Here is a 57,671-nt window from a genome sequence, read left to right as displayed (position 1 = left end):
GAACTGAATGCTGAGCTCCTGCTGCAAACGGCGCACCAGCATTGCAGTATCACCGACATCGTCCAAGTTCTTATGTGAGTTCCTGACAAGTGGCATGTGCAGAATCCCGTTCAGACCGGTGCTTTCTATGAAATCGCTGATTTCGGTGAGCATTGCCAGTTGTATGCGCGCTATGAAATTGGACGATTCACGGGTCCGTCGCGAGGTGATAAGTTCCATATACGCTGGTGAATCGTTGCTCATTACTGGAGTGATCTGGCCTATGGTGCGTGGCCAATCGATTTCACCTTCGCCATTGAATTCCCGTATTTTCCGTGAATTCGTGTATGGCCCATTCTGTGCATAGTCTTCTAGCAGGAACCGATACAGTCCAAGCTGGTTCTGCACAATCGGTTGTTGGATGTCTGCCGGGCTGAAGGTAATTTCATCCTGCTTGGTCGGGTGAGAACTGAGATATTTGTGTATGGCGGTAAGTACCTCGATGAGAGAGGCCGCTGCAGGCTTAGCTGGAATATGCTCCTTGGGCTCATACGTATAGTACTTCGGTAGGATCGGAAATAGAAACCCGTCTATAGCGAGGACTCCCACATAATTAAACCGGTAGCCGCCTTTGACACTTTTCAGCAACGACTTTTGGCCTATTCTCATACTGGAAAGCATATTGATAACGGAAGTGGTGGCATCGTTTAACTGCTCATCTGACGCATCGTAAGTGGGCGTTTCTGTGCTAGGTAAGCCACTCCTGATTCGTGCTTCGCAAATCTGCTGAGAAGTGTAACAGACTCCTTCAATGAAGAATCGACTGACCATTATGGTTTATTCCTCATCGCCTTGTGCAATCTGATTGTCCGATGTCGTTTCAGGATTTGGTGTGGAAGTGTCCTGCTGCTCAGCTCCTGAATTAGAAGCATCTATTTTTTCGTTCTTTTGTGCTTTATCGACCGTTGTCAGTCCTTGGAAAATGCCGTAGTTAATTTTATCCCAAGCGTCGAAAAGCTTCTGCAGTGAAAGCTTCTTTCCGGTTTCACTGAGAGTGCCATTAATCACTTCGGTATTGAATATCTTTGTCGGATGATACTTCGCGGCATCTTCGAAAAGGTACATGATGACCTTATTCTTCATAGCCTCGTCGAATTCAGGAGTGCCGAACTCGAGATTAATATTTCCTAGGAAAAACGGACCCATTTGCTTGTCTTCGGGTATATCGGCATTAAGCAAATTTTCATTAATTGCTATGCGGTATTTTGTTACCCAATCCTGGTCTTTTATGATGTCTTTTCCCTCGTCAATGCTGACGTATTTGAAATTCCAGCGACGCTTGAATGCGGTATCGAGAGGAAATACGCCTTGATCGGCGGAGTTCATCGTGGCCAAGATATACATATTCGACGGTATGGCGATTTGAGAACAATCATCTTGGCCGGTCAGCCTTTGAAGATTGTCCCGTCCTTCTGTTGTCAGGCTGGTAGGTTCGCTTGCTGCTTCCTTATGACTGAGATACTCGCGAAGGTCTTCACTGACCGTGATAGCGTATTCGCTTTGGCCTTCGTCGTTGCGGTCGAGCAACTGGAACGCGTCGCCGAATACGGAAGCAGCTTCGGCTCGGTTCAATTCCTCGATGACCAAAGCATATGGCTGATTGGGGTCATTGAGCGCACGAATCAATACGCGGGTAAAAGGCCCGGGGCGGAACTGATACTCAATCGTACTAATGTCTTTTCCGCTCCTATTTGTGACTGTTATCGGCTTGTATGACCCAACAAATTGCGAATGCAAGTAGTCCGCGTAAAAAGTAATTCGCTCATATCTATTGGTGAAATAGTTCTTTACCAACTCATTGAGTTGGTAGCTTTTACCGGTACCTGGAGCTCCAAAATAAATTAAATTGTGAGATATTGGGATATTGTTTGATTTAACCTGTGAATATATATTTTGTTGAACATCTGATAGAAATTCATTGTATGCCAATAAGGCTGATGATAGATTTTTGTGGTCATCCTTCCAGTCTGAATTAGAATTATTCTTACTTTCGTATCCGAACTCAAGTAATTTATTATACATAGAATTAATAATATCTTTATTGTTTATTTTAAATAAAGATGTTTTAAATAGATTATTGCTATCTAGTGTTTTTTGATTATTTGACAATCGATATTTATTGGGGTTGTAATTATCTAGCACAGAGGCATAATTACTTGCAGTGCTTGCTGCTATCTTTTTGTGTTCAATTGACCATTGTATGAATTGTTCTTTAATCTCTTCGTTGAAGTTTTCTTGTGTCATTTTTATCCTTGACTTGTGTGTTTTAAGCATTTATTTTTGTGGGGTGCGTTTTTCTTATAAATGACATACATCCCACGACTAATGTGAACTATAGTGACTTCACTTTTCGAGGAGGTCTTTGTATGAGATGGGCTGCTCATAGCGGACGTTGCCGGCGCGTTAGAAGTCGTTGAAAAGCCTCTTGGCGCAGGCGATTTTGCCGTTTTCGACGGTGTCTGTGACAAAGACAAATGTTTGATGCCACCGTCCAGTGGGTCATCGTTTTTGCTCCTTTTTGATCTGTTCAGTTATCGAAGTTCTTGTTCACGCGTAGTGTCAGCTGAGGCTTTCCTTGTACGGAAGTATTGCTAGACAGTCCGCTGCCATTGGAAACGACGAGGATATTGCCGAACGACAAATCATGCAGCTCTTGTACGGTCAATCCAATCTCCTCACTGATGGTATTGGACGAGAGACCCTTGTTGCGATTGGTTTGTGCAACAAATGAAAACACCTTGGACCGTTCTGATGCAATGCCGTTCGGTTCGGAAGATCTGTAACCTTGTGCAGTCAATGCCGAACAAGTTTGTCGGTATTCCCAATCAGTGAGCCTTCGCAATTCATGAGCGCGACGGGTCATCGCCATCGCTGAGACCTTGAAATATCGTTTGCCTTTAATGATGTCGGCAATGCTCGCATGTGTGGGGATAACTGCTTTTACGCGGCGTTCTGGCATCAGTAGATTCGCTGCAAACTCGTGTGCTTCCGACTCCACATCGCGGCTGGCGATATTTTCGGACATCGAGCTGGCGTGCAGTAGTAGATGTCCGAGCTCGTGCGCGATATCAAACCGCACACGCTCAGCAGTTTTTGAGGCATCAACTGCTACATACGGTACCGTGTCAAACATGAAGCTGAACGCATCCACCTCCTTGCCTACGGAAGGCAGAGTAAATAGGCGAACGCCATGAGCTTCGGCAAGACCTGTCATATCGGGGAGGGGATTTTCCCCATATCCCCAATCGCCACGCAATGCTGTGGCTGCTTCGCACGGGGTCCAAGCTGCGCCATCCTCCACTGGTAGTGTGCAATCAGGAAGACGGAAATGGCGCTCAATCCATCGGAAGAACAATAACGCATTCCGGCCATGACCGACTGCTGACTTGCGTTGTTTCACCGTCGACTTGCGCAGTGAACGGAACCACACCTGTTCCTCGGATAAATCCTCAATCGCAGGTGCGTCTGGCAGTGCTGTAAAGAAAGACGGCATGACACCCAGCGCTTCTGCCAGGACTAAAGCTTGAGAAGCGGGCGCGCCATCTTCCTCATAGTTCGCAATCGTGCGTGACGTGACATGCAGAAGATTGGCTAGCTGGACCTTGCTGAGTTCCGCTGTCTCTCGGGCACAGCGAATACGTTCCGGATTAAGTGATAATCGAGCGTTGCTTTCAGCGTGCGGAAATGGCGACGGCAGCATCGTCATCCTCGTTACGCTCATCGTCCCGGACCTCCATGATTTGATTGTTCATGCCGATCTCGCCAAGCACAATACGCTTGTCCCATCCTAAAATTTTACCGTCATCGCTCACTCCGGTTGGAAGCGACACTTCTAACCTGACAGCTTCATTATCCGCGTCGCGATGGAACAGTAGCAGCCACAGTGTCTGAGGACGCTCCTCCACGGCTTCGGACAACTCTCCAAATTCTAGTTGCTGTGGAACATGATTCGTGTTCTGCTGCAACTCCAGCAGAGTGAACGTACCAAGGGGTTTCTTCAAACGAGGGGAGCCGGAGATGCGTCCTGTTGCTGTGGTTCCTTGTGCGAACGCCAAGGCCAGTCCATCTGAGCGGTGTGCCCTTGGTGAGGTGTGGTTATCGTCCTCTCGGTTGGCACTCCAATCGTCAAAAGTATCCAGCTCGGCGCGAATCTGTTCCACGAAATGATGATAGAACCTTGAACCTGCCGCACTTAATTGTGAATGCATGTCATCGGTTTCGCGAGCTCCACGCAATGCCAGCAATGCTGCATCCCTTAGCGTTTGTGCAGGAAAACCGAAAATACGAGCAAACTCTGTATCTGAGGATTCTCCGGTAAATACACGGCTGTTGTTGGCGAAATCGATTTGAATTGACATGCCCAAGCTCTCACTTTCTTGTTTGAAACCGGAAAATATAATGATATCGTAGCAGGAGATGGGGATTATTCCGATGAATCGACTGCAGAAAGGAGGGGATTATGACGGGGAAGAATAAGACGCGTAAACAGTCGGGGCACGGCAATTCCGGCAAAGGGCGTTACAAGTCCGCAATCACGGGCCGCTTTGTAACCAGTCATTATGGTAAGGGTCATCCGAGAACTACATATAAACTTGGCGATTGACAGATGGGGTGGGCCATCGAACAAACGATGGCCCACCCCATCTGCTATGGAATCAGCCTACTGCTGTGACTAGCAATTCCTTGCGAGGTCGGGTCATGGCAACATACAGCAGGTTCCGCTCCTGCCTGTACAGCTGGTTCAGTGCCATCTCATTATTGGCGAACTTGTGTACCAGTCCCGCTGGCGGACACTGATTCACATCGGCAACGACGACATAGTCAAATTCCAATCCTTTGGCGCGATACATAGTGGCCACACGAATGCCTGGCGTTTGAGCCATATCTTGAGTTTTATTATCCAACTTCAGCGCCTTATATGAAGTTCTTGATAGCAACGCTTCCACCCAATCATCCGCATGTTGATTGTCGCGCACGATTATGCAAATGCCTTCCGGCTTGGCAGCAGGGTCTTGCTCCAGTCGTTTATCGATCCATTCGTGCACGCGATGGAATTGAGCATCCCAACTCTTGCAGCGTATTGCTTCGGGCCATTCTCCATGAGTCAGTGAGATCCCGTCTCCAAAGATTTCTTGCTGGGCTGAGTCCTCGAATACGCCGGTAAGCGAGTACTCCAGCTGATCGGCGTTCTTGTCCTTGGAAACATTGTCAGAGTCGTTCAGCGCTTGAAGATGTTGAGCCGACTTCATTGCCTGCACTACGTCACTTATTGTATTGGCGCCGCTAGTTCGCCCAACGCTTTCCGCAGCTGTTTTGATTTCATTCGTCGTTCGATAGTTGACCTTGAGCCTGAAACTGCGTCCGGCAATCGGAATGCCACATTGTTTCAAAGAGACGCGATTGCCGTATAGCTGCTGGTGATTGTCGCTGGTGATGAACATATCATTGGCATGATGACCGACCATACTGCGGAGTAGACGATACGCCGATGCACTGAAATCCTGGCCTTCGTCGATTACCACGAATGCGAATTTATGGTCTGAGTATGGTCCATCAAGGAGCTTGGCGGCGATGTGCATGGCATATGTCTGATCGTATTCCTTGCGCTCATCCATCAGCTGACGATACTGTTCCACGATGGTCCATATGGATTCACGCTGCGACTCGGTCAGGCGTTCACTTCGCCCTCGCCGGGATACTGCAAGATATTCGTTCATATCAGTGATGCCGTTTGCGAGAATTACCTGCTCCCATTCCTGAACGAAGAAATCGATTGGCAGTCCCAACACGGATTTATCTGTAATGGCTGATTTGGCTTTTAGCCACAGGCTGGCGGTCTTGTACTGGACGCGGTACTTCGTGTTCTTACTCAGGAACGAGTACAGCCACTTGTCAAGATTGATGATCTCAATATGTGCAAGCTCGTTTTCGCTGCAGAGCAGTTTCATATTATCGAGAATGTCATCAGCCAGATTGGCGGTGTACGTAGTCAGCAGGACCTTGCGATTGCTGTTTTGTTTGATGAGATTCTGTGCCAGTCTACGCGCGCGATGCATGGCAACTACGGTTTTGCCGGTGCCTGCCCCACCGGTAACCCGCGCTGGACCGGAATAATCACCGTAGGCGATGGCGCGTTGCGTTGGATGCAGGAACACGCGCCACTGTGCCAGCGGAGCATTGAGAATTCGTTCGAGATCGTCATCATCGGTAAGCACGACAAACTGTTGTTGCGTGCCGTTCGAAGTGAGCATTGAACGCATGTTTCGCTCATCTTGATTGTCTCCGGCAGCTTCGATGAATTCCTGTGACGAATCCTGTTGTGCAAAACCATACGATATGTTTTGCTTGCGTTCGTCGGCGAGTAGTTCATTAATGTCATCCTTGCTATAACCTTCAAGGGCAAGATCAACGCATGCGCGAGCCTGTTCTGGTAGTAGGGAAGCCATAATCTTGGCAATTTCGATAGAAGGTGCGTATCGCAGTACGGAAACGCCGCTTTCAGGGATGCCGAATGCTGCGATGTCCTCATCGCTGAATTTGGTAAAGAGATCTCTGTATGAGCCATTTGTGAATCCATCGGACAGCAGTTGTGCCATTTGATTTGGATCGATGGATTTTTCCAACCGGATGGTATTGGTGACCATATCCGTGGTGAGACGATGCTTCGCCACCCAGTCGTAGGCGTCATCATGGCCTTCATCGATATGCAAAATCGTATAGGTGTTGGTCCGGGTTTCTTTGGCTACGATGGCGCGGCAGCCTTGATTGTTGATGCGAATGGATCGGATTTCACGGTCCTTCGTGTTTTTCAGAGGCTCGACGTGCAGACTTGGCAGCGTTGGATCGTCACGAAGTTGCTGGATAAAGGTGCGGAACGCTTTCTGCGTGCTTTTTTGAAAGGCATTCAGCTCGGCGAACGCGTTAAGGTACATGACGATGGTCACTGTATTCGAGTTAGCTTGCGACATGAGATTGTGATTTTCCTTCTTGTCATTCGTGTGGAATGGTTCATACTTGCTCGTAGACGTATGATTCAAGCCGGCGCATTTCACCTTCCACCATCTCTGCCAGGTTCTGGTCCTCGACTTTCAGCCCAAGCTCGATATTGAGGTTCTCCGCACTATAGGAGAAGTTTGCACTGGTTACGAGCAGCGACTGATGATCAATGGAGAGGAATTTGGCGTGGTTGCGGTAATACTTGCCGGTTGCGTATTTCTTGGTACGGAACACGTGAGCTCGAGGAAGTTTTTGGGCGATCTCCTTTGGCGAGAGACTGCGGCTTCCCGCTTTGGACGTCCCATCGTTCGCGGAGGCGTCAACGTAAATCCTTATGGATACCTCAGGATGCTGTGCGGCCATTTCCACTAAGGCCTTCCACAAGTCGGACGAGGATTGGAAATTATACGTTGAACAAACCACGGATGTGCGGGCGTCCATTACTAATCTGCTACGTGATAGGTTGAGCTCGCCGGCATTGGCCAGCAGATGCGGTGCGGTCCACATAGGAGAGATTTCGGTAGTGCCTGAGTGCGCTCCTTGAATGGTGCGTAAGCCGGCAACGGTCATTTGCCGCTGGACATCTCCAGAAATGCCATATCCCGCGGTTCTCAACAGATGCCGAATGTCCTTCCTGCGGGAAGGTTGTACGGCACCCAGCGCTTGGGTAATGGTTTCGCCGGCGGCAAGCCGGTCAGCCATGGTGCCTGCCTCCGTACCGGTGAGGTACGCTCCGAGAACAACGAGTGCATTCTGCTGATTTTCGTCCATCGTCAGTCTCCGAAGAATGCTAGGTCCGAATACTCTCCCGGCAACGGGACAAGGAATCGGCGATCGAGGAAGCGATTCGCCCGCTCGCAGGTCGTCTCTGCGAGCATGCAGCAGCAGTGGCAAGCGGCTCCATGCAGGAAGTCCTCCGGATCCTTGGGTATGCGCTGCGCGCACACGGGATCCGAAGAGCAACGTCGAATCTCCTGAAGGGTTTCAGTGAAGATGCGTTCAAAATCTTGCTGTGCTCCCAGACTGACCAGTCCGCCAAGTGTGCCATCTGAATCAGATGCCGTAGTGGCGATCAGTACTCCAGTCGCGGCCGGATGATCATCATCCTTTGCCGGCCATGCGTATATGCGTTCGTTCAGACTGGGGATGCCATATCCGGATGACATGGCCATCATCTTGATAAGTGCATGAGACAGCGTATGCACCAGCCAATAGCGCGGTTGCGGCAGTCGGTCATCCGGGTTGATGTCCTTTGATGTTTCAGAGAAACGATTATAGAAATTACGCCGATGGGCTTGTCGATGCGCCTCCCACAGGCTGCTGGCAAGCACATGTTGTTCCCACTGCGCAACCTTATCTTCATCCAATTGGATGAAAACACCCTCACCGAGATCTTCGGTGGCGGGTACCCATGTCGGTTTGTCGTGAGTGAGCCCGACCAGTCGATGACCGATATCATTCGCGCGTTCGAAATCGTCGATACGTGTGAAACCGAGGAGCGTGTTGACCTTACGAAGCTTATCGACTCCCAATATGCGGGAGATGCCGGCATGAGTCACCGACGGCGCGACTGATTCCTTATGAACGGTGATACCGCTGTGCGGTTCGGTATATCCGTCTCGGAAGAGATCTCGCTGAAGGAATTTCCATTCAGGCACCCGAAGATCAGATGGATCCCAGTTCTTCCGGCGTTCCTGTTGCTCCTTTTCCTTGTTCTCCTCTTCTTTGCGGGCATGATGAATCAAGAATTGCAGCTCAGCTTGGGAAGTCAGTGAATCTTTGAGCTGGCGGCTTGCTCTAGGATGATGCGAGACGGTTTTGATAATGCTCTCGTAGTTGTTGTCTTCCAGCATCCATTGATTGCCGCTCTCATACAGTAATTTGGTCAATTCCTCATAGAGGTCTTGGCGTTCTTTTGCTTCATCGAGGCGTGGCATATCGATGATGCTTTGTGTCACGGGGAACCACAAGTTGGAGGCACCGATGAGCATCAGGCGAACCGGTTCGTTGCAGTTGTCTTCATACTCATTGAGATGTGGGAACCGGCCTCGGCATTTTGGTAGTTTCTTTTGTCCGTCAGTTCCCTGTGCCTCACTCATGGTACGTTTTTTGCCACAGCTCTTGCACTCAATGGTGGGAATACCCTTGGCACCCTCAAACATGCGCAGTTGTGGTTTGTCAGGGGCGGCGGTGCAGCGTTCACCGTAATGCACCCACCAGTCATAGGGGAACTCGTCCACATGGCCATTAGGACACACCAGTAGGTATCGAGCTGGAATACAGAGACGGTCGGTTTTCTTGCCTTGTCCGCCTCCCGGGCAATGACGATGTGTGAATTGCGCCTGATCGGGACGGTAACGGTTGACATTGCGGTAGCCGTTGACAAAATCCGCAACAGGGGCCAGCTTATTGCAACCTGTACAGCGCAACCATTGCGGGAAGACTCGTGCGGGCACTCCGAGTCTGCCGCCTTCCTGAGACGGAATTCCGGAAAACGATGTTTCGCGGGGGAATGGACGCAATTCCTGCACTTGGCGTCCAAGCATGATTTGCACGCTTTCCAGCAAGCGTGGCGCGTGGATGCTCGGGATGCCGGAATTGGCATGATCCCAGACATGGTCCCAAGCTTCCAATCCCATAGGCATAACCGTGAAATGCGGCAGATCCATAATGGATCCCGGCCCGTAGGTATACAGTAATGTGGATCCGCGGGAAGAACCTACCTTGGAATAGTTTTTACTCCCTTGCTGTTCGGCAAGCTTATCTTCGTCTCCCAATGGGTCAACGAGTGCGTCTTCATCGTAATTCAGATTGCTGGTATCGCTCATGGTCAGGCCTTCTGTTCGTTGTCGTTATCGGTGTCTTGGGGTTGCCAGGGCAGCATGCCGCCTTTTTCGACGTTGCCGAGCTTGTCTGGGATAGGTGAGACGAGAATATTGATCTCCGGCTGCACCTCACGCATGGAATTGGCGACCACGAATTTTCCTTCCGTGTCCGCTTTCGCTTTGTCGCCGAGATCTTCCGCAGAACACATCAGCGGCATAAGCTGTTCGTTTCCTTCGGGGACTCGCTCGTAGACCAGCGTGCGGCCTTCGCCATGAGCGGTATCGGAGAGCTTGATCCATTTCTCGAGTCGATTACGCAGCTGTTTGGCTGCATATATTGTTCTGCTATCGTTACGGGCGGCGTGCCGAATGCGTTCTTGGAGTTCCTTGATAAGTTGTTCGAGGAATGGTCGCTGTCCGTCGATTTGACCGGCGTTATGCTCGGGGGACAAACCGTCATGCACGCCGGCTTGCAGGACTCGTGCGGCGCTGACGAGTAGCCCTTCGATGCCTCGCTCCATTGAGGTGATTGAGAACGGTGTGACGGACAATGGTTCCACTCGTGCATAGAACGACTCATGGTAGGCACGGAACTGTTCGAAATGTGCCAGATCGCGCGGACGAGCCCAATTGCCAAGCGTCACCACCAAGCCGGGGCGATCCGAGTCACGTCCGACTCGGGAGGATGCCTGGATGTATTCGGCCGTGTTCTTCGGCTGCCCGACGATCATCATCAATCCGAGCCTGGGCACATCGACGCCGACCTGCAGCATCGATGTGGCAAGCACGGCATCGAAGGGACGTTCGCCGGAACGGTAGATCGGCTTTTTGCCTTGTTTCTTCAATTGGCTGTTATGAGCCAAGGCCTCTGCTGAATCGTATCGGCGGTCGAACTGTATGTTCATGGCATTCAGCGTCTGCACGATATCGGAGGAGGCGATGCGTGACGTCAATTCGCCGACATTCAACATATTGCCCTTGGTGCCGAGACGCTGGGGAAGTAGACTGCCGAGTCGCCAAATGCGCACGCGGGTGGCGATATCGTCCTGCATGAATCGTGCCATGCCTGCCAATTCTCGGGTAGTGGAAAAATAGCTGACCAGGGTCATGTATGGGTCGGCGGCGTTGCCTCCGTTGGGATCGTCCATCAAACGCTGCGCGCCCTTCAATAGGGTAGTGGCGGTATGGATTTCCGCATTGCTCAGACGCACGCCGGTAGTGGAAATGCCAATGTACCGTCGACCGGGATGATCGGCGGATACCGGTACTTCCTTGGAGAAGAATGTATCCGCGGCGTCGAGTACCTGTGGCGGGAACATCGTGGTGCCGCGAGCATACAGATTCTCGATTTGTTCGGAGGCCTTGCGCACCGTAGCCGAGGAAGCCACGATCAGGGGCCGAATGACATGCCCCTGAGCGTTCTTCCAAGTGGACATCACATCAATGCCGGCTTCGAACAGGCCGATAGTGGTGCCGAGGGAGCCGGTGATGAGGTGGAGCTCGTCCTGGATAATCAGGTCTGGCGGACGAAGTCGGATTGCTGGGTGGATTGCGGCTTTTGGATGTCCGTTCTTCGCTGGATGAGCGGAATCATCTTTCAGATTGCATGAGGCGTAGTCGGCGGAACCGTCAACGCCCCGTTGCGGCACATAGCCATGCCTATCGCATTTGCGGCCAACATAGCCGAACAATGCGGAGGCGGCACTTTCGCGGGCAAGGCGGGCGAACTTGTCAACAGTGGCAATCACGAATGCTGGTACCAGACGATAAATCTCCTCGTCGGTGGTGAGTACCGGAATGCCTTCCTCCACTGTGCCACCGTCTGCAAACGGGCATTCTCCGAATCGGTCGGAGCAGCGCACATACACCCGTCCGAGTGTCTTATCGACTTTGAGTGAGTCGGATGACAAAGTGCGGCCGCACCACGGGCAGTTGGCGATTTGCAGCACATCCGGATTGCGGGAGGAATTCTGACGGTTGAGCTGCTGAATCTCCTGGGCTGCTTCATCCACTCGCTTCGGTGTCACACTGGTGCCCACCCACAGGCCGATGCGGAATGGCTCGGAACCCCAGATTTCAGGAGCCTTGCGACGTTCCAATTCGGCAGCGCAAACGAGAGCTGAAGCACGTTGGAACTGCTGTGAGGTGAGCAGGCGCAACGTGTAACGCATGAGTACGGTTACGCCCTCATTGCCGTTGAGCGTGCCGTCCGGACTATTGATAACACCTTGCCGGCGTCTTGCCGCAAACGCATACGCGGCAAGACCGAGATACGCTTCGGTTTTACCGCCACCGGTTGGGAAGAACAACAGCTGTGCTTTGGCCATTGACCATTCAGGATCAGAGCGGACCTTCAACGATGGGTCGCTGAGTGCATGCACCTGCATGAGAATGAACGCGATCTGGAACACGCGCCAATGATGCGGATTCTCAGAAGCCTCGACCTGTTGTTCGGCTTTTGCCATCGTCAGTGTACTGTTATTGGCACGTTTGGCGGCAATTTGTGTGTGTACGCGCTGGTCTGCCATCACCCGGTTCATGAAGTGGAAGCAGCGTAACGCCTCCTCATCATGAGTGAGGAAGTCGATGCCGTCGGCGAGTTGACGCTGCACCTGCCAGGCTTCCGCGATAACCTCATCGGCGGTGTCACGCAGGTGTTCGGGCAGCTGATCGGCGATGTGCTGTTGCTCGTCCAGCCATGCCGCATACCCGTCCGCAATGGGCTGCAAACCGGAACGTACGGTGTCCGCGTCTGCGCTCGCGAGTGTGACCATGTCGAGCTCAGTGTCTTGCACTGTTTCCGCTTTGGTCTGTGGAATCTCCGATACCGGCAGCCATGTGGTACGTACGCTGGTGGCGCGGCGAGGATGTTCTGGAGCAACCGTCCAGTCGGCCGAGCAGGTGCGTCCGATGGCGAATTCCAGTTTGTTGCGGTATTGCAGGTGAAGACGCTGCTCCTCCACATCGGTTTCATCTTCGAAGGATGTGTCTTCCATCCAGTCATGTACGGGCAGAAATACTGCGGCACCGCCGGCATCCACTTCCAGCTTGGTCTGGAACAACCAATCGGGAATGCGAATAGTGCTCCCGACTGCCTTATCGTTGCAGAGCGCCACTTCGATAAGACGACGATGCTGGTCCGGTTCGTTGTACACGTCGACGCGCAACTTGATACTGTCCGCATCCGATGAAGTCACCTTGAATTCTTCGGTTGTGCCTTCTCGCAGTTCCGCCAGACGAATAGTCACCGGATGGTGCATTGGCGCGCGGCGGAATTTGCGGACCTCCTTGCCGCTCTCGGTAACTTCGCCTGTCTTTTCCGGGTTGTATACGCCCCACGAGCAGTGCACGGTGACCGTGTCCAGATCATCGGGCACTTGAAAACGCAGGCCCATTGACGATGGGATGATCAGCCCGCGACGCTGCGGTTCATCCTGATTCTCGGAACCGCCGTTTTCCACGTCTTCGGAATCGTCATCCTCTTCGTTGTCATCGTTGTCAAGGGCATCGAGCAGCGGCAATCCGCTTTTATCGTCGGAATCATCATCCGGACGAATACGCGTGGGGGCGATGCGGCCGAGAATGTACTTCGTCTTCGGGGAGATATCCATGAGTTCTTCCTCGCCTTCGGATGGGCCGAGGAGTTCACGCTCAAGAATGTTCTGCAGATTCTCTCGCACCGAGTAAGACTTGCCGTCAAGCGGATAATGCAATTCATAGGGTTTTACTGGTCGCGACTGTTGAGGTTGCGATTGTTTTGCCATCACAGTTCCTCCTGCTATTTGGCCTGCTGGTTGGTCTGGGTTTCAAGTGCGTAGCGGCGGTGGTTTTCTTCGAGGAGACGGTCGAGAATCTCGACGCGGGCTTCGGGGCACACCGTCCAACGGGTCATCTTGCGGTACGTATGGAAACCGTGGTTGAGCGGAACGTCGCTCCATCCGTAGGCGTCCATAACCGTCTCGTCGAGCGTCTTGTGGATCTCGCGCATACGGGCCACGTCCGCATCCGACGAATCGGAGAGATCAGGATCATTGACGAGGTTATACAGGTCGGTCAGGCCGAGATTGCGACGCAGCATGATCTCGCGGCGCTCGGTATACAAGGTTTCGCCGATTGTCTCGAGGCTGTCGTTACCGGTTCTCGGACGGGGGAACGTGGCGAATACCGCCGAGGGAACATATCTTGGGTCGAGTCTCATGGTTGTGCCGTATTTGATGACCCAGTCACGATGCATCGTGGACGATAACACGGCCAGATCCGCGTACCGATTGGTGGCGAAGACAATTAGCATTGCGTCAAACACCTGGTCATTGGTGACCATTTGCGGCATGAGAGTGCGACTCACCTGTGCAATGACAATCACCTTGTCAAGCGAGGATATCGCCTTGCGCATCGCGGGACGCTTTTCCGCGTATTGCCACCAATAATCTCGGTAAACTTTTCGGTTGTTCTTCAGTCTTTCATCTTTAACGTGGGCGGCAAGTTGCTGGTATGGTAGTACATATTCTCGCGCTTTATCTTCAGACATATCGTTGAAGTCAATGACCCAGCGAGACGCGGAGCAATCCGCATTCTTGTTCAGATTGTCGCCGTTGAGATAGGGGAAGAGCACATCCTTGTTCTCCTGGTCTGCGGCAATCCACTGTTGTGCGGTATCCGGCGAGATAATGAAACCGGTACCAAGTACATAGCATCCGTTAAAAGCAATGCTCTGATTTTCAATCAGCGATTGGGGGGGGGGGGTGGTGATTCTACCGGTAGGTTCCAACAATGTGGAGATACGCTTAGTTCTTACACCGTCGCAATCCTTCAGGATTGCATCGTCTACACGACCGTTTACGCCCCACACCACTGCGTATTCCACGCTGGCGCTAGCTACTGTCCATGTTTGCGATTGAATGGCTCGAGTAATGGTGAAACCTCGTTCGGCCATCTGATCGAGACCAACCTCGCGAGTACCGCCCTGTGCAATAGTATTTGTGGCCAGTAAACCGAAGGTTCCTCCTTTACGTAGCAAATCGAATGCGCGTAAATAGAAATAGGCACACAAGTCCGCAATCCCCGTTGCTCCGCTTGCGATGACATGAATGAACCAATCTCGCATATTATTTCCCATAGCCCCGCGTAGTTTTTGGCTGCCGAGGAACGGCGGATTACCGATGATGGCGTCGAAGCCACCATTCTCCATAACTTCGGGAATTTCAAGCGGCCAGTGCAGGCACTGCCATTGCTCGTAGTCGGTCGGCACGGTCGGAGTCAGGCCGCGTTTGATGATGCTGCGCAGCATGGTATCGTCGGCTTCGCCGTGCGTCGGGAACGCGCGGCCGGCGGCCACGGCGAGGTTGTCGTAGGCTTCGTCCAGTTGCTTGCCGGGTTTGCCGCCGACCTGCAGTCCGGCGGCGATCACACCGTCCGCGATTAGGCGCACCTGAGCGAGCGCATCTTCAATCGCGTGCATCTGCCGGCGTTTCGCGTTGGCAGAACGTTGCGGGTCGTTGTTGTTGATTTCGTCGGACAACTGGTCGCGCAGACGGCGCACCTTCCGCAGCACCCCATCGACGTCCACGGCCTCAGCTGTCTGGTCGAGTTCATTCACCACGAACAACTGGCCTTGGTCATGCTGTTGGGCATCAATGCGCATGGTCTTCATCTGCTGCAGGCTGGTGATGCCGAGTAGCGAGTTGCCGTGGAAGATCTTGTTGTCCACGAAGCTGAACGGCAGGTGTGGGTCGAGCGAGACGAGCCACAGCGACAGTTTGCACATCTCCACAGCCATCTCGTTGATGTCCGCGCCATACAGGCATTTGGCCACCACTTGACGCATGGCCTTATTGTGTACCTGTTCCGAAGAGCCGGCCGGAGTGGTGCCTTCCCGATGCCATGCTTCGACAAGCCGATTGGCCAGATAACGGCCAGCGGCCACAAGGAACGCGCCGGAGCCGCACGCGATGTCGGCCACGTGCAGTTCAAGCAGGTCGTCGGACGAGATGGGCTGCCACTTGTCGCGGTCGTTGGTCTGGTATGGTCCGGGCTTGTAGATGAGCGGTTCGAGCGCGTAACGTACCACGTCCTCGGCCAGGGTTTTGGGTGTGTAATGTGCTCCGGCGTTCTTGCGTGACGGGGTTTCGGTCACGTACAAGTCACCTTCGAGGAATATGACAGGCTTGCCGCGCAGGTCACGGCGGATGAGCGCTATCCACGGGCGCAGACGATCCTGCAATGCGCTGTCGTGCGTGACGGCAAGCAGTGCGCGTTCACCATCCTCGGGCATCTGTCCGGCAATCATCTTCGCCATCGCATTCTTCGAGGGCGCGTCAGAAGCCGATGCATTGTTCTTTACCCAAGTTGCGATGGCAGTGGCACGCTTACTGCCGCTAGCATCGGACGCAGCAAGATTCGCAGTGATCTGTTCGAGAGCGTCAAGCGGCATTTCCGGTTCCGCGCCGGTCTTGCCGTTCAATCCGAGCACAATATCAGTACTGCGACGGCACGTATAGCCAAGCAGGCCTTCGTAAATATAGCCGATCTGTTCCACATCGATGTCTCGGAAGGAAATACGGCGGGCCTCGCCATTCACGTTCGCGATCTGCACGGCTCGCAGCACATGATACATAACACGGTCAGGCACACTCAATGCCAGTTCACCGCGATCGTTGAGCGCGGTCAGGAAGGGGTGCCGGTCCGGGTCGAATACGGAGCCGCCGTAGGCAGGCAGACGCATGTCTTCGAATGACGCGCCATAATACAAAGCTTGCGAAGTGGCGATCAGACGATGCCAGACCATGCTGGTGCCGTCCATTGACTCCTCGCCATCCGCACGGGCTTGCGCATCCAACTGGTCGAGCACACCAGCCAAACCGTAGCCATTCTCAAACAGCAGACTTTGCGGCAGGAGCCCGCGTTCCTGCGCGAATAGCAGGAACACGACGCGCATCATCATGGTCACGGTTGCCTCATAGATTTCCTCGCCATCCTGTGGCAGTGGATCGGGCAGACCATCCTCGCGTGAGTGTGCGGAAGCTTCACTGAATGCGGCGACCACCAATTCCACGGCCTGACGAACCTGACGGCCCAGAGAATCGGTTACTTCCTCGGCGGCGGTCACTGACTCCGCAAATAAAGCGGGCAGACGGTTCTCCTCCGTGCCGGTCACCAAACGTCGGATATCCAGCAGTTCGGCGAACGCGTCACGTATTGCGGGAGTATCTATCCACATCTGCGAATCGAACTGTCCCCATGCTGCCGGACCATGCTTTGGCGCACTCACAATCGCCCACCAACGGCCATCGGTCACCACGCCGATTGAACACGTCGAATCCTCAACGCGCAACATGTTTTCCATACGATCGAGCGCATTGGCTGACCATCCGTCATCCAAATCGTCAGTCAGCGTGCCCTGCACCGGATCGATCACCAACACCAGGGCTCCGAGATGATCGTTCACGCTCATCATGGCGGTCGGTTCCACGCGAATGGCCTCGTTCGGTGACGTGAATCGATAGGTGGAAGCATTTGCGGAACCGGACGTCAAAGGCATATATGTATGTTCCCAGCCAAGCATGTCTCGCAGTACGAACTCCACCCACTTGTTTCGTTGTACGCGGTACTGGTTCAGCCAATTCATGCGGACCTGCGGGTCATCCTTCGAAAGCGACCGGTACCAATCATCCCACGACTGCTCAAATATCGCCTTGCGATCGCGCAGTTCCGCCATGATGTTCCCACCGTTTGGACGCTGCTTGATGGAGGCCATGCCCTGAGGCCATGCACGCTTCAGCGCCGGGACGGCAAGGAACGGGCCATCGGTTGTGACCAGCTGCAACCAGTCACGATGCATTTGGGTGACACTCATCTGGCTTGTTGCGCTGCGACCTCGCTGAGCGCTTCTACGGGTTGCTGCCATTAGCGTTCCTCCTCCCACATGCGCGCATCCTGCTCGCTGACGGCAAACACCAACGCGGCAATCGACGTATACGGTTTGACATCCTGATAGCGGGTGCGAATCATATCAAGTTCTCGGCGTTCCTCTTCGTCCAATGAATCAAGACGGTCTTCCATCTTGCGAATATCACGCTGACGCTGACGTTTCTCCTCGTCGCTGAACAGGTCAAACATCATCTGACTTTGCTCCTCGTCCTGATCATGCAACTGCTTGAGCGAGTCGCGCAGATTCACACGGAACTGTTCAAAAATGCTCTTGGCGCGAGTCAGGTCGGCGTCACGGCGTTCATTGAGTTTCTCGGCGCTCTTCTGCTGTAACGTTTCGGCCTGACGGTTGACGGCATCCTCGAGACGTGTGCGCAGACGGCTGTTATTGGCCATCCATGCCTCACTCAGATGATGAAGCACGGCAGGACTGGCAATCTTAAGCTGACGCGATGCATCAAGTGCGGTGCTAAGCAAATCCTGAGCTTTGTCTCCTGCCATGTTCTGCGCGCCAAAGCGCAGCCCGGTGACGAACACCTCCTCATGTACGCGCAGACCGCCACGGCCGACCAACACCATGCGCGATACGGCTGCCGCACACGTATATTCCAAATCAGGCATGACGATCGCCGTGACGCGGTGCAGTTTTGGCTCCTGGCCATACAGATTACCGCGCAGCACACGGGCGGCTTTGGTCATCAATTCGCTTCCCAGATGCTCATAGGCCACATTCGGGTTTTGCTTGGCAATCTGCTGATCAAACGTGATTGGGCGGACGGTTGTCGGGTCGAGCAGCGTACGCAATCCGGCGGCAATCGGTTGCCAACCGCGGTTGAGATCAGGAAGACGGAACACGCCTTCCTCCACTTGGCCATCATGCTCGGCGGGAATCAGAGGCGGCTGGTTCGTCAAAGCCAGAGCGGTATTGACAACGCGTAGCTCCGCCTCGGGGGAGAGATGCATGGCCTTCCTGCTCGCATCATATTCCTGAGCGAGATGGGTGAGTTGACGGTTCAACTCCAAGCTGCCGGCCAGTGTACGGTTGATTGCATCATTCGCCTGCCGCGTCCGAACATCAACCGCAGGCGAATGTGTCGACTTTTTTGCATGTAGGAAGTGATCGGCAATATCGTAGTCGATTAACGGGTTCACGGTGCCCAGATCATGCTTTTCCACAGCCACTTTCTCGGCAATGCGTTCCATGAAGGCCATATCGCCGGCATACAGTGCGCCAGACGTATCGTTCGGACGGAAATAGTAGATTTCCGGGGTCTTTGTCTGGCCGTATCGGTCGATACGGCCAATGCGCTGTTCCAATCGTGACGGATTGAACGGCACATCGAAGTTCACCAGACGATGGCAGTATGCTTGCAGGTCGATGCCTTCACCGGCCGCGTCGGTGGCCAACAATACTCGGATGGGTTCCTTGCGTGGGTCGGCGTTGAACCTGGCGCGGATGAGTTCACGATTTTCCGCGGACGTTGCGCCGTTGATGACAGCCAGGCGATGAGCGGAATAGCCGCGTGACTCGAGTACCATGTGGATCCAATCCAACGTATCCGCGTACTCGGTGAACACGACCACACGTTCGTCGCTCCACTGTGCACGGCCATCCGGTCGACAGATTGAATCCAGCCAGTTGATCAGAGCCTGTAACCGGGAATTTGGCTTGGCTTCATAATCACCTGACCAGGACGACAAATCCTCCAGTTGTTCTTCTTGCGCGGCCTCAAGCGGATTGTCCGCCTTGCCTTTGCGCAACGCTTCGGACTCAGGCTGGTCCTCGAGCCCCTCCTCTTCGTCCGACTGGCCGGAGCCCATGACCTCGGTGTAGTAGTTGTCATCGAACGGATCCCGATCGTCGGAATCGGACTCATGCAAAAAGCGTCCCAACGTGACGGAAAACGCCCACGGGCTTGATAACAGACGCTTCTTGAACAACAACGCCGTGACACCGAGGGAACGACGATTCCGCTGCTGCTTTCTTGTGGTCTCAAGAATATCATCCAGCAGCTGGTAGTGGCTTTCCTCATCTTGGGTCGGCGTAAACGGGATGGTTTCGATGTGACGCTCTTTGAAGTTCAGATTACTGATACCTGTCTTCAGACGGCGTACGGTCACCTCGTTCAGTGCCTTTTCGTCGATATTTGCGCCACGCGTGAAACGACGGGAATCGACCATCTCCAGCAATGCCGTGAACGACTCCGAATACCCGTTATGCGGGGTTGCGGACAGGAACAAGCGATGCTCGCAATGCTCAGCCAGACGACGCACAGTCTCCGTACGTTTGGAATCCACCGCGTAGCCACGCGCCTTGCCGGGCATGGTCGGAGCCGCGGGAGCGACATGATGCGCCTCATCGACGACCAGTAGATCAAACGAATATCGGCGGGCGCTGTTCAAACGTCCAGCATCCGCGTACACCTCTTCGAACAGGCGCTGCGCGCGAATCGACGGCACCCACGCCATAGACACGATCACACGCGGGAATAGACGGAACGGGTTCGATCCCAAACCATACTGACGGCGTGTGTTGGCCAAGGTTTCCGAATTGACGATGACGAAATCCAAGCCGAATTTCTCGTGCATCTCTTCCTGCCACTTCAAACACAGCGACGGCGGGCATACGATGATTACCGTACGAGCCCGGTGGCGCAGCAGCAGCTCCTGAATCACCATGCCTGCCTCGATTGTCTTGCCTAAGCCGACATCATCCGCCAGCAGCAGGTTTGTGCGCGGTGCGGCTATCGCGCGACGCAACGGTTCCAGCTGGTAGGGTTCCAGGTTCGCGCCAGTACGGAAAGGAGCTTCGAATTTCTTGTCATCCGCGCTGGTCACCGAACCCCAGCGCATTGCATCTACAAACGCGCCCAAACGGTTCGGATCATCGAACGAATCAGCACTGATTACATCCGGCAATCCCCGACTGGGGATGACGGTTTGACCAACCTCCAATTCCCAAATGACCGATAGTTCCTCGCCCATGCGATCCTCTTCCAAGGATTGCAATGACACAACATGCTGTTTGCAGCCGCGAGTCTCATCGGCTGGGCTGCGCGACAAACCCTGTTCGGCCACACTCGTGACCGCCCATGTGGTTCCACGCACCTCGACGATACTGCCAACCTCCGGCAATGCGGGCATTGCCTGCTGCATATCAGTAGTCGCCATCGCCGTCGTTCTCCTCTCCTGTCAGTCTTTCACTCGTCAGTCGCCTGCCGCTGGCCCAGAATGAACCAGAATGGATCATCCTTACTGCTCGGGGATCTCGCCACGCTGAGTGTGAACCGTCCCTGCATATCCTTACCGGACAAGTCCACGAACGTCTGCTCTTCGATGCCGAAGCCACTTTTATGAGACTTGCGGAACCGCCGTAATGCCGCCTTTTCCATATCCAACAGATCCCCATATTCCTGGGACCAATTGGAATACGCGCGAACATTCAGGGTTTCGTCCCTGTTCAGCATCGTCAGCCATGCTCCCGGCTGCAACAATGGCGCGATTCTTCTCACCACCGCAGGACGAGATGCACGTACCATCGGGTATAGCTTCGCAGCCACGTCAGCCTTCCACTGTCCTTCTCTGACCCGGTCAATCAGATAATCCGGCATCAACGCCTTGGACGCGAAGAGGTTGCAGGCCGTCTCCTCTGCTTCTTTGGCCGTCGCCTTGTCGTCGAACGAGTACAGACGCGACCATAGGTCAAGATCCACATGTTGCAGATAGTGCCCTAACTCGTGAAGCAGCGTGAAATTATTGCGCGGCCGATATTTACATTCGTTGATCACCAGCCGGTAACGGCCATCGTCGTCAGTTTGCTCCGGAGGCTCGCAGAACCCCGCCGGTCCGGTATCAGCTGATTCGTCGGTCGCCTTCTGCCTATGCCCATGCCCGTACGCCTTGATTCGGCGTACCGTGATTTGATTCTCCCAATGTTGGGCGATACGAAACGGGTCGCTGAGACAGTCGTCTGGAAAATCATGATGCATCCGTGCGGCCGTCTCGAGCATTTCGCTGACCTGCGCTTCAACCCATTGATATGTGGATCCCAGCATGATTGTGTTCCTTGATCGTCGATTTACTGTTCGGTGTCGTCAGACGTTCGATTGTTATGCAAGACCTGTTGAATCACACCACGCCAGGACTCCTGTCCGTAACCGCTCTTGCGGGCGGCCAGCGCGAAGGCGTCCTTTGCCAGATTGAGGCGCGCATCCCCTGCAAGATTCGCTGAATACCGCTGTGCGATCTGACGGTACATGGGCTGTTCGATTTCGACCAGCAGATCCTTCGGCAAATGGAATGACCTCGGCCGGAACCGCTCAGGATGCACGCCTGCATCAGACAGACGCCGATTCTGCTCATCGTCCAGGGCAAGATGACCATCGACCACCGCGGCGGCATCCGCAAACGACAATCCCAGCACAGTCACCAAAGACTTCACATATTCCGCACGCTCCGGTGTAGTCGAGCCTCGCTCCTCATCTGAATGCAGCTTCGGTAGGTCGGAGCACATGGCGTGCCAGGTTTCCATACGCCGGCGGACTTCGAAAATCTCCCGCTCCGCCGACGTCGTCGGATCCTCCGGAGCTGTTGCACGTTCAATGCCAAGCGACTCGTCATCGCGATTATCGGCCAGCGCTCGAGCCACGAGCTGATCGAACTCATCCAGTGGCTTGAACAGTATGCGAACTGGCACTTCGGCTGCCAGCTCGGGCCATGCGACCATTGGCCGGCATAGGGGAGTGTCTTTTACTATCAGCGCTCCCTCGGTCCGTACAGCTGTATCGTTGCTCATTGGAATCACGGTGATGAGGCGCGCATCATCGGAGACGCCGCTGACCAATACGTACTGGTGTCCGGTATTGGTTTTTGCCATCCACAGTTGTCCGGCGGCTACCGGCTGCTGCAACCGTTGCATGGTGTACTCCGGGCTGTCCATGCGAAGGACTTTGGCAGGAACCGTGACTGGGGGAAGGGTCAGCAGCCGTTGCTTTGCTGCATGAGTGTTTTCTACCATGATTCACTCTCCGCGTTGATTAGTAGGTGTAGCCGGTGGTGCCACGGTCACCGGTCATATAGTTTTCTTGATTCCAGTCCACATCGTCTACGAGGCAGATGTTCTTATCTGAACCATCCTGGACCATGTAGGGGTGCAGACCGATTATCAGCCGCGACAGCACGTTGATTTCTACGGATCCTTGTGCTGTCTGCAGAATATCTTGCAGGCAGGCGACAATTGGGGCCCGCGCTAACGGAGGCATTTTGGCTCGCTTCCCTTGGCGGAATTCGTCATATTTGCGGTCATCGGGCCATTTGATGAGTTCTTTATGATGCCGTGCGGCCGGACGGAGTTCCGCTTCGGAAAGCTGTGAGCGAGTGGATGAGCATGTCAGCAGATGCCAGAGACTGGTTTTATCTACTTTGGCGAACGTTTCCTTGTGCTCTTCCATGTCCTTTTCAAGGACGCGTCGTGTTCTGCCGAATTCGGTTTGGTCGAACAGGTCGCCAAGCCATTGCTTTGCGGAACCTAATAGATTCTTTTCGAATTGCTCATCGGTTTCGCATGAATCGAAAAGATCACCGATTTTGGGATTGTATGAGGAAGTGTCATATGACAAGGACTTCATCACTTCGTTGGTATCAAGAAAGATAAAAGTAAGAGCCCACTGCTCGGCATCATCTCCATACCGGTAAACAAGTGCGGGATACCTATTCAACTGACGAGAAAAGAAATCCTCCAGTAGTGAGAACAGTGCCCAGTAGTTGTGATCGATGAGAGCTTGCCTGTTGTACTTCGCTGTCATAATCCCTCCTGCTATGGCAATTGCTCCTAGCTTACTACCGGCAACAACAGCATGAAACTAATTAAGATTGAGGAATAATGAGCAATGGTGGGTTACTTTTCTGTATTTCTCCTGCATTCTAAGTGAAATACATTTTCTCCATTGATGCGAAGGGGAATTGGATCTCCGAGAGCCTCGCTGCACACGATGTTGAATCCTTGCCATCCCGCTCGTTGCGCATTCGGTCCCAACGGTTTTCTCGGCTGGAACATCTCTCTCGTCTGCAGTTCCTGGGGGATGAAGAAGATTTTCGCGTTATCGTCGGCATCCGCCAGAACGATATACAGGCTAAAATATATGCCAGCGTTCATTCGTTCCTCTTGCGGTTTCCAGGCTGCACCTGGGATTACTCCATCAAATCGATCCGGCAGCTCCTGCACATGCTTGCTTTTCACTTGAGCAAGGAAGCCACAGAAATCGCAGATGACATCCGCGCATTTGAAGTTCTGCCGGAGCAGGCAAAGCTTGCCGGTCTTGCATTTCGGGCAAGGAACGTACTTCGCGATCAGCTGTTCGCCGGCGTCTCCGAATTCTTTCTTTTCAGATGACATATGTATTACCTCGTTTCGATGTTGTGCTTTTTTCTTTACGTTTTCGCTAACCGGACAACTGCCCTTTTCCTAGAAATTCGAGGCGTGTCTGGTGGCTCGGTTGGTTTGTCCGGTTATTGAAGGTGCAGCTCGGAAACGCATTGTGCTGCGTGCTGCAGAAAGGAACCTTTTTTGGAGATGATGCATAGTCGGCCGCATCAGTCCCGTTGGGATGATCTGGATGAATTGGGGACATTCCAATTGCAAGAGCTTGTTCATAACTCAGCAATCGAAGCGAGCGCCATATTTATTGCGTTAAGCTATCGTTTCACTCCGTGGTGTTCCCAATATGGATGGATTCCAGAGCATAATCCGGCCTTGAAATCGTATTACATGTGTTTGAGCAAGCAGACTCGGAGTAGCCGGAATTATCCCGATTTGGATCATCGCGAGGAGATGATTCCCTATATCCGCTGGCTGCAGGAGCAGCATCATGTGTATGACCGGGTGCTTAACGTCGTGGATTCATCGCAGGACAGCATACATACGTGGAATCATTGGCATGATTTCACCGCATGTGATAGGCTCCGAATTCTTGCGATGAAACCTGATTTGGCATTGCTGCGTCACCTGTTGTGCGCATATCAATCTCGTCCAATGCTGTATTACGCGTTGGAGCATCACTATTCATGGGTTCGACCGTTGTTGAACTTGCCAATTGGATGGCGTCTGCGGTTCGGACCGGAACTAATCGAGGATTTTCAACGAGTGATTGATGAGGAAGGGCTGCAGCAATTCCGAATTTTAGATGCATGCGAGCATTGCGACGGTCTTCGTGTCTTTTATGCGTCAGTAGGGGCAGGAAGCGCGGATGATGGTCGTTGCGCTGAAATAGACCGGTTGGTTGAATGCTATGCGGTATTGGCACAGCATGTGTGTGGTTTATGCGGTATGACCGTTGCTCGAGGTGATACGTCGATAATGCCGATATGCGCCGTATGCCGTGATGGTGGAAATTGGATTGAGCGTGCTTTTCCTGATGTAGATAAGGATACGGATGGTAAGCCTGTCTTGAATGATCCCATTGGGAGGGAAATTCGTGCGCTATGGTCTGATGCGGCAGATTCCGACTCTCTCTCGGACACTTTGCATATTCTTCGGTTTCATTCCTCTGACGTATGGCCATTCCTCCGGAACTAAGCTGACGGTATCTGAAACTGTTGAAATTTGAGGCGTGTCGCGATTTTTGCGAACTTGTCCGGTTAATGAAGGTGTAAGGCAATGAACCGGTTGCACAAGGTAACTGACAGCTAAAGATTAAGGAGATAATTATGAACACCCCGATTAAGACCACCGTTTCCTTCAAGGATCCTCGCGATGATGACGATGACCGTCTGGAGGATTACACCGTTCCGATTCCGGAAGGACTTACTGAAGAGTTCGTACCTTCTCAGCCAGTGACTCCCAAGCAAATCATTGATTGGGAGACTAAGAACAAGGAACCTTATCCGGGTTATGCCGAGGAGTTGTTCAACTGGGAGAACGCATGGGAAGAGGTGAACCGTGCGCAGCTGAAGGCTGATGGCGGTTATCTGCATATTGCTGACCCGGTGCACATTGAGGAATAGATATTAGAGGTGATATCGAAGGCTCCCCTCACCCGCCTTCGGCGGGAGCTCCCCTCAGAGAGGGGAGCCTGGAAAACGGCCAACTATGTTCTCCGCCGCCCGTGGTGGCTCCCCTCCCTGAGGGGAGCCCAAACAGGTACTGTGATGGTCAGAAATCGAAGTTGTCAGGGTCGGCACCATTGCGGTGACCGGTATTGAGTGCGGTTACCGCCGCCATATCCTCATCCGACAGGTTGAAATCAAACACGTCGAAGTTCTGCTTGATGCGTTCGGCGTGAGTGGACTTTGGCAGCACTACTACACCGCGCTGAATATGCCAGCGAATCACCACCTGGGCAGCGGACTTACCATACTTGGCGCCAATCTCAGTCAAAACCGGCTCAGCCAACAGGTTGCCGCCAGTGCCGCCAAGCGGGCTCCATGCCTCAGCATGAATACCTTTACCGGCAAGGAAGTCAATCAGTTCCTGATTGGTGAACTGAGGAGAGGATTCAATCTGATCCACTGCAGGGACCACATCACTGTTCTTCAACAGCTCCTCAATATGATGCTGCTGGAAGTTGCTCACGCCAATAGCCTTGGCTCGGCCGGAAGCGTAAATGGTCTGCAAATCCTCCCATGCCTGCTGCCAACCATCGGCCGGCCAGTGAATCAGATACAAGTCCACGTAATCCAAGCCAAGACGGTCAAGACTTTCCTGGAAGGCATCCAAGCCACGATGTGCGCGAATATCATCATTCCACAGCTTGGTGGTCAGGAAGAAATCCTCACGCGGCACGCCAGCACGGCGGATGCCTTCCCCCACGGAAGCCTCATTGCGGTAAATCATTGCCGTATCAATATGACGGTAGCCGTTCTCCAGAGCCGTTTGCACAGCGTTTACCGTGGTTTCGCCATCCGGAGTCTGGAATACGCCCAAACCAACCTGCGGAATCACGGTTCCGTTATTGAGGGTAATCGTCGATTGAATCGCCATAATGCCTCGCTTAACTCAACGTCAATACTTTCCTGAGCTATTCTACGAAGCAGAGCAGGTGATTATAAGCATTTTGCTGGGTGAGGAATTTCTCACGATAACCATGATGGTAGGAGCGGTTTATGCGGTATGCGGCGACATTTGACGCGGGCACTACGGCAGTGAAGGGTGCGCTGGTTGCTGAAGACGGACGAATCGTAGCCAGTGCAAGCCGTGACTTGACGCTCATTATCAATGCCGATCAGCGTGAGCAGAATCCCGACGAATGGTGGGAGGCATGCTGCAACGTAGCGCAATCAATGTTGGCTCAGGCGCAGAAGCATGAGACGGGATTCCATGCATCGCAAGTTGCCGGCATCATTTTCAGCGGGCAAATGCAGGATGTCATCGCCGTGGATGACGAGCTCAAGCCAGTATGCAATGCGATTCTGTATTCGGATGGTCGTGCAGATGCTGAAGCTGCCCAACTTGCAAGCGCCTATTCAGGTGGCGAGGTCCGCTTCCTTGAGACCGTGGGCAACCGACTGGAAGGCTGCCTGCCGCTACCGAAGCTGATGTGGCTGCGAGATCATGAGCCGGCGTTGTTTGCCAAAGTGAAGCATGTGCTCATCAGTTCCAAGGATTATCTCATCGCTCAATTGACTGGGCGTTGCATTGGCGATGTCGCCGCGTGCCACGGCAGGTGCAATGGACATTCGCGAGGGGCAATGGGGTACGGAACTGTGCGCAGTGGCCGGAATCGATACGGCGATATTACCGGAATTGCATAAGCCACAGGAATGTATTGGTGCTGTATCTGCAAAAGCAGCGCAGCTGACTGGATTTACGGACGGTATTCCGGTATATGCCGGAATCGGTGACGCCGGAGCGACCACATTCGCCAGCGGTGTAAGCAAACCTGGACAATACAACATCAACATCGGCACATCCGGCTGGATCGCCACCGTTTCTCCCGAACCATTCGTGAATAAACCCGGAGCAGCAAACCTAGCGTTCGGCGTGGAACCGGGATTCGTGAACGCTGTGCCATTCCTTAATGCAGGAGACGTACACAAATGGGTGACCGGTGTATTTGCGAGCGGTGATTATGCCGAAGCACATCAGTCGATTGTACATTCCAAACCGGGCTCCAACGGTGTACTGTGCCTGCCATATCTAGTGGGGGAGCGATTCCCAGTCATGAATCCATCCATTCGTGGCGCTTACGTGGGGATTACGCCGGACACTTCCAAAGCCGATATGATGCGGGCGGCTTTGGAGGGCGTGGCATTCTCCATTCGCCAAGGAATGGAAAGCTTTGATAAACCGCCGACTTCAATCTCACTGATTGGTGGCGGCGCTCGCGAAACCGCATGGTGCCAGATTCTCGCCGACGTATTGAGCCATCCCATCGATGTCTACACCAACGCCGATATTCTGCCCGCTGTGGCTCTTGCCTCACTGGTCTTTAATCTACGTGACCTTACTTCAACCATCGCGGATACCGTTACCTATACTCCGAACCAACCTGCCGTGCGCACATATAACGAGCTCTACCCCCAGTTCACCACGCTGTACCCGGCCATTGCTTCCCGGGGCTGCGTTCAGACGGAACTTTAAGCCTATAGAGGATTCACCTGCGAATGATGCCGAATATACCGTATACTGCATAAATAAGCGGTTGCTCAATGATGAGTTTTTAACGGCTGAGCCTTGATGAGAATGGGGAACAACGATGGTTAAAGATATTGAACTGTATAAAGCCGAAGACGGTTCGGTCCAGCTGGAAGTCAGTGTGCAGGGCGATACGGTGTGGCTGACACTTGACCAGATGGCTGAGCTGTTTGATCGGAATAAGTCAACGATATCGCGGCATATAAAAAATATATTCAACGAGAAGGAACTCAGCCGTGAGGCAGTTGTTGCAAAAAATGCAACAACTGCCTCAGACGGTAAAAAATATATGGTTGAGTATTACAACCTTGATGTCATCATATCCGTTGGCTATCGTGTGAAATCACTGAGGGGTGTTCAATTTCGTCGTTGGGCCACGAATGTGCTACAGCAATACTTGATAAAAGGATATGCAGCCAATAGCCAGCGATTGCAGCAGCTGGGGAAAGTCGTCAAAGTACTTGCTCGTAGCAATGACCAGCTTGCGGCAGGAATTGCCGATGTCGTATCGACTTACTTGCCGGGATTGAATATTCTTCGTGATTATGATGCACATGAACTTGCTCCAAATCCGCAAATAAAGCCGATATGGACCCTTACTGCTGAAGACGCACGTTCCATAGTGGTGAGATTACGTGGCGAATATCCGGAGGACACATTACTTGGCCAGGAACGAGGAGATGCGCTTGAACGCATTATTGGTGCGATATATCAGAGCTTTGCTGGTCAGGATTTATACCAGACAGTTGAGGAAAAAGCTGCGCACCTCTTATATTTCACGGTGAAAGATCATCCATTTGCCGATGGCAATAAGCGAATGGCAGCTGCGATGTTTGTGAGTTTTCTTGAGGGGAATGCCGACGCTTTTTCCGATGGAGGCAAGCCGATTATTACCAACAATGATCTTGCAGCCATCACGTTACTGATCGCCGTGAGTGATCCCAGCGAAAAGGACCTCATGATTGATTTGGTGGAGCGCATGCTAGCGACTGAGAGTAATTAAGAGATGGAATAAGTGGTTTTGAGGCGTTCATGATTTGGCATCAGGAGGCCGGCACAAGTGATTACTGTCTGCTTCAAACTGCTTGATATCTCACGATACGGGTGAAAGTGGGCGTTCCTGAGCACTTCGTGGCTCACATTGCTACGATGGGGCTCTATGAGCGAGAACATCATGCGAATTATCGACCTGCGTGGTCAGAAACTGTCCCGTGCCGAACTGCTGGCCGCGATGCCGCGTGCCGCAATGGGCACTTCCGAAGCCACCGATCTGGTGCGCCCGATTCTTGACGATGTCAAGGAACGTGGTGCAGCAGCTTTGCGTGACTTTGAAGAGAAGTTCGACCATGTACGCCCCAAGAATCTGCGCGTACCGGCCGAAGCCATTCAGGATGCCTTGACCACGCTGGATCCCGAAGTTCGCGCCGCCATCGAAGAATCCGTGCGCCGCGCTCGTGCCGTGGCTGAAAACCAGGTGCCGAAGGACTTCCACACGGATCTGGCTCCGGGTGCCCGTGTCGCTGAACGTTGGATTCCGATTCAGCGCGTCGGCCTGTATGTGCCTGGCGGCAAGGCCGTTTACCCGTCTTCTGTGATTATGAATGCAGTACCGGCACAGGCTGCAGGCGTCGAATCCTTGGCCATTGCCACTCCGCCTGCTCGCGATAACGCCGAAGGTCTGCCAAACAAGACTATCCTCGCCACCTGCGCTATTCTCGGCGTCGACGAGGTCTACGCAGTCGGTGGCGCTCAGGCCATCGCCATGTTCGCATATGGCGCCAAGGGCAGCGAGCCTCAGGACGGCGACGTGCTGTGCGATCCGGTAGATAAGATCACCGGCCCGGGCAACATTTTCGTGGCCACCGCCAAGTCCCTGGTTTCTGCATTCGTGGGCATCGATGCTGTCGCAGGCCCGACCGAAATCGGCATCATCGCCGATAAGGATGCCAACCCGAGCCTGCTTGCTGCTGATCTTATCGGTCAGGCTGAGCATGATGAGCTGGCCGGTTCCGTACTGTTCACTGATTCTCCGGAATTGGCCGAAAAGGTACAGGAGAACCTCAACTATCGTGTGCCGAAGACCGAGCACGCTGAACGCGTCCACACGTCCCTTTCCGGTACTCAGTCCGCCATCGTGCTGACCGACGGTCTTGACCAGTCCATCGACGCAGCCAACGCATACGCTGCCGAGCACTTGGAGATTCAAACCAAGGATGCCGATGCCGTGGTCAAGCGCATCAAGAACGCTGGCGCAATCTTCCGCGGACCGTATTCCCCGGTGCCACTGGGCGATTACATGTCCGGCTCCAACCACGTGCTGCCCACCGGTGGTACTGCACGCTTCGCCGCAGGCCTCGGCGTGCACACCTTCATGAAGCCGGTCGAAGTTATCGAATACGACGAGGAAGGCCTGAAGGCTCTGGCCGCTCGTATCAACGCGTTCGCTGTTTCCGAAGATCTTCCTGCCCACGGTGAGTGCGTGCTCTCCCGCTTCGTGGATGATCCATACAACAAGGAAACCCTGCGCGAACAGGAAAAGGAAGCCGGTCTGCTGTGAGCACTATTCCCTCCAACCTGCCGCTGCGCAACGATCTGATTGGTGAGGAGCCGTATGGCGCTCCTCAGCTGGACGTGCCGGTGTGCTTGAATGTCAACGAGAACCCGTACGCTCCTGATCCCGCGGTATGCGACACCATCGCCAAGCGTGTGCGTGAAATCGCACCCACACTGAACCGTTACCCGGATCGTGAGCATATCGCGCTGCGCCAAGCATTCAGCGACTACCTGTTCCGTGAATCCGATACCCGTCTGGACGTGGATGAGCTGTGGGGTGCCAACGGCTCCAATGAGATCATGCTCCAGCTCTTCCAGGCGTTCGGCGGCCCGGGCCGTACCGCTCTGGGCGCTGACCCCACGTATTCCATGTACCCGGAGTACGCGCGAGACACGTTCACCGGCTGGAAGCTGGCCCACCGCAATCCTGACTTTACGCTGAACGTGGAGAAGGTTATCGAAGCCATCAACGAAGTCAAGCCTTCGATGGTGCTGCTGACAAGCCCGAACAATCCGACTGGTACTCCGCTGCCGATGGATGATATCGAGCGTATTCTCGCTGCTTGCGAAACCGCTGAAGTGGCGGGTGCAGGCGAGGGCGTACACCCGATTCTCGTCATCGACGAAGCCTACGTGGAATTCCGCAAGCCCGGCACTCCAAGCGCGGTCAGCCTGATCAAGAATCATCCGAATCTTGCTGTCAGCCGTACGATGAGCAAGGCATTCGCCTTCGCGGGCGCTCGCGTCGGCTATCTGGCTGCCAGCAAGGGCATCATCGACTGCGTGCGCATTGTGCGCATGCCGTACCATCTGTCCGCCGTGACCCAAGCCGCCGCACTGGCCGCGTTCGAACACACCGACGAACAGCTGAGCCGCGTGGAACATCTGCGTGAAACCCGCGAGGCCACCGCCGAATGGTTGAAGCAGCAGACCTATAAGGGCCAGCCGCTTGAGGTTGCCGAATCCGGCTCCAACTTCCTGCTCTTCGGCGGTCATTTCGACAAGCGTGACGCTATCTTCGACGAGCTCCTGAAGCGCGGCGTATTGATTCGCGTAGTGGGACCGGACGGTTGGCTGCGCGTATGCATGGGCACTGACGAGGAAATGGAAACCTTCCGTAACGCCCTTGCCGAAGTGCTACGTATAGTGGAAGCAGCCTAGAACATAACGTATCGGAACCGTGGCAGGGTACTGGTTTGAAGCCGGTCCCTGCCGCATGCGTTCCACGCCATACACAACATCAGGAGAAACGATGGCAAGAACCGCACATATTGTTCGCGAAACCAGCGAATCACATATTGACCTTGAACTGAATCTTGACGGTACCGGCCAAACCGATATCGACACCTCCGTGCCGTTCTACAATCACATGATGAATGCGCTCGGCAAGCATTCACTCATCGATTTGAAGATTCACGCTCACGGTGACACCGATATCGACGTGCATCACACCGTGGAAGACACGGCCATCGTATTCGGCGAGGCCTTGAAGCAGGCTCTGGGAGACAAGCGCGGCATTCGTCGTTTCGCCGACGCCACTGTGCCCCTGGATGAAGCCTTGGCCAAGGCCGTGGTCGATATCTCCGGACGCCCGTACTGCGTCTGCTCCGGAGAGCCGGAAGGCTTCGAATACTGCATGATGGGCGGCCACTTCACCGGTTCTCTGGTACGCCACGTTATGGAATCCATTGCCTTGCATGCTGGCATTTGCCTGCATATGCAGGTGCTTGCCGGACGCGATCCGCACCACATCGCCGAAGCGGAATTCAAGGCTTTGGCCCGCGCCCTTCGCTTCGCCATCGAACCTGATCCTCGCATCGAAGGCCTGATTCCCAGCACCAAGGGAGCTCTGTGATGGCGGACAACGCTGACGATAAGAACCTGAACGATATGAATCCGGACGAATCGCACTTCTCCGACGAGGAGCTTGAGGCGGCGCTCGCCGGATTCGAAAAGGAATTCGCGGACGATAACGCAGACAATACCAGCAGCACGTCTGCGGATTCCACCGATTCCGCAGACGATACGGCAAGCGTTGCGGATGCCGTCAACGAAGCCATGGCCGATGTAGTTGATCCTTCACTCGGCTTCGACAATGAACTTGCAGGACTCCTCGGCAATAAAGCAAAGGTATCCCTGATTGTTACCCGTATCGCTGCCGCAGATCTGCTAGCAGCATTCTGCCAATTGTCGGACATTTCAGCCGAATGCATCGGCTCCAATCAGGGTGCTATCGCCGTTCTCAAGAACTTGGATGGTGATGGTCCTGAGGCTGCAGCCAAGGATTTGACTACCGTAGTCTCCGGTATGGCGGTAATTCTGGCGGTTAACCGTGCCGACAAGCTTGAAGCTACCATGTATATGCAGGGTGAAGCTGGGCAGACGTTCGCGCCGCCGGTACTATTCAACTCCACTCCACGCTTCGTGGAGGATTTGATGCTGGGCATCGTATCGCTGGTGCAGTTGAAAAGCCAGGGTTTTGAAGTGGTGAATTCCGCTGATCTCAATCATGATCAGGCCATGGAAATTATTGCCAAGCACACCAGGCAGGGGCGTGCCGGCCGCGGTTCGCGAATCGAATAATCAGTCGTATCCAACAGTCACATCACATTAGGTAGGGGAGAGGCTATGACCACAGCAGTCGTATTTGACTATGGTTTTGGCAATGTGCGTTCTATGGTGCGCGCATTGGCCAATCTTGGCGTAGATACCACGCTGACCTCCGATTATCGTCAGGCGCTTGAAGCGGATGGTCTGGTTGTGCCAGGAGTCGGCGCATTTGCCGCATGCATGGAAGGTTTGAAGCACGTAGACGGTGACCGCGTGATTTACGATCGTATTCGCGCAGGCCGCCCTGTGCTTGGCGTTTGCGTTGGCGAGCAGATCATGTTTGAACACGGTACCGAGCATGGTGAGCAGGCAGCTGGAGTTGGACTCATCGGTGGCTCCGTAGATTCTCTCGACGCCGATGTGGTACCTCACATGGGATGGGATACCATCGAGGCCGCTGAAGGTTCAGTATTGCTCAAGGGCGTGGAGCATGAGCGGTTCTACTTCGTGCACTCCTATGCGGCAATGGCGGTAACACCAGCCAATACCGCGCAGTTCTCGATTGATTTGACTCAATATGAGGAGCATGTGAGCTGGTGCGAATACGGGCGCTCGAAGTTCGTGGCCGCTTATGAGCGTGGCCCGCTTTCTGCCACCCAATTCCATCCGGAAAAGTCCGGTGACGCCGGTGCCCAGTTGTTGAAGAACTGGATCGCCACGCTGTAGATTCGTTGATCCCATTAGTGGGAGCGAATAAGAAAGGTTGATTGATATGTCGTTGACTCTGCTTCCCGCCGTTGATGTGCGCGACGGCAAGGCTGTGCGTTTGCGCCAGGGCGAATCCGGTTCTGAAACCGATTACGGCTCTCCATTCGAGGCCGCCCGTACTTGGGTTGAGGCCGGAGCCGAATGGATTCACCTGGTTGACTTGGATGCCGCTTTCGGCACGGGCAATAATCGTGACCAGCTTCGCCAGATCGTTCACGAGCTTGGCGACAAGGTGAACATTGAGCTGTCCGGTGGTGTGCGTGACGATGATTCCCTCGAGGCCGCTCTTGAAGCAGGCGCTGCACGCGTAAACATTGGTACTGCTGCTCTGGAAAACCCGGATTGGACTGCTTCTGTAATCAAGAAGTATGGTGATCGCGTGGCCGTTGGCTTGGACGTGCGTGGCCATACGCTTGCCGCTCGTGGCTGGACCCGTGAAGGCGGCGATTTGTTCGAAACGATGAAGTTCTTGGATTCCGTGGGTTGCTCACGCTATGTGGTGACCGACGTGGCTAAGGACGGCATGATGTCCGGCCCGAACATCGAACTGTTGCGCGAAGTGGCTGAACGAACTGATGCCAAGGTGACTGCGTCCGGCGGTATCTCCAAGCTCGACGATCTGCGTGCTATCAAGACGCTGGCTGACTTGGGCGTGGACGCCGCAATCCTCGGCAAGTCCCTCTATGCGCGCGCTTTCACGCTGGAAGAGGCGCTGGAAGTCGCCAAGTAAAACGTTGATTGTGCTCCCGCCAGCGGGAGCACAATCACTATGACATTGCCTACGCGCAGGGCAATTCGCCGGATTTGATGAGCTTCTTGAAGACGGCGTAGTCTTCATCATTCTGCTCGGCATAACTGACTGCAAACGAAGCAATCGCCTGATCAAATTCGTCCGTACCGCCCATGTAATTGGCGATGGCAATCGAATCACCAGTGCGAGCATGCGCATGAGCCAATGACCATGCGCACATGCGTGCTAGATCACTCAAACCAGAAGCATTGAGATTATCGATATCAATCGATCCCTTACCATTCCACAGCTGGCGCACGTAATAATCACGCTTGCGACCATCTTCGGCAATAAAACTCGACCAACCGAGCAGCACATCAGCAGTACTTTGAATCAGTTTCTGCCCCTGCACCACACGCTCGCCATGAGTGGCATACCGCGAAGCGCCACAGTAATGCTCCAGTACCGAATACGTGGCTTCCTTCATCTGCAGCATCATTGGATCATCCATATCGCGAGCAATCCAGACGGACGTCCATGCACGTTGGCCCACTGAACCGACGCCTACCACCTTGCGTGCAGAATCCTGATATCGCAGATGATCGAACACCATGCGTCGATCGTCATACAAAGAATGCTTATAGCTTTCCAGCAGTGTGTTGATACGAGCCTGCAATGCTTCAGGATCTGCATATTCCTGCAGCTCATTAATCGGCACCAATTCCGGTGGATTCGACTTGAATCGCAGCTTGCCACCCTCATAACGGCACAGCTTGGCCGCAGCAGCATCATTATCCTTCAGCAGCGCCTTCATCGCCGCTTCGCGCAACACAGGATTGCGCTTAGACCCACTAGTCTCAAAACGATCCAACGTTTCATTAACATCCAGATGCTCATACCAGGCATCCAAATAATCCATTTCGGAGAACCATTTCATGCGCTCGCGATAGGTGCGTACGCACTGCAATACCGCAGCACGACGATCCTTGGTTTTGAGTTTATTGGCACGCCCGCAAATCTCCACGGAAACAGCCAGTCGCTTCAAATCCCATTCCCAAGGGCCAATGGCCGTCTCATCGAAATCGTTGATATCGAACACAAGACGGGCGGAAGGGGAGCGGAAGATACCGAAATTACCAATATGCGCGTCTCCCACACATTGCACGGGAATGCCGGTAACTGGTGTGGATGCCAAATCATTGGTCATAATGAGCACAGTGCCACGGTAGAACGTGAAGGGGCTCACGCTCATTCGCTTGTAGCGGAGCGGAATCAATTCCGGAACGCGAATCGCGGACTGTTCCTCCAACAGACTAATAGCTTCACGTCTGCCGGAACGAACCTGCCAGATAGCATGGGACTCAAGCGGTGCAACATTACGGGCCTTAATACCGGCGCGAGAACGCTCGCGAGGCTCAATAGCTTGCTTCCAGCTAGTCACATCAATGGGCGGATTGGCGGACGGTGTCAGATGATCTTCGCTCATGGTCATCTACTCTAGCGCCGAATGAACCTGGGATGTTAACGCGACTCGTAACACGGGTATGGAACGATTAGCCGTTATGGATAAACAGCAGGAGTTTGCACTGCGCACGGTCGAGGAACGCGACGTGCGTTTTATTCGTCTTTGGTTTACGGATGTGCTGGGAACACTGAAATCCGTGGCCATTGCTCCAGCCGAACTAGAAGCCGCATTTGAAGAGGGACTGGGCTTCGATGGTTCTGCAATCGAGGGCATGACTCGAATTTCCGAAGACGATATGATCGTTCAGCCCGATCCTTCCACATTCCAGATCCTGCCGTGGCGTGGTGGCCCGCAGGGTACTGCACGCATGTTCTGCGATATCCTGACTCCGGACGGTGAGCCCTCACTGGGGGATCCACGCCACGTGCTGAAGCGTGCGCTCGCCAAGGCTAAGGATAAGGGCTTCACGTTCTACGTGCACCCGGAAATCGAGTTCTACCTGTTCGAAAGCCAGGACGATTGGTCCAAGGCTCCAACGCCGATCGACGAAGGCGGCTACTTCGATCACGTGCCGCGCAGCCCAGGCATGGACTTCCGCCGCGCCACCGTGAATATGCTTGAGCAGATGGGCATTTCGGTGGAATACTCGCATCATGAGGCTGGCCCTGGCCAGAACGAAATCGATCTGCGTTACGCCGATGCACTGACCACGGCGGATAACATCATGACCTTCCGTACCGTGGTCAAGGAAATTTCCTTGGAGCGCGGTATTCATGCCAGCTTCATGCCGAAGCCTCTGGCAGATGCACCTGGTTCCGGCATGCACACGCACCTGAGCCTGTTTGAGGGCGATTCCAATGCCTTCTACGAGGCCGGTCAGGAATTCAACATGTCCCTGACCGCACGTCAGTTCGCGGCAGGCATCCTGTACCATGCTGCGGAAATCTGTGCAGTTACCGACCAGTACGTCAACTCGTACAAGCGTCTGTGGGGCGGCAACGAGGCACCGAGCTACATTTGCTGGGGTCATAATAATCGTTCCGCACTGCTGCGCATCCCGCAGTACAAGCCAGGCAAGGGCAATTCTGCTCGTATGGAGTTCCGTGCACTCGACCCGGTGGCAAACCCGTATCTCGCATACTCGGTGCTGCTGGCTGCAGGCCTTGACGGCATCGACAAGCAGATGCAACTGGGTGAGCCCACGAGCGATGACGTTTGGGAGCTTACCGATGGTGAACGTCAGGCCATGGGTATTCAACCGTTGCCGCGCTCGCTCGACGAAGCTCTGAAGATTATGGAGAAGTCCGACTTCGTGGCTGACGTGCTTGGCGAGCATGCCTTCGGATACTTCCTGGACAACAAGCATCAGGAATGGGAAGAATACAACCAGCAGGTCACTCCATTCGAACTCAAGAAGTATCTGCCGAAGCTGTAATAGCTGCTGATTACCGGCTGTCTGGGGTATTTCCCAGACAGCCATGTTATTTCAACTGAAAGGTCTTGGACACAGGCTCACCGTCGTAAGGTGTGAAGGTCACGGTGATGGGGGAGCTCTCGTCGTTGAGCTTAACCGCGTATTGCGCAGTGGCTTTCACTCCTGGCTTGATGTTGAGCATGGGACTGCCGTTCACATATCCGTCAGGGTCATCGAGATACAACGCCCTATCCAATTCCACGTTATGTTGCATGACAGAGACGTCACCGTAATAGCTGAATGATTCACTGTTCGCGGATTCGTTAATCCAATCCAAAGCAACGATGGCGGATGGTGCATCCATGGCATCCGTTGGGCCGCGCTGCACGCCAGCAAACGCGTAGGAGAACTTCGTATACTCGCTATCTCCAATGGTCGTCATGCCTGCTCGATCACTCGAAGCTGCCTGTGAGATAGTAATCGTATTTGATTCGACTTGCGTCCAATCGCTTCCGCTGCCGGGAGTGAATGCAGAAATGATCAGAGGGCTTACCGAATAGCGGGCGTCACGGTCACTTTGCACATAGATTGGCGTAGTTGTATCCCGCAGCGTATACGCCAATGTTGTGGTGAAGTTTTCTCCGGAATCAACTTTGGTTTGTGGTGATTCATAACTGTAGCCGGGAACTTCGGTACTCGTGGAGAAACTGATTTGCCGTAGCTCCAAACCATTCTGATATACCTCAGGAGAAGCGATCGAATCGAATGTCAGCGCCTTATTGCTGGTATTCGTCCATTTGAAGGTCACAATCACCGTAGGATTACCGGAATAATCGGCGGGACCGGTTGCGGCGGAAGCGATGGTGATAGTGCCCTTAGACTCTCCTGAAGCGTCGAGCACATCACCGGTTTTTTCAACAGTAATGGCCGTACTGTTTTCATTTTGAGCAGCATCATCAGAATAATCGTTGTCAGAATCTGAAGAGTTACCGTCGCTGGTACTGCTGCTTTCTGTTGTGCTGGAATGCCAAGGCGAGGTGCCTGAATCAATCAAATCGTATATGGTTCCGGCAATCGGTTCCCCAAAGCTGAACAGTAGAACGAGCGCAACAACACTCCAGACAAACGCTCGGCTCTTTTTGCGTTGTTTGCCTGTTTGCTGCCGTGCGATTACCGGATTCGCTCGGCGTGCTGTGCCATGTCCTTGAGGGTGCGTGTGCTGTTGCTGTTGACGGTATTGTTTGAGCGTATTGCGCTGCTGCGTGCGAGCCTGCTGTGCTCGTGCCTGTTGCGGAACTGCCCCACGCTTGGTCTGATTCGTGCGTTGCGTGGTGGATTTGCGCGCAGCTTCAGCCCATTGCTTCCCTCGTTGTTCGGCAGCCTCGCGCATTTGATGCTTGGTATCAACGATTTCAGAGAGATAATCTGCGCGCTTTGATGGGTCAATATAGGAAGGCATTCCATCATCAAAGGGAGAAACATAATCATCGTCATGATTGAGCAATCCCATAGCATCCCCCTTGGTGCATTATCAGCATTGTTCACCATTCTACGGTGAGTGAGAGGGAACACAAGATGTCCAGAGTCCGGAAAACCCCGCGTGTCTGCTAAGCCTAGTTGTAGAGCGAAGCCAATACCATCAACTCGGAAAAGAAATAAGGGAGATGGTAATGGCTGATAACGCTCACAATGAACAGCCTCAGCGCAATAACAATGCTGCTGCAACACAGCGCAAGGATCGCTTCTTCACCTTGCCGGTTAACATTCTGATTTTCGCCAGCTTCATGCTTGGTATGAGCGAATTCGTTGTGGTTGGCATCTTGCCGGATATCGCAGCCGGTTTGAAGGTTTCCGAAGTGACCGTCGGCAATTTGGTGGCTATTTTCGCGTTTGTGTACGCGCCTTGCACGCCGCTTGGTTCTGCAATTTCCGGTCGTTTTCCACGTTTCGCTACCTATCTGACATTGATGGGTGTGTTCTTGGCCGGTAATATATTGTGCGCATTCGCGCCGAATTATCCGGTGCTGTTGATTGCCCGACTGCTTATTGCTTCGGTATCTGGCACATTGGTGGCTATTTCCATGACGTTCGCTCCCGATGTGACCACTGATCAGTACCGTACAAAGTTCATCGCCTGGGTATTCTCTGGTTTCTCCATTGCTTCTGTGGTAGGTGTGCCAGTGGGCACATGGGTGGCAAACACGTTCGGTTGGCGAGTGACGTTCTATCTGATTTCCGTATTGACTGTGGTGCTATTGCTGCTCATGTTCACTGTGCTGCCGCGCAACAGCCACATTATTAAAGTGGGATTCCTGTCTCAGTTCCGTTTGTTCTTTGATCGCCGTATTCATTTGGGTGTGCTCACCGTGGTGTGCGGAGCAGCATCCAGCTACGTGTTCTACACCTATTTGACGCCGATTCTTCGAGACGAGGTGAAGGTTCCAGAACAGTACATCAGCTTCGGCTTGGTGGTTTACGGCGTAGCCTGCTTGTGGAGCAACCTGTATGCCGGCAAGCTTGCGGAACACGGCAGGGGAGTGGAACCGCTACATCATTTGCGTTGGGTATTCCTCGCACATGCGGCTCTCTTATGCTCTCTGGCATTGGCACACGTGTTCTCGTTCTATGGTGCGATTGTGCTTATCGTGCTCGGCATGTTCATGTACCTGTTCAACGCATCGTCTCAGGTGCTGTACATGGATGTAGCTGCGCAATCGCACCCAGGCTCGATGAATCTGGCCGCTTCGCTCAACTCGATGTCCTTCAACATTGGCATTGCCATTGGCTCCGCTGTCGGCGGCTTGGCCAATGATTTCCTCGGCCTGACCTGGCTCGGCCCGGTGGGCGCAGTGTTCGCATTGCTGGCCATGGTGATGTCGATGATGCTTGGCCCGTATGTGGGCAAGCGCATCGAACGCTGAATGGCTAACGGTCAGCTGCGGGGAGAGCCGAACCAGTTTTCATAAATGATGGAGAAGTTGCGGTTACCGTAGCTGGAACATGAGTCTCCTTCACCTACTCCGGCTGCCAATGCAGCCTCATTGGGCTGATACGGCGTGTAAATGTAGAGCAGTGCGGTGGCCTTGTTCTTGATATACACGTTGGTACCGCCGCATGATTCATCCGGATGGTATTGCACGTAATTCAGTGCGTTCGCATGGTATCCGTAGCTATCTTCGTGCGCCGTGTAATACTGGTATCGTTTGGCGGCGCCATACACCTGCTTGAAGAACCCTGCATATTCAGGGTCGCAACTGGCATCATCCGGGCAACTCAAGCCCATGGCCGCCTTGTACTGGAAATCAGTGATCTCCGTTGCTGTGACCAGATGTTGCTCTTTTTGCAGAACGGTAAGTAGCACCTTTTGGCTGACACCGCAGGCTTTGGCTGCTTTTGTAATGATTGCGGCAGCTGTCTCGCCTTTAGCGCCCTTATACGCGTCGCAATACTCGTCAGCAGGCTGATTGGTGGTGTCGAACGTCTTTGATTTGAGGCATTCACTGCCGGAACAATCGGTACCCTGCTCGTCAAGAAATGCCTGCACTTCAGACTCGCTCATCGCATTGCCATTAAAGAATTGGCCATCCGAGATAATGTCTCCCGGATCGAAGTTGTATTCCTGCGTCAACTGCAACTGACGGGCTTCAGCCTCTTTAACTTCGAGACGCCATTCAACAAAGCGAACAGTGCCCATCGCGAGCGCCATCGCGCAAATCACCGCCACAAGAGAAATCGCAATGGTTTTGATTTTCTTGCCGAGGCTCGCACGCTTCCACCATTGCGAGGGACTCATGGGCTTACGACTGCCGACTTTGCCCCCGCTCGCCTTGCTTTTTGCAGTATTGCTGCGCTTGGAGGCCTGTGTCTTGGACTGTTTCGTTTGCTTCGCTTGTGTCATCGCTCAGACATTCTAGTAGCCGACGCTCAGAGCTTATTACGCTCCCAGGTGAAGGCAGCTCTTCCAGATTGCAGTAAATTACGTAGCTTGTTGGTTTGGTATGCGTATCGCGACCGTAAGCTTGGCCGAACGGCCTTGAGTGTGTCGCGATGCGTATATCAAACCAACAAGCGTCCGCAAGAAGCTTCTAGGCAAGAACTTTTTTAATACGGTTCAAGGATGCGGGACCGTGTGTGCCGAGCTCCTGTGCCCACAGGCTGACGTAAAACTCTTCGAGCATCCAACGAGCCTGCTCAGCCTTCTTCATTAGCATCTCATGCTTCGGCCCGGCCGGTTCCGCCTTAGCCTGCTTCAAAGCCTTGTCTATCAGCTGTTTCGCCTCGTCAGCCTGCCATGCCCATTTCACATCGCGATTCTTATCGGCTTTTGCCTTATTCAATCGCATGAGATCAGCTTTGAGATACCGGCTCAGCGACTTCAACGCATCCGGGGGAGTGCGGGCGATGAAACCGGGGTACACGATGGTGGCGATATGGTCACGAATCGATTGCAATACCGAAAGCATTGGTAGATCGGCTTTGCCTGAGGTGGCTTTATCGACCTCGGCATACGCTTTGATAATGCCAATAACGTCATGAGCCACTTGGTAGACGGTGTCTTCGTATACTTCGCGTACATCCAAGACAGCGTTTGCCAGCGCCTCATCATTGGCAAGCATATCCACATTCGGCAAGAGCCTCTTGACCGTAGCCAACTGCAGATCCTCCACCAATTCCTTGGTGGTCTTATAGGGAGCGGCTGCCAGCAGTAATGCTTCAGTGCCGAGCCAACGTGAGGATATGCGTTCGGCTGGCAAGCGCAGTGCATCCAATGCGCCGCGCCACAGCATGTCGGCGCGAGACTGCGTAGTAGCTCCCGCCTTATGCAGCAGATTGGCCTGTTCAACAAGATTGCCCTGCTGGGCCGCCTTATCCGCCTGCTTTTTGACCATTTGGCGAGCCGATGCTTCAGCTTGTGCCGCAAATTTACGCTGCAAGGATTGGAGGTTTTTGGAAGTTTCCAATACCTTGACCTGACCGCGAGCATGACGGCGACTACGAGACTGCTTGGCAGGAGGCAGTTGCTGTTCTACCGAGAATGTCACCTTCAAATACGGCTGCAGTCGCTCCATCAATTCCGGGCCCAGCACCTCGGGATGAATCTGCGCGCCAACGGTAGCGATGGCGGCTTTGGTGAACACGTGAGCCAAATCAGGCCATCCAACAGTCTCATCATCACTGTCCATTGGAGCAGAATTCGGCTTCTGCTGAGAGCCGGAGCCTGGCAAATCCGGGTAATGCTCGTCAATCCATGCACGAATTGCGCGGGCGGCATCAGGAGCCGGTACGAATTGCACACGCAGCTGCTTGGGCAATGCCTTGATCATCGCCAAAATTAGCTCATCCAACAAGCCTGGCACATTCCAAGTGAACTGTTCCGGCGTAATACGGGAGAGTGCCTTGAGCGGTACGTGAACGGTGACGCCATCCAACGGATTACTGGGATCGTAAATATAGCTCAAACGCAAATCAATGGGTTGGCCATCGGTGCCGAGCGTATGCCAATGATCCGGATAATCACTGAGGCTGACGGATTCACTGTCGGAAAGTCGCTCCACCTTGGAAGGATCAAACGTCAGCAAATCAGGATGCTGATTATGTTCCTTCTTCCACCATTTCGCCAAATCAGCAACCGATGTTACATCGGCGGGAATTACCGCGTTATAGAAGTCGAACAAGTCCTCATCGGACACGGTATCCGCCAGCTGGCGAGTACGGCTGGCATCCTCTGCCGCGTCCTCAAGAATGTCTCGATTCGCGCCGACGAAATCGTCGTAGCTGAATCGTTGTTGAATATCGCCTTCCACCAAACCTTGGCGAAGCAGGAAGTCACGGGCCTCCAGCGGATTGATGCGACCCCACTGCACAGTGCGATCCTGCACAATCGGCAAACCATACAACAACACACGCGCAGTGGCGACCGCCGAGCCTCGAGAACCGGACCAATGCGGTTCAGCATACGTGGTTCGCGTCAACTGTCCAGCCAACGGCTCGGCCCATGCTGGATCAATAGCCGCCGAATATCGGGCCCACAAGCGAGAGGTTTCCACCAATTCCGTGCTCATCACCCAGGAAGGAGTATTCTTCGCCACAGATGAGGCCGGGAATAGTGCAAACCGAGTGCCACGCGCGCCTTGGTAATCATTTTTCGACTGCTTCTGCGCACGCTTCATTGCACGAGCGCGAGCCGCACCAGTCAATCCCGCGAAATCAGACGCCTTAGGTGCACGAATCACCTGCATACCCATCATGGACAGCAAGCCGGCAAGCATCGACTTATGAATACCATCAGCATCCCAAGCACAGCACAACGAGTGTGCAGGCTGCTGGTTCAACGGCAGCTGACGAATCTCCAAGCCAGGTCGCGTGGACGGCAGAGGGTCGCCGACCTTGAACTTCAACTCCTTGCACATTTGCTTGAGCTGAGCAACCAAGTCCTTCCACTGGCGCATTCTCAGCCAACTGAAATACTCGGTTTTACAGATACGACGCAACGCATTATTGCTCGGATCACCATCCGCTTGGAAAACGCGATCCCAAATATTCAACGCGGTCAAAAAGTCTGAAGTCTCATCCGCATACCGATTATGAATGCGATCAGCTTCCTCGCGTTTATCATCCGGGCGTTCGCGCGGATCCTGCAAACTCAAGAAAGACACCACCACCAGCACTTGAGCCAGCAGATTGGGGGAGCCGGATTTTGCGGCTTCAATCACCATACGTCCCAAGCGCACATCAATAGGAATGCGAGCCAGCTGGCGGCCGATATGGGTAAGCGTAACCTCGCCACGTTTGCGGCCGATGGCTTTAAGCTCGGTCAGCTCGTTGAAACCATCGGAAACAGCCTTCATGTCCGGCGGGTCGATAAAACCAAACGTGGTCACATCTTCAGCGGTTCGCGCCACACCAACCGACAGCATATGCAACACCACAGCACCTAACGAGGTACGCAGAATCTCCGGTTCAGTGAATCGAGGACGAGTCTCGTAATCCTCGCGTGAATACAAGCGGATGGCAATACCGTCCGCCACACGACCGCATCGACCGGAACGCTGATCGGCACTAGCCTGACTGATCGGCTCAATCGGCAGACGCTGCACCTTCGCGGTTTTGGAATACCGTGAAATACGAGCGGTACCTGGGTCGACCACGTAACGAATACCCGGCACAGTCAACGAGGTTTCTGCCACATTCGTGGCAATCACAATACGCTGATGCGTATGCGGCTCGAATACCTTATGCTGATCCGCAGAAGACAGGCGCGCAAACAATGGCATGATTTCAATAGCATCAGGCCTGCGCATATCATCAGCGCGAGGACCATAATGATGGCGCAGCGCAGCCTCAAATTCATGAATATCGCGCTCGCCGGAAGCAAAGACCAAAATATCGCGCGGACCACGCTCGTGAGAGGAATGAATCACCAGCTCAGCACAAGCGCGAGCCACGGCCGTAGGCATGTCGGTAATACCATCGTCGGCATAACTGGTGGAGTTGCCTGAGCGAGGACGGTCGGAATCTGATTCGGCAATTGCGTTTGCCAGCTCGTCATAATCCGCGTCCCCCGGGCGAGCGCCTGTGGCGAAACCGGGCACTTCTCGCATCAAAGCGGGAGCAGTGCCCAGCGGTTCATACAACACCTGTACAGGGAAGGTGCGTCCGGATACTTCGATAACCGGCACCTTCTCATGCAGAGCATGCTCGAAATGCTCCTTGAACTTCACTGAATCAATCGTTGCGGACGTGATGATCAGCTTCAAATCACGGCGGCGAGGCAGCAGAGCAGTCAGATAGCCAAGCAGGAAATCAATGTTGAGGCTGCGCTCATGAGCCTCATCGATGATGATCGTATCGTACTGGGAAAGATTCGGATCGCGTTGAATCTGAGCCAGCAAAATACCATCGGTAACTACGCGCAGACGAGTATTCGGTGAACTCTCATCAGTAAATCGAACCTGATAACCCACCTCATCGCCGAGCTTGACACCAAGCTCCGCAGCGATACGTTCGGCCACAGTGCGAGCTGCAATACGTCGAGGCTGCGTATGCACAATCTGATGGCCATGCGTGCCTCGGCCCAGCTCGAGCAGAATCTTCGGCAGCTGCGTGGTTTTACCAGAGCCAGTCTGACCGGAAACAATAACGACTTGATGATGTTGAACCGCTGCGGTTATCTCTTCGCGGGCACCGGAAACGGGAAGTTCAGCTGGATACTCAAATTTCATGACGAACTTCAATAATACGGAAGCCCTTGGAGCTCGCGTATTTGCCCACCGCGAACTGATCTCCCAGCGCCTCCGCCAACCAAGGAATCAGAGAATCGGAGCCAAGATTCTTCTGCACCACAAGATATGCCGCAGCACCCGGCTTCAGTTTCGGCAGCCAAGCCATAAGCAGCGTATGCAATGCTTCCTTACCAATACGAATCGGCGGATTCGACCAAATGGCGTCAAACATCAGATCATCGGGCATGGTGAAAGTGCCTTGCGGTTGCTGGTCAGATGGCAGGGGAGTGCTGGATTCGTCGACCAACGTTGTACGGACATTGCCGCATCCGTTGGCAGTGGCGTTAGCCTGAGTCAAATCCAACGCGCGTTCGTTAACATCCACAGCCCATACGGTGGCATTCGGCGAATCCAAAGACATCGCCAGCGCAATCGGACCCCATCCGCAACCCAAATCGAGGAAATTGCCCTCTTCGGGAAGTTCAGGAGCATGACGCAACAGCACGGAAGTGCCCAAATCAAGCCTGGAGCCAGAAAATACGCCATTCGACACCTGCACCTGTGCGTCATGACCGCGCACGGTAACGTTCAGCGTGCGGCGAACATCCTTGGATGAAGGTTCCGCGGAAAAATACTGCTCTGCCATCAATCGACTCCATTCCAGCGGACCACCCGCATGATGTACGACCATGATTTACGACTGTTGCCCAGCGTATGCGGGCATGTCACCTCACATGATGATAATAAGGAGCCATAGAAGAATCGTGAACCGTTGAACCCCGAAGAGGTGCTTTTGAGCGAAGACAACCAGTACACCGACATCGACCACGGCAGTTCCAGCATTACCGCACAAGGTGTGCTTTCCTCCCAGTCGGACGTTCTTCTCGACAATAGTCAACGGCCAGCGGGATGGCATGAAGACACCAATCAGGAATGGGAAGAGCGAGAAGCCCGCAACGAGCTCAAACATGTGGCCGGTCTTGGCGAACTCGAAGACGTCACCGAAGTTGAATACCGTAAAGTGCGTTTGGAACGCGTCGTATTGGTCGGCGTCTGGTCCTCAGCCGTAACCACCCAAGCGAAGGCGGAAGAATCATTACGAGAGCTGGCGGCGCTCGCGGAAACTGCTGGTGCCGTGGTGTGCGATGGTTTGCTGCAGCATCGTTTGAAACCGGATGCGGCCACCTATGTGGGCTCTGGTAAGGCGCGTGAAATCGCGGATATTGTGGCTCGAGAGGAAGCGGATACCATCATCGTCGATGATGATCTGCCGCCATCGCAACGCCGTGCATTAGAGGATGCCGCCAAAGTGAAAGTGGTTGATCGCACGGCGGTGATTCTTGATATCTTTGCCCAGCATGCCACCTCGCGTGAAGGTAAAGCGCAGGTGGAGCTGGCTCAGCTTGAGTATATGCTGCCGCGACTGCGCGGTTGGGGTGGCTCTCTGTCCCGTCAGGCTGGCGGTCGTGCCGCTGGTGCGGATGCCGGCATTGGCTCTCGAGGCCCGGGTGAAACCAAGATTGAGATGGATCGCCGTGTGATTCGCACGCGCATCGCCAGGCTTCGCCGGCAAATCCGTGAGATGGCTCCAGCCCGTGAAGTGAAGCGAGGGTCCCGCCGGCGTTTTGGCCTGCCTACTGTGGCGGTAGTGGGGTATACGAACGCTGGTAAATCATCGCTGACCAATCGTTTGACTGGCTCTACCGAACTGGTGGAGAACGCGCTGTTCGCCACACTGGATACCGCCGTGCGCCGCGCAAAAACCCGTGACGGCCGCTTCTATGCATACGTGGATACGGTTGGATTTGTGCGCCGCCTGCCAACTCAGCTGGTGGAAGCATTCAAATCCACATTGGAGGAAGTCGCTGAAGCCGATGTGATCGTTCATGTGGTGGATGGCTCCCACCCGGACCCGTTCTCCCAGATCGACGCGGTCAATGATGTTCTTGCAGACATTGACGGCACCGCCTCGATTCCGCGCATCGTGGTATTCAACAAGGCGGATCAGATCGAGCCGGCGACTCGTGAACGTTTGGCGGCCCTCCAGCCTGATGCGCATATCGTTTCCGCATACAGTGGTGAAGGAATCGATGAATTGCGTGATGCTGTGGAAGCGCTGCTTCCTGTGCCGCATGTGCACGTTAACGCATTACTGCCATATACGGCGGGCTCGTTGTTGTCCCGTGTGCGCGAATACGGCAAGGTGAGCAAGGTGGAATACCGTGATGACGGCGTACTTGTGGAGGCGGATGTAGATTCGCATTTGGCTGCTCGTGTTATCGAACAATCGATTGATGAATCAAACGATTAACGTGATGAAAGTCACATATGGTTTGTGAGCGTTAACAACCGTTGTATATTCAGGATTTTCTGGATTTTGCAACGGTTTATTGCACATGAAAACGTCTTAGTGGGTTTATAAAGTTAAACCGTTAGTTACATGGCCTGCCGTTCTGCAGACCGCCTTTGAAGAGAGGTTAATCCATCATGGCGGAAACTACCGTTAAGCCCACGAAGCTTGCTATCATCGGTGCCGGTGCTGTTGGCTCCACCCTCGCGTTCGCTGCTGCTCAGCGCGGTGTTGCTCGCGAGATCGTGCTCGAGGATATCGCTAAGGAGCGTGTGGAAGCCGAAGTGCTCGATATGCAGCACGGCTCCAGCTTCTACCCGACCGTGTCCATCGACGGTTCCGACGATCCTGAGATCTGCCGCGACGCTGACATGATCGTCATCACCGCTGGTCCTCGCCAGAAGCCAGGCCAGTCCCGTCTGGAGCTCGTTGGCGCCACCGTCAACATCCTCAAGGCCATCATGCCGGGCCTCGTCAAGGTCGCTCCGAACGCCATCTACATGCTCATTACCAACCCGGTTGATATCGCCACCCACGTTGCCCAGAAGCTGACCGGTCTGCCTGAGAACCAGATCTTCGGCTCCGGCACCAACCTGGATTCTGCTCGTCTTCGCTTCCTGATCGCCCAGCAGACCGGCGTCAACGTCAAGAACGTTCACGCTTACATCGCTGGCGAGCACGGCGACTCCGAAGTCCCGCTGTGGGCTTCTGCCACCATCGGTGGCGTCCCGATGTGCGACTGGACCCCGCTGCCGGGCCACGAGCCGCTCGATGCCGCCAAGCGTGAAGAGATTCACCAGGAAGTCAAGAACGCCGCCTACAAGATCATCAACGGTAAGGGCGCCACCAACTACGCCATCGGCATGTCCGGCGTCGACATCGTCGAAGCCGTTCTCCACGACACCAACCGTATCCTCCCGGTGTCCTCCATGCTCAAGGACTTCCACGGCATCTCCGACGTCTGCATGTCCGTCCCGACCCTCCTCAACCGTCAGGGCGTCAACACCGCCATCAACACCCCGGTGTCTGACAAGGAGCTCGCCGCTCTGAAGCGCTCTGCCGAGACGCTGAAGGAAACCGCAGCCCAGTTCGGCTTCTGATAAATAATCGTTCTGCGGAGCGTTCTCGTCGTTGCAGCAGGCTCGAAATACCTTTGTATTCCTTCGCCTGCTGCGCCTAGAGACCGCACGCGCAGAACGATTATTTATTTTTTGATAGAAAATCGCTGTATGGGATTTGATGTCCATACAGCGATTTTTTATGAGGTGGCTGGGCTTTACTGGTGGAGGTCGCCGGCTGAAGGGGTGGTGTAGCCTTCTGGTTCCAGTTGGAATGTGGTGTGGGGCACGGAAACAGGGAAATGTTCACGCAAGCAATCCTGAAGCTGAGCAAGCACTTGAGCCGCCTGCTCCATCGTCAAATCTTTGTCCACCACCACATGAGCCATCAAAATAGGCATGCCAGTAGACACCGTGCTGGCATGCAGATCATGCACCGCAATCACATGAGGCACGCTTTCCAAATGCGTGCGTACAGCATCCAAATCAAGGCCCTCGGGCGTTTCCTCAAGCAGCACACGTACGGCATTATGCAGTAACTTGATAGCGCGGGGAATCATCAACAGTGCGATAATCGCACCGGCTACAGCGTCAAAGCCCTTCCATCCGGTAGACATCATGACCAAAGCTGAAGTCACCACAGCAACCGATCCCAGAGCATCATTCATCACCTCAAGGAAGGCTGCCTTCATATTCATATTGTCTTCGCGTTGCGAGGCCAAGATGAATATGGAAATAATATTGGCACTTAAGCCCAAAATGCCAACAAACAGCAGAAGATTGACATCTTCAATTTCCGCGTGCGTGCCGCCGAATAAACGCATACCGGCCTCAACAAGGGCGTATATGCCGACAATCAACAGCACCACGGCTCCAGCTGCAGCGGTCAGTACTTCAAGCCGTGCCCACCCCCATGTTCTGGTATTACTTGGCTTGCGTTGCATAAGAATGGCCGTAATCGTCGATGCAATGAGCACAGACATGTCGGTTAGCATGTGTCCCGCATCCACCAGCAGTGCCAGCGAGCCAGTCACAAATGCGGACACGACCTCAATGATGAAAACCAATCCGGTTACGGTAAGTGTAGCGATTAGCCGGCGCTGATGAGCTGATGCGCTGGTGGTTGATGTTGATGATGGTGCATGTGTATGTGGCATAGGTGGTAAAGCCAGCTCCTTCTTCGATATCGAGATGAAATCGCTTCTCAATACCATTTGCGTTACGGTTCAAATATGGAGAAACCCCGGTCAGTGACCGGGGTTTCAGTGCTGCCTGACAGTCTAGCACTTATCGAGCTATGTATGCTTAAGGCGGCGGGCGCACGAATGTGCTATGCCTTGCGGATTACAGTTTGCGCAGCACTGTTACCACTTTGCCCATAATGGTGGCGTGAGTGCCGTCGATGGGGGAGTAGGCCGGATTATGAGGAATAAGCCATACATGGCCTTGCTCTTTTCGGAACGTCTTCACCGTGGCCTCATCATCCAACAATGCAGCCACAATATCGCCATTCACGGCGGAGTTCTGCTCACGAACCACCACATAGTCGCCATCGCAGATGGCGGCATCAATCATGGAATCTCCGTGAACCTCCAGCATGAATAGTGTTCCCGATCCCGTTAAACGCTCTGGAAGACGCATGACGTCATCAATATGCTGTTCGGCGGTGATGGGCATGCCAGCCGCGATACGCCCCACAAGCGGCACATCGCGGGACTCGCTAATGGATTCAGCCGGGAACTGGTAAATTTCTGCGGCTTGTGACTCATTCGGCTCTTGCCCCTGCGCGGCATCACGCATAATGTCATTCTGCGAGGAGGAAGAAGGCTCAGAAGAGGCGGGGGCTATCACTTCAATCGCGCGGCCTTTGTTGGCATTGACGCGAATAAACCCTTTTTCCTCGAGAACCTGAAGCTGATGCTTCACCGAGGATGGACTTTTCAAACCAGCGGCTGATCCAATTTCTCGGAATGAAGGTGCGAACCCTTGCTCCTCGATATGAGACCTAATCGCATTCAAGACTTTGCGCTGTCGATCGGACAATGAGGCTTCGTCCGGCGTGGATTTCGGGGAGAAGGGGATGGTGCTCACTTCAGGGCTCCTTTCGTGCTCTTCTTAGCATAACGTGACATTCACAAAAAATCAAACATCTGTTCGAGTTCTGCGCTTGACTTCTTCGAACATACGTGCAATGATTTGAACAGATGTTCGATAGAACACCTGTTCGAGAAGGGTGGCTGAGATGAATAGTCCAAACGCGATGATGATTACTCGCAGTCCTGAGATGTGCGATGCTGCATATCGCCATGGAAGAACAGTGCGTTCGGCTGCGCTGCATATGTCTGAACGGGTGAAGCGCCAACGTAGGCATAATGTTGTGCTTGCAATGCTGCTTGCCACCATGTTGGCATGGTTCGGTGTTGGCGCATGGTCGGCTCGAACGGCACAGTCGGATGCGGGCACGACCGGCATGACGAGCTACATTGTGAAGCCGGGGGATACGTTATGGTCGTATGCTTCTTCCATAACGCCGCAAGGGCAGGATGTGTCTGAAACGGTCGATGAGCTGATTGAACTCAATGATTTGGATTCAGGCGCATTGCAGGCAGGCCAACGGATTATTGTTCCTCATGCGTAATGCGAACCACCTGTATTCGGATTTTCTCCATGGTCACGTTATCCTAGGTGGCATGCATTGTCCTTTTTGCCAGAATCCCGACACCAAAGTTATTGATACCCGTATCAGTGAAGACGGCCATTCCATTCGTAGACGCCGTGTGTGCCCCAAATGCAATAGGCGCTTCACCACATTGGAAACCAGTATGCTTTTGGTCACCAAGCGTTCTGGTGGTGCAGAGCCATTCAGCCGTGACAAAGTCATCAATGGTGTGCGCAAGGCGTGCCAAGGTCGCCCGGTGCGAGAAGAAGATTTGAAAGCGCTGGGGCAAAAGGTCGAAGAAGATTTGCGTTCACGAGGTCTTGCTGAAGTCACTTCAGACGAGGTCGGCAAGGCTATCCTGAAGCCTTTGCGAGATTTGGATGAAGTGGCCTATCTGCGCTTCGCAAGCGTATATCAGGATTTCTCTGGCTTGGAAGATTTCCAACACGCTATTGATGAATTGCGCAACAAGCAGTGACGTCAGTACAAGTGCCTACTTGATAACTACACGAATGGGGCTGGTGTTGAGAATGTTCTCAACACCAGCCCCATTCACAAACTGCCTATGACAGTCAGTTTCAGTGTGTGATCAGAAACTTAGCAACGCAACGAGCTCAGTTCGTGACACGCATGCGAATTGTTCCCTCAATACCGCGCAAGGCCTCAAGAGTTGCCGCGCTGGGCTTGGAAGCCACGTCGGTAACCACATAGCCAATCTCACCCTCAGTAGCCAGGGACTGGAACGAGATATTAATGTTCTCGTTGCCCAATACATGGTTGACGCGAGCCAAAACACCCGGAAGATTATCGTGCAAATGAGCAATGCGGCATACACCCTTGCACTTGCCTAGATTGATTTGCGGCAAATTCACGGACAGTGACGTAGAGCCATTGAACCAATAATCTTCAAGGCGTTGAGACACAAAATGACCAATAGATTCCTGTGCCTCCAACGTGGAGCCACCGATATGCGGGGTCAGAATCATATTGTCTTCGTCAGCCAGCGGTGTATTGAATGCATCGCCGCTCTTCTTCGGCTCTACAGGGAATACATCAACTGCCGCTCCAGCAAGATGACCGGAATCAAGATGCTGCTTCAGTGCATCCAAATCAGCCACAAAGCCACGAGACAAATTAATGAAAATCGCATCCTGCTTCATATGAGCAAACTGATCTTCGCCAAAGAAACCAGTATTGGACTTACGTCCATCAACATGCAGTGTCACAGCGTCGGACTGCTCCAAAAGCTCATTCAGCGTAGCACAACGATGAGCATTACCCAAGGCAAGCTTCTCTTCAATATCGTAGAAAACCACGCGCATACCGAGCGCTTCAGCGAGCACTGAAAGCTGGGAGCCGATATTGCCATATCCGATAATGCCGAGCGTTTTGCCTCGTACCTCATGGGAGCCGGCAGCGGACTTATCCCAAACACCATGCTTGATATGGTGCGTATGAGCCGGAATTCGGCGCATAAGGCAGATGATGTCGCAAATCACCAGTTCCACCACGGAACGAGTGTTGGAATACGGAGCATTGAACACGGCAATGCCATGCTTGCCCGCATAATCCAAATCAACCTGATTCGTGCCAATGCAGAAGCAGCCAACAGCACTGAGGTTTGGACGTGCAGCCAAGACGCGGGCGGTGACGTTAGTTTTAGATCGGACGCCAACCAGATCCACGCCATCAAGGGCATCAATCAGCTCGTCTTCGCTGAGTGCGCCTTTCATCGTTTCGACTTCAAAACCATGATCGCGTAACGATTGGGCTGCGTCTGGATGGATATTTTCCAATAACAGTGCTTTCGGCATGACTTTCACCTTAGATGTTCATGGACTGTTCGTCCGCTTTTGTCCGAACTATAACCAGTTTCTGAGTGGGTCTGGTCATTGCTACATACAGGTCAGATGCGGCAACCAGACGGCTTGGCGCATCATCTTCAATCATTCCAGGCTCGACTACGATCACTGCGTCGAACTCCAAACCCTTTACGGTTTCCGTTCCGCACACACTGATCTGCTCGTCCCACTCGGGTTGATCCAGTAGCCGCTGATATTCCTTGGGGTCAAGCACGCTGGATAGGCGCTTGCGCACAGATTGGCGCACCGGATCGATAAGCGAATCCGGGCAAATGATGGCAATACGGCCAGTGCCGTCTGCAGAAACAAAATGATTCGCCAATTGAGCCGACTGGTTGGCCACGGTCTGCAACAATGCCTTCGTATCGTCAACAGTATGGCGAGATACCGATTCGGGCAGATCACGCACAGCATGCACAGTGGAAATATACAGGCCCTCATTCTGCGCGAACTGGGACGCCAAGTCAGAAACCGCCTGCGGATTACGGTAGTTGATGGTCAGCTCATTAAGATCCCAGTTATTTGCTCCGAACAAACGATTCATCGTTTTGTCCCAACGTCTAGTGCCACCGAGAGCAGACGTCTGCGCCACATCGCCCACAATGGTGAACGAACGTGAGGGGCAACGGCGCATCAGCATTCGCCAATCCATGGCGGTAAGTTCCTGTGCCTCATCAACCACAATATGCCCATAGGCCCATTCGCGGTCAGCGGCTGCACGCTGTGAAGTCAGCTCAGCATCGTTACCGTTCATTTGATCAAGAAGCATCTGGCTGGAAACAATGCCCTGGCCAAGACCCGTAGCGGCAAGAGTGTCCTTGGCGTACTGCTCTTCCGCAGCGCGGCGCGCGTCAGCCGCTGATTTGCGGGCTACCACCTTGGGATCGGGACCCAGCAATTCCATGGCTTCATCAAGCAGCGGAATATCGGACTTTGTCAACGGCGAACCCTTGGGGCGCGCAAGTGCGCGAATATCATCATTGGACAGCCAGCCGCCGAAAGCCTTCAAACGTTCTGGATGGGCGAACAGCTGATCGATAAGCCACGGTCCCGTCATTGGCAGCCAGCACAGGTTCAGCGTTTTACGTACGGCGTCGTTCATGCGCAGCAATTGCATCGCACGATTGAGCTCGGCCTGATCTGGCGTATAGTCCAACTGATCGGCATAGCGGCGCTGCATGCTGGACAGCATGGAGCGGATGAAAGTTTCGCGAGCCTTGTTATGAGGCTGTCGAGTACGCTTCGCGTCAGCCTGTGCCTGCTGGATGTCAACAGCGAGCATCGATACCGGAATACCGCTGATGGTCACTGTCGGCAGGTTCGCAGGTATGCGGATGCGCGAGGCAATGGCATTAGCCACGACCTGTGCCATACGCCTATCGCCCTTGAGCTTGGCGGCATACGGGGTGTCAATGGCGGTAGCAGTAATGCCGGGAATAAGGTCGCTGATGGTGCGAGACACCACACCGGTCTCACCCAAAGAGGGAAGCACCTGGTCAATGTAATGCAGGAAAGCCGAGCTGGGGCCCACCACTAATACACCTGAACGTTCCAAGGTGCGGCGATGGGTATAGAGCAGATACGCGGCACGATGCAAGGCCACTGCCGTCTTGCCGGTACCTGGACCACCCTGCACCACCACGGCGCGATTCATTGCGGAACGGATAATGCGATCCTGCTCAGCCTGAATAGTGGCCACAATATCGGTCATTTTGCCGGTACGGCGTGAGCTGAGCGAGGCAAGAAGTGCGCCTTCGCCAGTGAGTGTGCCGGCTGATGACGCTTGACCGACCTGGTCGGAATGAACGTCGAGCACCTCATCTTCAACACCTACCACATTGCGGAAGCTCAGCGTGATATGCCTACGCATCACAATGTCACCATGGTTGGAAGGAGTAGCTTCATAGAACGGTCGTGCAGCTTCGGCGCGCCAGTCGGTCAGAATGGGCTCGTGATCGGTGCTGGACAGGCCGATGCGGCCGATGTAATGCCGAGTACCGTCTTTGGAATCGAGACGACCGAACACCAAACGATCTTCGACACTGCGAAGTTGGGTGAGGCGATCCTCATACATCGTGGCAAAAGAATCTCGTTCCGTGCGTTGCGTGGGCGATCCATGGGATCCTGCGGCTCGAACGGTATCTAGGCGATGCCACATTTCGGCACGAAGGTCATCAAGGCGACCGTAGGCACGATCAACGGCTTGTTGTTCCTCATGCAGCTGTGAGGCGTAACTCGACATGCTTCTCTTCGTTTCCATTTCTTCAAGGTCAACACTTTAAGGCATTCAAATTTACCGCACGCCCCCTACCGAGCTGCTCAGTAAGTCAATCAGACGCATGAACTTCCGGTGAATTCACATGGGTGTAGTGAGCGTGATGAGTGCGAGGTGCAGATGACGCTCATGCGCGACCGGTGGGGAAGATGCTGATCCAGCCTGGCCGATGACCGACGAATCCATAGGGGAGACCGGCCGACACGCACGAATGAGATGAATTCTTCCTAAAAGCGTGGGCAAATTGTGTGCTAGTGGGGAAAAATGGGGAACAGTGGGGTAAAGTGGTGAACCAGTTGGCAGGAGTGTACCTAAACGCGCGAAAAAGGAGGTGGAGCCATGGCTGGTGAACAGACCTCACAGGATGCACAATCCTCCATGAATGGCTCCGCCGGAATCGCAGATCTCCTGTCGGGCCTGCCGCCGCTGCTCCTGGGCACGTACACTCCAAAAATCGATGCCAAAGGCCGAGTAGCACTTCCCGCTAAATTCCGTTCTCAGCTTGGAGCCGGCCTGGTCATGGCTCGTGGCCAGGAGCGGTGCGTATATTTACTGCCCTTCGATGAATTTCGCCGCATCGCCGCGCAAATTCAGCGCACTTCCGTGGGCAACAAGGCTGCACGTGAATACCTGCGTGTGTTCCTTTCCGGAGCTGTGGACCAGGAACCGGATAAGCAAGGCCGCGTGGTTGTGCCGCAAATGCTGCGTGACTATGCCAACCTCGGTTCGGACATCGTGGTTATCGGCGTGGGCACGCGAGCGGAAATCTGGAATAAGGATGCTTGGGAGGCTTACCTCGCTCAGAAGGAAGAGGATTACGCCGATATTGCCGATGATGTATTGCCGGAGGTTGAATTCTGATGACTGATCTGACCACTATTCACCAGCCGGTACTGCTGGAAGACTGCGTTAATCTCATGGCGCCCGCTTTGGCGCATGAAGGTGCCATTGCAGTGGATTGCACGCTTGGCTTGGCCGGTCACTCCACCGCATTCCTGAAAGCCGCCCCTCAGGCTCGTCTTATCGGTATTGATCGAGACAGCGAAGCATTGGCGCTGGCAACCGCTCGTATGGAACAGGAAGGACTTGCCGACCGATTCACTCCGGTTCATGCAGCTTTTGATGAACTTGATCAGGTGCTTGAAGATCAAGGCATCGAACGCGTGGACGCGGTCTTCATGGATTTGGGATTGTCCAGTCTTCAGATCGATGAAGCGGACCGTGGCTTCTCATACTCCCATGACGCACCGCTTGACATGCGCATGGATGTGAGCCAGGAGCTGACAGCACAACGTATCCTCGCCACTTATGATGCTCCCGCATTGGTGCGCATCTTCAAGGAATACGGA

Annotated in this window: 42 protein-coding genes and 1 pseudogene (2 of these 43 only partly in view); 19 read left to right on the top strand and 24 right to left on the bottom strand. The window is 53.8% G+C overall.

Annotated features, from left to right (window positions below):
• The 4 genes from AC1AY0_RS07095 to AC1AY0_RS07080 form a co-directional block, all read right to left on the bottom strand.
• Positions 1–810, bottom strand: the 5' portion of a protein-coding gene (locus tag AC1AY0_RS07095) for an LlaJI family restriction endonuclease (protein WP_476524956.1). 837 nt of this gene lie to the left of the window's left edge; only the first 810 of its 1,647 coding nucleotides appear in the window; the start codon lies at positions 808–810; the stop codon falls past the left edge of the window.
• A gap of 6 nt (positions 811–816) precedes the next feature.
• On the bottom strand, positions 817–2,283 hold the full coding sequence (locus tag AC1AY0_RS07090) for an AAA family ATPase (RefSeq protein WP_476524955.1): 1,467 nt from the start codon (positions 2,281–2,283) through the stop codon (positions 817–819).
• 283 nt (positions 2,284–2,566) lie between these two features.
• Entirely contained in the window at positions 2,567–3,760 is a 1,194-nt protein-coding gene (locus AC1AY0_RS07085; RefSeq protein ID WP_476526103.1) for an XRE family transcriptional regulator, read from the bottom strand.
• A complete protein-coding gene (locus AC1AY0_RS07080) occupies positions 3,711–4,397 on the bottom strand; it encodes a hypothetical protein (protein ID WP_476524953.1) in 687 nt (228 codons plus the stop codon). Before AC1AY0_RS07080 ends, AC1AY0_RS07085 begins: the two co-directional genes overlap by 50 nt.
• A gap of 101 nt (positions 4,398–4,498) precedes the next feature.
• On the opposite strand from AC1AY0_RS07080, the gene AC1AY0_RS07075 reads away from it, so the two are divergent.
• On the top strand, positions 4,499–4,642 hold the full coding sequence (locus AC1AY0_RS07075) for a hypothetical protein (RefSeq protein ID WP_476524952.1): 144 nt from the start codon (positions 4,499–4,501) through the stop codon (positions 4,640–4,642).
• A 52-nt stretch (positions 4,643–4,694) separates the two neighbouring features.
• Here AC1AY0_RS07075 and AC1AY0_RS07070 read toward each other — a convergent pair whose 3' ends face one another.
• The 10 genes from AC1AY0_RS07070 to AC1AY0_RS07025 all read right to left on the bottom strand — a co-directional run bounded on the left by AC1AY0_RS07070 (position 4,695) and on the right by AC1AY0_RS07025 (position 24,180).
• Complete coding sequence (locus AC1AY0_RS07070; RefSeq protein WP_476524951.1) at positions 4,695–7,007, bottom strand: UvrD-helicase domain-containing protein; 2,313 nt, start codon at positions 7,005–7,007, stop codon at positions 4,695–4,697.
• Positions 7,008–7,047: 40 nt separating this feature from the next.
• Positions 7,048–7,806 carry a DISARM system phospholipase D-like protein DrmC gene (drmC, locus tag AC1AY0_RS07065; RefSeq protein ID WP_476524950.1) on the bottom strand — a complete coding sequence of 253 codons (759 nt, stop codon included), beginning with the start codon at positions 7,804–7,806 and terminating at the stop codon, positions 7,048–7,050.
• Between the two features lie 2 nt (positions 7,807–7,808).
• Entirely contained in the window at positions 7,809–9,863 is a 2,055-nt protein-coding gene (gene drmB / locus AC1AY0_RS07060) for a DrmB family protein (protein ID WP_476524949.1), read from the bottom strand.
• Positions 9,864–9,865: 2 nt separating this feature from the next.
• Complete coding sequence (gene drmA / locus AC1AY0_RS07055) at positions 9,866–13,624, bottom strand: DISARM system helicase DrmA (protein ID WP_476524948.1); 3,759 nt, start codon at positions 13,622–13,624, stop codon at positions 9,866–9,868.
• A 14-nt stretch (positions 13,625–13,638) separates the two neighbouring features.
• Entirely contained in the window at positions 13,639–17,763 is a 4,125-nt protein-coding gene (locus AC1AY0_RS07050) for an Eco57I restriction-modification methylase domain-containing protein (RefSeq protein WP_476526101.1), read from the bottom strand.
• Positions 17,763–20,957: a DISARM system SNF2-like helicase DrmD gene (gene drmD, locus AC1AY0_RS07045; RefSeq protein ID WP_476524946.1), complete on the bottom strand. Its 3,195-nt coding sequence runs from the start codon at positions 20,955–20,957 to the stop codon at positions 17,763–17,765. The genes AC1AY0_RS07050 and drmD overlap by 1 nt, the downstream gene beginning before the upstream one ends.
• A 29-nt stretch (positions 20,958–20,986) precedes the next feature.
• Positions 20,987–21,841 (bottom strand): ImmA/IrrE family metallo-endopeptidase, encoded by an 855-nt coding sequence (locus AC1AY0_RS07040; protein ID WP_476524945.1) that lies wholly within the window; start codon positions 21,839–21,841, stop codon positions 20,987–20,989.
• Between the two features lie 23 nt (positions 21,842–21,864).
• The gene (locus AC1AY0_RS07035; protein WP_476524944.1) at positions 21,865–22,803 is read right to left on the bottom strand and encodes a hypothetical protein; all 939 of its coding nucleotides are present in this window, start codon (positions 22,801–22,803) and stop codon (positions 21,865–21,867) included.
• Between the two features lie 19 nt (positions 22,804–22,822).
• Positions 22,823–23,590, bottom strand: a complete 768-nt coding sequence (locus tag AC1AY0_RS07030) for a hypothetical protein (protein ID WP_476524943.1) — start codon at positions 23,588–23,590, stop codon at positions 22,823–22,825.
• A 92-nt stretch (positions 23,591–23,682) separates the two neighbouring features.
• Positions 23,683–24,180 carry a DpnI domain-containing protein gene (locus AC1AY0_RS07025; RefSeq protein WP_476524942.1) on the bottom strand — a complete coding sequence of 166 codons (498 nt, stop codon included), beginning with the start codon at positions 24,178–24,180 and terminating at the stop codon, positions 23,683–23,685.
• 171 nt (positions 24,181–24,351) lie between these two features.
• On the opposite strand from AC1AY0_RS07025, the gene AC1AY0_RS07020 reads away from it, so the two are divergent.
• Both AC1AY0_RS07020 and AC1AY0_RS07015 read left to right on the top strand, forming a co-directional pair.
• Positions 24,352–25,359 (top strand): hypothetical protein, encoded by a 1,008-nt coding sequence (locus AC1AY0_RS07020; protein WP_476524941.1) that lies wholly within the window; start codon positions 24,352–24,354, stop codon positions 25,357–25,359.
• 131 nt (positions 25,360–25,490) lie between these two features.
• Positions 25,491–25,787 (top strand): hypothetical protein, encoded by a 297-nt coding sequence (locus AC1AY0_RS07015; RefSeq protein ID WP_476524940.1) that lies wholly within the window; start codon positions 25,491–25,493, stop codon positions 25,785–25,787.
• Between the two features lie 148 nt (positions 25,788–25,935).
• On the opposite strand, the gene AC1AY0_RS07010 is transcribed toward AC1AY0_RS07015, so the two are convergent.
• A complete protein-coding gene (locus AC1AY0_RS07010) occupies positions 25,936–26,763 on the bottom strand; it encodes an aldo/keto reductase (protein ID WP_476524939.1) in 828 nt (275 codons plus the stop codon).
• A gap of 122 nt (positions 26,764–26,885) precedes the next feature.
• Here AC1AY0_RS07010 and AC1AY0_RS07005 point away from each other — a divergent pair.
• From AC1AY0_RS07005 to priA, 8 genes and pseudogenes are all read left to right on the top strand, one after another.
• Positions 26,886–28,362 (top strand): annotated as a pseudogene (locus tag AC1AY0_RS07005) (xylulokinase).
• A 115-nt stretch (positions 28,363–28,477) separates the two neighbouring features.
• Positions 28,478–29,419 carry a virulence RhuM family protein/type II toxin-antitoxin system death-on-curing family toxin gene (locus AC1AY0_RS07000; protein WP_476524937.1) on the top strand — a complete coding sequence of 314 codons (942 nt, stop codon included), beginning with the start codon at positions 28,478–28,480 and terminating at the stop codon, positions 29,417–29,419.
• Between the two features lie 156 nt (positions 29,420–29,575).
• Complete coding sequence (gene hisD, locus AC1AY0_RS06995; RefSeq protein WP_476524936.1) at positions 29,576–30,973, top strand: histidinol dehydrogenase; 1,398 nt, start codon at positions 29,576–29,578, stop codon at positions 30,971–30,973.
• On the top strand, positions 30,970–32,130 hold the full coding sequence (locus AC1AY0_RS06990) for a histidinol-phosphate transaminase (RefSeq protein WP_476524935.1): 1,161 nt from the start codon (positions 30,970–30,972) through the stop codon (positions 32,128–32,130). The genes hisD and AC1AY0_RS06990 overlap by 4 nt, the downstream gene beginning before the upstream one ends.
• Before the next feature lie 91 nt (positions 32,131–32,221).
• Positions 32,222–32,824 carry an imidazoleglycerol-phosphate dehydratase HisB gene (gene hisB / locus AC1AY0_RS06985; protein WP_100493782.1) on the top strand — a complete coding sequence of 201 codons (603 nt, stop codon included), beginning with the start codon at positions 32,222–32,224 and terminating at the stop codon, positions 32,822–32,824.
• Complete coding sequence (locus AC1AY0_RS06980; protein ID WP_476524934.1) at positions 32,824–33,552, top strand: hypothetical protein; 729 nt, start codon at positions 32,824–32,826, stop codon at positions 33,550–33,552. Before hisB ends, AC1AY0_RS06980 begins: the two co-directional genes overlap by 1 nt.
• Positions 33,553–33,597: 45 nt before the next feature.
• Positions 33,598–34,245, top strand: coding sequence for an imidazole glycerol phosphate synthase subunit HisH (gene hisH / locus AC1AY0_RS06975; protein ID WP_476524933.1), 648 nt, complete (start codon positions 33,598–33,600; stop codon positions 34,243–34,245).
• Positions 34,246–34,291: 46 nt separating this feature from the next.
• Positions 34,292–35,017: a bifunctional 1-(5-phosphoribosyl)-5-((5-phosphoribosylamino)methylideneamino)imidazole-4-carboxamide isomerase/phosphoribosylanthranilate isomerase PriA gene (gene priA, locus AC1AY0_RS06970; RefSeq protein ID WP_476524932.1), complete on the top strand. Its 726-nt coding sequence runs from the start codon at positions 34,292–34,294 to the stop codon at positions 35,015–35,017.
• Between the two features lie 49 nt (positions 35,018–35,066).
• Here priA and AC1AY0_RS06965 read toward each other — a convergent pair whose 3' ends face one another.
• Positions 35,067–36,503, bottom strand: coding sequence for a DUF2252 domain-containing protein (locus AC1AY0_RS06965; protein WP_476524931.1), 1,437 nt, complete (start codon positions 36,501–36,503; stop codon positions 35,067–35,069).
• A gap of 76 nt (positions 36,504–36,579) precedes the next feature.
• On the opposite strand from AC1AY0_RS06965, the gene glnA reads away from it, so the two are divergent.
• Complete coding sequence (gene glnA / locus AC1AY0_RS06960; RefSeq protein WP_033890017.1) at positions 36,580–37,917, top strand: type I glutamate--ammonia ligase; 1,338 nt, start codon at positions 36,580–36,582, stop codon at positions 37,915–37,917.
• 46 nt (positions 37,918–37,963) lie between these two features.
• Here glnA and AC1AY0_RS06955 read toward each other — a convergent pair whose 3' ends face one another.
• Positions 37,964–39,406, bottom strand: coding sequence for a DUF5067 domain-containing protein (locus AC1AY0_RS06955; RefSeq protein ID WP_476524930.1), 1,443 nt, complete (start codon positions 39,404–39,406; stop codon positions 37,964–37,966).
• A 160-nt stretch (positions 39,407–39,566) separates the two neighbouring features.
• On the opposite strand from AC1AY0_RS06955, the gene AC1AY0_RS06950 reads away from it, so the two are divergent.
• Positions 39,567–40,817: an MFS transporter gene (locus tag AC1AY0_RS06950; protein ID WP_476524929.1), complete on the top strand. Its 1,251-nt coding sequence runs from the start codon at positions 39,567–39,569 to the stop codon at positions 40,815–40,817.
• A gap of 11 nt (positions 40,818–40,828) precedes the next feature.
• Here the strand turns inward: AC1AY0_RS06950 and AC1AY0_RS06945 are convergent, their stop codons facing one another.
• From AC1AY0_RS06945 to AC1AY0_RS06935, 3 genes are all read right to left on the bottom strand, one after another.
• The gene (locus tag AC1AY0_RS06945) at positions 40,829–41,794 is read right to left on the bottom strand and encodes a hemagglutinin (protein WP_476524928.1); all 966 of its coding nucleotides are present in this window, start codon (positions 41,792–41,794) and stop codon (positions 40,829–40,831) included.
• A gap of 187 nt (positions 41,795–41,981) precedes the next feature.
• Entirely contained in the window at positions 41,982–46,118 is a 4,137-nt protein-coding gene (gene hrpA, locus AC1AY0_RS06940) for an ATP-dependent RNA helicase HrpA (RefSeq protein ID WP_476526099.1), read from the bottom strand.
• Entirely contained in the window at positions 46,108–46,764 is a 657-nt protein-coding gene (locus tag AC1AY0_RS06935; protein WP_476523107.1) for a class I SAM-dependent methyltransferase, read from the bottom strand. The genes hrpA and AC1AY0_RS06935 overlap by 11 nt, the downstream gene beginning before the upstream one ends.
• Positions 46,765–46,911: 147 nt before the next feature.
• On the opposite strand from AC1AY0_RS06935, the gene hflX reads away from it, so the two are divergent.
• Positions 46,912–48,429, top strand: a complete 1,518-nt coding sequence (gene hflX / locus AC1AY0_RS06930) for a GTPase HflX (RefSeq protein WP_476523108.1) — start codon at positions 46,912–46,914, stop codon at positions 48,427–48,429.
• 176 nt (positions 48,430–48,605) lie between these two features.
• Positions 48,606–49,568, top strand: coding sequence for an L-lactate dehydrogenase (locus AC1AY0_RS06925; protein ID WP_476523109.1), 963 nt, complete (start codon positions 48,606–48,608; stop codon positions 49,566–49,568).
• A 176-nt stretch (positions 49,569–49,744) separates the two neighbouring features.
• Here the strand turns inward: AC1AY0_RS06925 and AC1AY0_RS06920 are convergent, their stop codons facing one another.
• Positions 49,745–50,683: a cation diffusion facilitator family transporter gene (locus tag AC1AY0_RS06920; protein WP_476523110.1), complete on the bottom strand. Its 939-nt coding sequence runs from the start codon at positions 50,681–50,683 to the stop codon at positions 49,745–49,747.
• Between the two features lie 187 nt (positions 50,684–50,870).
• Positions 50,871–51,617, bottom strand: a complete 747-nt coding sequence (gene lexA / locus AC1AY0_RS06915) for a transcriptional repressor LexA (protein ID WP_476523111.1) — start codon at positions 51,615–51,617, stop codon at positions 50,871–50,873.
• 247 nt (positions 51,618–51,864) lie between these two features.
• Between lexA and AC1AY0_RS06910 the strand changes: the two genes are divergently transcribed.
• Both AC1AY0_RS06910 and nrdR read left to right on the top strand, forming a co-directional pair.
• Entirely contained in the window at positions 51,865–52,164 is a 300-nt protein-coding gene (locus AC1AY0_RS06910) for a LysM peptidoglycan-binding domain-containing protein (RefSeq protein WP_476523310.1), read from the top strand.
• Positions 52,165–52,216: 52 nt separating this feature from the next.
• A complete protein-coding gene (gene nrdR / locus AC1AY0_RS06905) occupies positions 52,217–52,663 on the top strand; it encodes a transcriptional regulator NrdR (protein WP_476523311.1) in 447 nt (148 codons plus the stop codon).
• A 136-nt stretch (positions 52,664–52,799) separates the two neighbouring features.
• On the opposite strand, the gene serA is transcribed toward nrdR, so the two are convergent.
• Positions 52,800–53,999 carry a phosphoglycerate dehydrogenase gene (serA, locus tag AC1AY0_RS06900; RefSeq protein WP_476523112.1) on the bottom strand — a complete coding sequence of 400 codons (1,200 nt, stop codon included), beginning with the start codon at positions 53,997–53,999 and terminating at the stop codon, positions 52,800–52,802.
• A gap of 10 nt (positions 54,000–54,009) precedes the next feature.
• The gene (locus AC1AY0_RS06895) at positions 54,010–56,289 is read right to left on the bottom strand and encodes a HelD family protein (RefSeq protein ID WP_476523113.1); all 2,280 of its coding nucleotides are present in this window, start codon (positions 56,287–56,289) and stop codon (positions 54,010–54,012) included.
• Between the two features lie 411 nt (positions 56,290–56,700).
• Between AC1AY0_RS06895 and mraZ the strand changes: the two genes are divergently transcribed.
• A complete protein-coding gene (gene mraZ, locus AC1AY0_RS06890) occupies positions 56,701–57,183 on the top strand; it encodes a division/cell wall cluster transcriptional repressor MraZ (protein WP_476523313.1) in 483 nt (160 codons plus the stop codon).
• A protein-coding gene (rsmH, locus tag AC1AY0_RS06885) for a 16S rRNA (cytosine(1402)-N(4))-methyltransferase RsmH (RefSeq protein ID WP_476523114.1) crosses the window boundary here: on the top strand, positions 57,183–57,671 show its start. 588 nt of this gene lie beyond the right edge of the window; the window shows 489 of its 1,077 coding nt (coding positions 1–489); its start codon is at positions 57,183–57,185; its stop codon lies beyond the right edge, outside the window. Before mraZ ends, rsmH begins: the two co-directional genes overlap by 1 nt.

It is taken from the genome of Bifidobacterium sp. LH_416 (genome assembly GCF_056357055.1).
The sequence above is the reverse complement of the archived record's forward strand: the minus strand, read 5'-3'. Positions and strand labels throughout refer to the sequence as shown.

Coding starts and splice junctions, on each gene's coding strand:
- AC1AY0_RS07000 (WP_476524937.1), top strand. CDS start 28,478: ATGGTTAAAGATATTGAACTGTATAAAGCCGAAGACGGTTCGGTCCAG.
- AC1AY0_RS06950 (WP_476524929.1), top strand. CDS start 39,567: ATGGCTGATAACGCTCACAATGAACAGCCTCAGCGCAATAACAATGCT.
- AC1AY0_RS07085 (WP_476526103.1), bottom strand. CDS start 3,760: ATGAGCGTAACGAGGATGACGATGCTGCCGTCGCCATTTCCGCACGCT.
- AC1AY0_RS06965 (WP_476524931.1), bottom strand. CDS start 36,503: ATGAGCGAAGATCATCTGACACCGTCCGCCAATCCGCCCATTGATGTG.
- AC1AY0_RS07075 (WP_476524952.1), top strand. CDS start 4,499: ATGACGGGGAAGAATAAGACGCGTAAACAGTCGGGGCACGGCAATTCC.
- AC1AY0_RS07090 (WP_476524955.1), bottom strand. CDS start 2,283: ATGACACAAGAAAACTTCAACGAAGAGATTAAAGAACAATTCATACAA.
- AC1AY0_RS06980 (WP_476524934.1), top strand. CDS start 32,824: ATGGCGGACAACGCTGACGATAAGAACCTGAACGATATGAATCCGGAC.
- AC1AY0_RS06925 (WP_476523109.1), top strand. CDS start 48,606: ATGGCGGAAACTACCGTTAAGCCCACGAAGCTTGCTATCATCGGTGCC.
- AC1AY0_RS07030 (WP_476524943.1), bottom strand. CDS start 23,590: ATGACAGCGAAGTACAACAGGCAAGCTCTCATCGATCACAACTACTGG.
- glnA (WP_033890017.1), top strand. CDS start 36,580: ATGGATAAACAGCAGGAGTTTGCACTGCGCACGGTCGAGGAACGCGAC.
- drmB (WP_476524949.1), bottom strand. CDS start 9,863: ATGAGCGATACCAGCAATCTGAATTACGATGAAGACGCACTCGTTGAC.
- AC1AY0_RS06910 (WP_476523310.1), top strand. CDS start 51,865: ATGTCTGAACGGGTGAAGCGCCAACGTAGGCATAATGTTGTGCTTGCA.
- AC1AY0_RS06920 (WP_476523110.1), bottom strand. CDS start 50,683: ATGCCACATACACATGCACCATCATCAACATCAACCACCAGCGCATCA.
- drmC (WP_476524950.1), bottom strand. CDS start 7,806: ATGGACGAAAATCAGCAGAATGCACTCGTTGTTCTCGGAGCGTACCTC.
- nrdR (WP_476523311.1), top strand. CDS start 52,217: ATGCATTGTCCTTTTTGCCAGAATCCCGACACCAAAGTTATTGATACC.
- AC1AY0_RS06945 (WP_476524928.1), bottom strand. CDS start 41,794: ATGACACAAGCGAAGCAAACGAAACAGTCCAAGACACAGGCCTCCAAG.
- hisH (WP_476524933.1), top strand. CDS start 33,598: ATGACCACAGCAGTCGTATTTGACTATGGTTTTGGCAATGTGCGTTCT.
- AC1AY0_RS06895 (WP_476523113.1), bottom strand. CDS start 56,289: ATGTCGAGTTACGCCTCACAGCTGCATGAGGAACAACAAGCCGTTGAT.
- AC1AY0_RS07010 (WP_476524939.1), bottom strand. CDS start 26,763: ATGGCGATTCAATCGACGATTACCCTCAATAACGGAACCGTGATTCCG.
- AC1AY0_RS07025 (WP_476524942.1), bottom strand. CDS start 24,180: ATGTCATCTGAAAAGAAAGAATTCGGAGACGCCGGCGAACAGCTGATC.
- mraZ (WP_476523313.1), top strand. CDS start 56,701: ATGAATGGCTCCGCCGGAATCGCAGATCTCCTGTCGGGCCTGCCGCCG.
- hisD (WP_476524936.1), top strand. CDS start 29,576: ATGAGCGAGAACATCATGCGAATTATCGACCTGCGTGGTCAGAAACTG.
- hisB (WP_100493782.1), top strand. CDS start 32,222: ATGGCAAGAACCGCACATATTGTTCGCGAAACCAGCGAATCACATATT.
- drmD (WP_476524946.1), bottom strand. CDS start 20,957: ATGGCGACTACTGATATGCAGCAGGCAATGCCCGCATTGCCGGAGGTT.
- AC1AY0_RS07080 (WP_476524953.1), bottom strand. CDS start 4,397: ATGTCAATTCAAATCGATTTCGCCAACAACAGCCGTGTATTTACCGGA.
- AC1AY0_RS07050 (WP_476526101.1), bottom strand. CDS start 17,763: ATGGCAGCAACCCGTAGAAGCGCTCAGCGAGGTCGCAGCGCAACAAGC.
- drmA (WP_476524948.1), bottom strand. CDS start 13,624: ATGGCAAAACAATCGCAACCTCAACAGTCGCGACCAGTAAAACCCTAT.
- hrpA (WP_476526099.1), bottom strand. CDS start 46,118: ATGAAATTTGAGTATCCAGCTGAACTTCCCGTTTCCGGTGCCCGCGAA.
- AC1AY0_RS07015 (WP_476524940.1), top strand. CDS start 25,491: ATGAACACCCCGATTAAGACCACCGTTTCCTTCAAGGATCCTCGCGAT.
- serA (WP_476523112.1), bottom strand. CDS start 53,999: ATGCCGAAAGCACTGTTATTGGAAAATATCCATCCAGACGCAGCCCAA.
- priA (WP_476524932.1), top strand. CDS start 34,292: ATGTCGTTGACTCTGCTTCCCGCCGTTGATGTGCGCGACGGCAAGGCT.
- AC1AY0_RS07035 (WP_476524944.1), bottom strand. CDS start 22,803: ATGGTAGAAAACACTCATGCAGCAAAGCAACGGCTGCTGACCCTTCCC.
- AC1AY0_RS07070 (WP_476524951.1), bottom strand. CDS start 7,007: ATGTCGCAAGCTAACTCGAATACAGTGACCATCGTCATGTACCTTAAC.
- AC1AY0_RS06955 (WP_476524930.1), bottom strand. CDS start 39,406: ATGGGATTGCTCAATCATGACGATGATTATGTTTCTCCCTTTGATGAT.
- AC1AY0_RS07040 (WP_476524945.1), bottom strand. CDS start 21,841: ATGCTGGGATCCACATATCAATGGGTTGAAGCGCAGGTCAGCGAAATG.
- AC1AY0_RS06935 (WP_476523107.1), bottom strand. CDS start 46,764: ATGGCAGAGCAGTATTTTTCCGCGGAACCTTCATCCAAGGATGTTCGC.